Here is a 57,524-nt window from a genome sequence, read left to right as displayed (position 1 = left end):
ACCCCTGCGACGAGTTCGGCTTGCAATTGCCGAGCAACCGCAGGCTGCACGTCACGACGAACACCCTCACCCCGCTGGACGAAGACCCGCAACGAACCGCCATGGGTCGACAGCTGACTGACGTCAAAGACTTCCAGACCGTTGCGTTCGCACAATGTCTGCACAGCGGTCAGGGACAGGTAGGAATAGTGCTCGTGATACAGCGTGTCGAACTGCTTCCCGGCCATCAGCGTCAGCAGTTGCGGAAACTCGAACGTCGCCACGCCGGTCGGCTTGAGCAAGGTTGCGAAACCACCGAGGAAATCATTGATGTCCGGCACGTGGGCCAATACGTTGTTGGCCGCCATCAGGTCCGCGGACCAGCCTTCGCCGACCAATTGTGCAGCGGTGTTTCGTCCGAAGAACAACTCGCGGATTTCCAGGCCTTTTTCGCGCGCCGCTTGCGCCGTGCTGCGGGTCGGCTCAACGCCCAGGCAAGGGATGCCGCGACCGGCGACGTACTGCAACAGATAACCGTCATTGGCTGCGACTTCCACCACACGGCTGTCGGCGGTCAGGCCGAAGCGCTCGACCATCTCGACGACGTAGCGATCGGCATGCGCCAGCCAGGTGCTGGAGAAGGAACTGAAATAGGCATACTCGGCGTCGAACAGGCTGTCGGCGCTGGTGTAATCCTCGGTTTGCACCAACCAGCACTGCTGACACACCGCGACCTTCAGAGGCACCCATTGTTCGGCCTGTTCCAACTGATCGGCACGGACGTAGGCGTTCGACGGCGGCGAGGTGCCGAGATCGATCAGCGGCAAGGCCAAAGGAGTTCCGCAACCACGGCAGTTCATAGACGCACTCCAGCGAAACGTTCATCGAGCAAGGGATGGCTGCCGTCCCTGGCTGACAGATTATTGACAGGCAATGGCCAGGTAATCGCCAGCCGTGGATCGTTCACCGACAAACCACCTTCGTGCTCCGGCGCGTAGTCGGCGCTGTGCAGGTAAAGCAACTCGGCGTCATCGGTCAGGGTCTGGAAGCCGTGGGCGAACCCGGCCGGAATCAGCAGACTACGACCGTCGCCAGCCCGAAGGTGTTCGGCGTGCCAGTGCAGGAACGTCTCGGAGTCGGGGCGCAAGTCCACCGCCACATCCCAGACTTCCCCGCGCAGGCAGGTGATCAGCTTGGCTTCCGGTGCGTTGGCGTTTTGGTAATGCAGGCCACGCACACTACCCCGCTCACGGGTGCAGGAATGGTTGATCTGACGAATATGAAACGGCTGGCCAAAGGCACTCAGGCTGCCTTCGCAGAACAGTCGGGCGAAGTGCCCGCGATCATCTTCGAAGCGCTTGTGCTGCACGCTGAACAAGCCGTTCAGCGGCAACGCTTTCAACAGGAATTCGCTCACAGCGCGCCTCGGTACAGGTTCAACTGACCCAACGTGATGGCACGCATGTCGTCGCCGTTTTGCCAGGCCAAGTGCCAATCGAGGGTCTGGGTCAGGCACTCCTGTAACGACCAGCGCGGTTGCCAGCTCAACAGTTGACGGGCGCGGCTGCTGTCCAGGCGCAACAGGCCTGCCTCATGCAAATCACTGGGTTCGATGCGCAATCCGCGCGCTTGAGGCCAGCGGTTGGCGAGCAGTTCAACCACTTCGCCAACGCTGCACATGTCCGCTTCGCTCGGGCCGAAGTTCCACGCACCGGCGAACTCGGGGCCCTGTTCATAGAGACCGGCGGCGAGCTGCAGATAACCCGCCAAAGGTTCAAGCGCGTGCTGCCACGGGCGTACGGCCTGCGGGTAGCGCAAGGTCACCGGCTCGTCCGCCGACCAGGCCTTGAGCACGTCGGGGATCAGGCGTTCAGGCGCGAAGTCACCACCGCCCAGCACGTTGCCCGCGCGCGCCGTGGCCAGGGCCAGGCCGTGCTCGGCATAACGCTCGGACGGGAAGAACGACGCGGCGTAGGACTGCGCCAACAGTTCGCAGCAAGCCTTGCTGCTGCTGTAAGGATCGTGGCCACCGAGGGCTTCGTTTTCGCGGTACGGCCATAACCATTCCTGGTTGGCGTAAACCTTATCGGTGGTAACCAGCACGCAGGCGCGCACGCCACCGACCTGACGGATGGCTTCAAGCAGATTGAGGGTGCCCATGACGTTGCTGGAATATGTCCCCAGCGGATCGCGATAGCCTTCGCGCACCAACGGTTGAGCCGCCAGGTGCAGGACGATTTCCGGTTGGGTTTCAGCAATCAATTCCAGCAACGCGCCCAGGTCACGCAGGTCGCCGCGCTGATCATTGATGCCCTCGTGAACACGCGCCAGCTCGAACAGGCTCGGCTCGGTCGACGGGTCCAGGGAAAATCCGCTGACCTCAGCACCCAGGCTTTGCAGCCACAGGGTCAACCAACTGCCTTTGAAACCGGTGTGGCCCGTCAGCAGAACCCGCTTGCCGCGCCAGAATTCCGGACTCAATCCCATTGCTTCCATGGGGCCTCCCCGCTCAGCCACAACTGCTCAAGGTGGTTTTTATCGCGCAGGGTGTCCATCGGATGCCAGAAACCGTCGTGCTGAAACGCTTGCAGCTGTTGTTCGTCGGCCAGCGCGGCCAGCGGCTCGGCCTCCCAGGAGGTCTGGTCGTCGGCAATGTACGGCAACACTTTTGGCGACAGTACAAAAAACCCGCCATTGATCCAGCCGCCGTCACCGCGCGGTTTTTCAATGAAACCTTTGACGCTGTCGCCATCGCGCTCCAGGGCGCCGTAACGACCCGGTGGCTGCACAGCGGTGACGGTCGCGAGTTTGCCGTGAGTCAGGTGAAAGTCCACCAGGGCGCCGATATTAAGGTCGGAAACGCCATCGCCGTAGGTAAAGCAGAACGCCTGTTCGCCTTCCAGATAACGTGCGGCACGACGCAGGCGGCCACCGGTCATGGTGTCTTCGCCCGTGTCGATCAGCGTCACGCGCCATGGCTCGCTGTAATTCTGGTGAACGTCCATGCGGTTATTGCACATGTCGAACGTGACGTCGGAGGTATGCAGGAAGTAGTTGGCGAAGAAGTCCTTGATCGCGTAGCCCTTATAGCCCAGGCAAATCACGAAATCATGGATCCCGTGAGCGGAGTACTGCTTCATGATGTGCCAGAGAATTGGCTTGCCGCCGATTTCAATCATCGGCTTGGGTTTGAGGTGCGATTCCTCACTGATGCGCGTGCCCAGGCCGCCCGCCAAAATAACTGCCTTCATCGTCTCCCCTCTTGTTCGTCACAGGGCTCAGCCAAGCTGTATCAAGCTTTTGCGGGCCTTCTGGATAAAACCTTCAATGCCGGTCAGGGCGCTTCTGGATTGACCGGAAGTGCTCGTTTTATGGCGATATCGAGGGGGCTTGCAGGAAACGCGCCAGCTCTTTCTCTTCGGTCGGTGGGGGACTGGAACGTAATGGCTGGGTTGGGGAGAGGCTGGCTTTGGGTGTATATCCGTTGCTGCAAAACCGGATATACCCCCGATCAAAAAAGTCAGTTCGGCAACCAACCCTCAGCCCAATAATTCAGGTTGTTGCCCCGCAACATATAGTCGCGCAACACTTCCTCGCGTAACGCATCACCCATGCGGTAACTCGCATCAGGGTCAGCCAGGTGCATACGAATAGCCTCAAGCCATTCCTCGGTACTGTTGCTCACCACCTTGGTACACGGCAGATAACCCCGATAAGCCTCGGTGTCGGTACAGATCACCGGGTACCCGCACGCGCCATATTCCAGAAGGCGCAAGTTGCTCTTGCAGTCGTTGAAGATGTGAAACTCCAACGGCGCCAAAGCGAGATCAAGGTTCAGGCTGGCCAGTTTGGCGGGGTAAGCCAGCAGGCCGACAGCCGGATGAAATTCATGCACGTAAGGCTTGAGTGTCGGAGGACACATGCCAAAAAACACCCATTCGACTTCATCCGCCAGCTGGCGAACGACATCGGCAATAATGGCCAGGTCCCCATCATGACTGGTCCCACCGCCCCAGCCGACCCTCGGTTTACGCGACGTACGTCGCTGACTGCTCAGGCCGGTCCACAGATGCGGAGCGAGCATGTTCGGCACCACGCGAATATCGTCATGCATGCCTTTGAGAGCATCGGCCAGCGGCTGGGTCGACACCACCACCCGGTCACACAACCCGATCCCACGCCGCACAATCTGTTCAACGCCCACGATGGACTTGCGCACGTGAGCATTTTTCTTCGGCACGTCGATGACATAGTCATCAAGCTCGAAGATCCGGAATGCCCGTGAGCTGTTCCTGACCCGCTCCACTTCATTCACCGCACTTTCACTGTAGCGCCCTTGCAGAATGATGACGTCGGGCGACTGACGCTCCAGCTCGATGTCCGAAGGCGTATGGAACGAAAGATTACCGAGTACTTGACCCGCAGCCTCCAGCTCGAGAAATGGCTGGGTGACGCGGTAATGCCCTACAGCGGTCTCGTTGATCGGGATTGCCAGAACCCGTGGCAGCATGTGACGGACGAACGGATTCCAATCGTTCTTGAAACCCGGTTCAAGACTGAAATTATTGGTATTTAGGCTGAGGTTGACGTTGTACGCCGGATCTCTGGCGATGATCGGCAGCCAGCGCTGATAAAACAGCTTGTGCTCAGCCACCAGCGTTGACACTACCGGCCCGCTCTCCGCCTCGGCAGCCACGTGGACCGACTCGGCATACGGCGTCCAGACCACCAGATACCCCTTCTGCCTGACACGCAGACAGAAGTCAGGGCCGCCGAGCCTTTGGGAAAAGGCTTGCTCGTCCAACCCCTGAAGCTCATCGAACACCTGCTTGCGGACCAGCAGGCACTCGGCGCTCACAGCGCTCAAATTCTGCACCGCCTGCTGGCGCTGCATATAGCCCGGGGTGGTCATCACCTCCCCGCGCCAAGGCACGCCGACAGGGCCGCGCATACCCAGCACCAGGGCCGAACCTTCAATACGTCCCTGAGGGCTGACCATCCGGCCACCAACAACCCCCACCTCCGGACGCAATCCGTGGTTCAACAGTTCGCCAAGCCAGTCGCGGTTGACGATCAGGCTGTCCGGGCTGAGCAACAGCACGTACTCGCCGCGAACCTGAGCAACCGCGAAGTTCTGCGCCGCAGCCGGGTTATCGGCGTAATCACAGTGCAGCACGCGCAATTTTTCGCCGCCCATTTGCGACATGGCGGCAAGCCAGTCCTGCGCTTCGATCGAGGTGCTTGCGTTGTCCACGATCAACAATTCGTAGTGAGCATACGCCGTATGCTCAAGCACGCTTTCGATACAGCGCTGAAGCGGGCCGAGCCGGTCCCGCATCACTACAACAATGGACACCAGCGGCTGAACGCCATGCCGGTAGTCAATTCGATTGATCAGCGGCACGCTGCCTTCGCGGACCTCGTGTGCAGCGCCGATGCGATCAAGGTGAGCCGTCAGTACGCGAGCGTTTTGTTCGACCACCTGCGGCATAGCGAGCCATTGCGACAGGCCGAACGAGGACTCGACCAGCACTTGGGCGACATGCTCCACGACATGCGCGCCGTGGTTTTCGACCAGACGCCAGACCAGGTCATGAGGACCGAGCTCGGTGAAATCCGGGTTGAATCCACCGGCATCCACAAAGCGCTGGCGCTGAATGGCCAGCGTCCGCCCGATATAGGGATAACTGCGCAACAGGTCCAGATTGAAGTCGGACTTGAAGATCGGCTCGACCGACAGGTCATTGCGCAAGCCACCTTCATCGCTGTAGATGCACAGAGCGTCGGCACTCTCGACCATCCGCTCGGCCAAAAGCAGCAAGGCCAGTTCATTCAGGCGATCACCGGCCCGCAGAAGATAGAACCAGTCCGCATTGTCCGCCTGCATCAACAGGCCATTGAGCTGCTCGAGTCCATCGCCTTGCAAGGTCAAACGAGTCACGTTACCAGCAAGAGCGCCGGCACGATTTTCACCGGAGAGCACCCATACCGTTTCGGCGGCATAGACCTGCCGTTCGATACTCTCCAGTGTGACGCCAAGTGCCGCCTCATCGGCCTCGGCATCAATCACCACTGGCACAATCCGCGGCTGCCATGCCCACGAGGCAAGGCGCGCGGGCAACAGGCGTTGCTGGGCCGGGTTGAGGGTGCGACAGGCCAGCCATTGCTGATACACATCAGCGAAGCTGTCACAGTTTTCACCCACCCGCGAACGGATCAAGGTCGCGGAAAAGCCCAGAGAACGACTCAGGGGCATTTCCTCCCAGGCATACGGCTCACCGAGGGCGGCGCTGGCCAGATCGATATAACGAACATGCCCTGGCGCAGGTGCCGGCTCGCCGCTGCGCACCGCCAGCATCTGGGTCAGCCAGCCGAGCTCGACCGCCACGGCCTGCTGGACCTCCAATTGATTGCTCATACGCGCCGGGTGCAAGCGTTCGAAACTGAGCACCTGCCCCATTACCGCCAGATTGCCACGACGCAACAGGCAGACGAACAAGGCGAAATCGAGACGGGCGACAAACCCTTCGCCGATCTGGGTCAATGCGGGCAGATACTCCAGCACCTGATGAGTACGCATCAGGGCGCCACTCAGATTGCTGAGGAAGTTGATGGCCGTGCTTTCCAGCACATCCAGCAAGTCTTCACCCTTGAACAGCGTATCCCCCGAGGCAAAGCTGGAGTTCTCAAGACGCTCGGGAAGCAGCAAGTAATCGCCGTCGCAATACTGACGCTGAGCGATCACCAGATTCACGTCGTCATGGCCAATGAAGCCTTGCACCTGACGAGCAATACTCTCAGGCAGCAGTTGATCGTCATCACAGAGAAGCTTGAGATACTCCCCGGTTGCCTGCTCGGCGCAGGCCATCAGATTCCCCTTGAACCCCAGGTGTTGCTCATTGCGCACATAACGCAATGTCACGGTTTGCGGCACCGTGCAGGCCTGGACCAGCTCATGGATTTCGTCGCTGTCGCTGTCGTCACACACGATCACTTCAAGCGACGCATAGGTCTGATTCAGAGCACTTTGCAGCGCGGCCTGAAAGTACAGCGGGTTGTAGGCGGGAATGGCGATGCTGACAAGGGGCGTTGGTTTCACGGCGGGGGAACTCGCGAGCGGCGGGCGCTCACTCTGGAACGAGTGGAGCAACCCTGAACCGCTGAAAAAAGACGGTTTGCACTCGGTGCCTCAACCCCCGCGCCAATAGCGCGAAGGTCTCGACTCAGACTTTGTTGAACAGCCCCAACTGAGCGATTTTGCTGAACGCCAATTGCGAGGCTTGCAGCATGGTTTGCTGCAAGGTCAGGCGGGTCATCACCGTGGCCGGGTCCGAATCACGGATCGACCCCTGGGTCTGCGTGTTGGCCAACACCAGGCTCTGGTTGATTTCGGTCTGGGTCGTCAACGACGCACCGCGACCACCCACGGAACTGATGCTGGAGGTCAACTGGTCCATGCCACTGGCAAGGTTGCCGACGCCCGAACCGATGGCTGCGTTGAGTTTTTGAATGGCCAGCGGATCGTTGTTGGTTGGCGTCGACAGCGCGGTTTTCAGCTGGCTGACGGTGTCCAGAATGTTCTGCGTCTGGTGAGTGTTGACCGTGACGGAGAACTGGTCACCGGCAAGCATCGTCGGCGCCGGCGCGCCACTCAGCGTAAAGGCGACACCCGATGCGGTGGCGACGTTACCCGCCAGAACGCCATTGGAAACCGGCTTGCTGTTCGCGGTCAGAGGCGCAGCATACAACTCGAAAGCCGTGGGACTGGTGAACTTGAGGATCGCCTCGCCTTCCGGAAAGCTAGCGTGGTAGGCCGCACTGTTGGTAATGCTCGTGTTGGTGACGACTTCGGTAGACACGTTGCCCGGAGCACGGGACGCATTGAAGCTGTCCGGTTTGGCCGCCAGGGTGAAACTGTAGGCATTGGGGGACGGAGGCGCCGGAAACACGGTCGCCGGAACGTCACCCGCCTTCATGTTGATGTTCAACTTCAGGTCAACGCCACGGAAATTGATCGTCTGTGTGGCGGCACCTCCGGTGGAGCTGAACACTCCATTGCCGGTAGCCTCGGACGTGACGTCGTTACCCAGCGAATCGCGGATTTCCAGTTGCGTAGGGCTGAGGATATTCACGGTGTAGGGCTCGCCACCACGGAATTTGGCGTTATAGGTCACGTCCGAATTCACCTGACCATTGGAAAGCACCACACGACCACCATCAACGGCTGGCGTAGGCGAACTCATGGTGGTCTGCGTGCGACTGGTGTTAATCGCCTGCTGGAACACAGCCCAACCGGTGCTGTTGGTGGCCATCGATTGGGTATCGCCAATCGGCAGATCCAGCGTGACCTGATCACCGTTATAGCTGTAGGTACCGTCGGTGTTGCGCGTGAACGGAACGGTGTCGCCCTTGGAGCCGGCGAAAATGTATTTGCCGTTTTCATCCTTGGTGTTCATCAGGCTCAACAGCTGCTCTTCGATCTGGCTGAGCTCCGAAGCGTTTGCCTGGCGGTCGGCATCGGTATAGCCGGCGTTGCCGGCACCCAGGGCCAGTTCCTTGGCGCGTTGCAGCACGTTGCCGATGCTGGTCATGACTGCTTCAGTCTGGCCAAGCGTGGCCTTGATCGTCGTCATGTTGTTCGAGAACTGATCAAGCATCGAAGCCTGCTGACCCAATTGCAGCAGACGCGACGCGCCGACCGGATCATCGGCGGCCGTGTTGACGCGAACCAGGCTGCTCGCCTCTTCGCTGCTCTTGACCACGTTGGCGAAGTTCTTCTGATAGTTCGCAGCAGAGGACTCGTAAAACTGGGCGGTAGAAATGCGCATGGGCTACGACTCCTTAAAGACTGTTGATCAGTGTGCTGAAGATTTCCTGCGCAGCCTTGATGATCTGCGAGGACGCGGTGTAGTACTGCTGATACTTGACCAGGTTGCCGGTCTCCTCATCGAGGTCGACACCCGAGAGCGAGTCGCGCGCGCCCTTGGCATTGGCCAGGATGGCGCCGGTCGCCGCGCTGTCGAGCTTGCCCTGTGCTGCCTTGGAACCCACGCCCTCGACCAGTTTGCCGTAGGCATCGTTCAGGGAAATACCTTTGCTGGCCGAGCCGGTGTCCACGGTCTGCGCGGTCTGCAAGTTGGCCAGTGCAGTGCCGTTACGGTTGTCCAGACTGCCCGGCTGGCTGAGCGAAACGTTGATCGCCGCGCCGTTGCTCGGGGCACCGGCAAAGCTCATGCTGAAGGTCGCGGTGTACTGAGTGGCCGGCGCAGGCGGGATCGGCGTACCCGTGGCATCCGTGAGCGGAATGCTCAGGTTCAGGGTGTTGGTCTCACCGGGCTTGATGGTGCCGGCACTGATCACCCCACCCTTGGCATCCAGGAACTGGTAGGCCTGGCTGGTGCCATCGGCGGACACCGCACCAAACACGACCTTGGTCGGCGTGGAGTTTTTCAGGCCGTTCTGCATCGCGGTTGTGGTCGCCGCGTCGTAGATGTCGAACTTGGTGGTCAGGGTCGGTTGACCGCTGGCCGGAATCGACAGGGTGCCGCTACCACTGCCGCTCGCTGCAATAGCCGCGCCCAGGGGTGCCGCGATGGCCAGACGCTTGGAGTCGGTCATCTCGGTCTTGATGTTCGCCGCCGCATCGCGGGTCGGAGTGATCTTGAAGGTGTCGCCTGCCGTGGCAGACGCCGCGTTGAACTTCAACTCAAACCCGTCGATGACCGGTGCCGTTGCCGGCGGTGCCGTGCTGAAGGTGCCCATGGGCGTGTTGTCCGGCAGGCGTTGAACGGTGTAGTCGGTCGCGGTGGTGAACGTGACCTTGTAATCGTTAATGGTCAGCTTGCCAGTGTCCTTGATGCTCACATCGAAGTTGCCGGCGCCCACGTTGCTGGTGGCGGCGATGCTGCGTTCAGAGACCAGCTTGGCCGAATTGATGTTGGTAAACAGGTTCGAACCGAAGGCACCGTTCTTGTCGATGCCCTGAGCCTGAAGGCTGTTCATCTGATCGGCGACGACCAGCGCTACACGCCCCAGTTCGTTCATGGCCGGGTCCAGCACCGTGCTGCGATAACGCAGCAGACCGCCGATTTCACCGCCGGTCATGATCGACGTGATGTCGATGGTGCTCGAGCCGCGATTGAGCTGCAGCGCCAGACGGCCCGGGTCTTCCTTGCTTGGCACCGTCTCGAGTTTGCTGGACGTGTTGCCTATGACCAGCGGCTGACCGCTGCCCAGGTAAATGTCGAGGCTGCCTTCACGCTCCACCACTTGCGCACCGGTGAAGGTCGACAGTTGGCGCACGGTTTCGTTACGCGCATCCAGCAGGTCGTTCGGCATGCCGCCGGAGCTGGAAATCTCGGAGATCTTCTGGTTCAACTGGGCCACGGTGGCGGCCAGCTTGTTGACCTGATCCGCCATGTTCGTCAGGTTGCCGTTGATGTTGGCATTCTGTTCGTTGAGCTGTGTGGAGACCGAGTTGAAACGGTTGCTCAAGGCCTGGGCATCGCTGAGCAGCAACTGGCGGGACGCATCGTCACCCGGCTTGGCGTTGACGTTCTGCACCGAGGCGAAAAACTTGGTCAGTGCGCCGTTCAGGCCGGTGCTGGTGTCGGAGAGCAACTTGTCCAGCGGCGTGACCTGATTCAGGTAGGCGGCCGAATCGCTGTTGAGCGAAGTGGTGGTCTGCAACTGCGCATCGAGGTAGCTGTTGTATACGCGGCGCACATCGGCCAGCGTCGTGCCGGTGCCGATGTAGACGTTACCGAAATGCTGAGAGGCTTTGGTGCCCTGCACTGTTTGCTGGCGCGAGTACCCGGCGGTGTCGACGTTGGCAATGTTGTTGCCGGTGGTCATCAACGAGGATTGGCCAGCGGCCAGACCCGACATCCCGATATTGAGCAAACTCATGGTTCGACCTTAATCCTTGTGCCTATAAAGGCGTGGTGGAAACGCCCGCCGCAGCGTAGTTCTGGTAACTCGTCATCTGCTTGGCTATCTGCGAAATCTTGCTCGCGTAGTCCGGGTCGGTTGCATAACCGGCCTTTTGCAACTCGCGTACAAACTGTTCTGGGTTATCGGCCGACTTCACGACATCTTGATAGCGATTGTTGGTCTGCAGCAAAGTCACAAGGTCATGGAAGCTGTCCTTGTAAGAGTCGTAGGAACGGAACTCGGCCGTCTCCTTGACCATCGCGCCATTTCTGAATTCGCTGGTGATCGCGCGCGCCGAATTGCCCTGCCAGTTGCTGCTGGCCTTGATGCCGAACAGGTTGTGGCTGCTGCTGCCATCCTGTGCGCGCATGACCGACTTGCCCCAACCGGTTTCCAGCGCTGCCTGGGCCACGAGGTAACGCGGATCGACCCCGATGCGCTCGGCGGCTTCCTTGGCCATCGGCAGCATGGTGTTGACGAATTCGTCGGCGGAGCTGAAGGCTTTCTTCGCTGGCGCCAGGGGGATTTGCGCCATGGCACGACCATGAATCTGCAGCCCGCCGTTCGATGCGGCCTGGGCATTCGCCAGCCAATCACCGTTGTACAACGGCCCTGAACCGGTAAGCGTGGTGCGCTCCGGCAATGGCGTCTTGTTGACAGTCGTGGCCGTAGTCGTGGCCGAAGGCACCAGGCCTGCCAGCAGACGGTCGGCCAGTTTCGGTGGCAATGCCAGACGTCGCTGATTGATCAGCGCCATGTCATTGCGGTGCGTGCCGTCGCCTGCTGCCTGCGGTGCATGGACCGAGCGCGACGCCCACAACGGACGCTCGCCATTGAGGCGCGACAACGGTCCGTTGGTGGCAACCGTGCCGGCGGCAATCGGCGTTTCTGCGGCGGCTTTCGCGGCCGCCTGCTTGGCCGCCGATGCGGCAGCTGCTTCGCCCGGCGCCATCGGTTTGTTCTTCGACATCTGGCGCATCAGCACGTCCGCCAGGCCGATACCACCACCCTCGCGAGACATGGAAACGGCCAACTGCTGGTCATACATTTCCTGGTATTGCTTGGCGGCCGGGGTGTTGAGCGGATTGTCCTCACCCAGGCTGTCGGTAGCCTTGCGCATGGACTTGAGCATTTCACCGAGGAACAGCGACTCGAATTCCTGCGCCACCTTGCGCATGTTCCCGTCACTGTTCTTGTCACCGACCTTGAGCTGGTTCAGCCGGTTCAGGTCCGAATAGGAACCCGAATCGTTGCTGCTGACACCCAGACCGCCCTTGCGCATATCCATGGTCGCCGTCCTCAGATCACGATCAGGTCGGCTTGCAATGCGCCGGCCTGTTTCAGAGCTTCGAGGATGGCCATCAAGTCACCCGGTGCCGCGCCGACCTGGTTCACCGCACGTACGATCTCGTCGAGGGTGGTGCCCGGGCCGAACTTGAACATTGGCTTGGCTTCCTGTTGTGCATTGACCCGCGAGCGCGGCACGACCGCCGTTTGCCCATTGGACAAAGGACCGGGCTGGCTGACGATCGGGTCTTCGGTAATGGTCACGGTGAGGCTGCCGTGGGTGACGGCGGCCGGGGACACCTTGACGTTCTGACCGATCACGATGGTGCCAGTACGCGAGTTGATGATGACTTTCGCCACCGCCTGGCCTGGATCGACTTCGAGGTTTTCGAGGATCGACAGGTAGTCGACCCGCTGACTCGGATCCAGTGGCGCCGTGACGCGAATCGAACCGCCATCGATGGCCTGTGCGACGCCAGGGCCGAGCATGTCGTTGATCTTGTCGACGATGCGCTTGGCGGTGGTGAAGTCGGAACGGTTGAGGTTCAGGGTCAGGCTGTTGCCCTGGTTGAAACCGCTCGGCACTGAACGCTCCACCGATGCACCACCGGGGATGCGACCGGCCGACGGAACGTTGACGGTGATCTTCGACCCGTCGCGACCTTCAGCATCAAAACCGCCGACCACCAGGTTGCCCTGGGCGATCGCGTACACGTTGCCATCGATACCCTTGAGCGGCGTCAACAGCAAGGTGCCGCCCCGCAGGCTCTTGGAGTTACCAATGGAAGCAACAGTGATGTCTACCTGCTGACCGGGTTTGGCGAAGGCCGGCAAGTCGGCACTGATCGATACCGCCGCGACGTTTTTCAGCTGCACGTTGCCCGAACCCGGCGGCACCTTGATGCCGAACTGCGAGAGCATGTTGTTGAAGGTCTGCAGGGTGAACGGGGTTTGCGTCGTCTGGTCACCGGTGCCGTTAAGCCCGACCACCAGGCCGTAGCCGATCAATTGGTTGGAACGTACGCCGGAAATACTGGCGATGTCCTTCAGCCGCTCGGCTTGAGCGCTGAAGGCTGCCGACAACATCAGGGCCGCAACGATGAGACTTCTGAAATTCAACGTAGCCACCTAGAAAGGGAACAGCGGGCTGAGGAAGAAACGGTCGAACCAGCCTGGCTGACTCGCATCGGCAAACGAACCGGTGCCCGAGTAGGTGATGCGTGCATCGGCAATGCGGGTCGACGAAACCGTGTTGTCGGTGGCAATGTCGTCGGCCCGGACCAGGCCGGCAATCCGTACCAGCTCATCACCCGTATTGAGGGTCATCCACTTCTCGCCGCGCACGGCAATGATGCCGTTGGGCAAGACGTCGGCGACGGTCACGGTGATCGAACCGGTCAGGCTGTTGCCCTGCCCGGCCTTGCTGTCGCCCTTGGTCGCGCGGTCGCCGCTGTAGCCGGCGTCCAGCGTCAGATCACCGTCGCTGAGCGGGTTATTCGTGTTCGGTATCGCGCCGAACAGCGAGGACAGACCGATGCTGGCCTTGCTGTTCTTGCCGATTTGCGAGTTGGCGTTCTTACTGGCCTGGGTCTTCTCGTTCAGGGTGATGGTGATGATGTCACCGACCCGGAACGCCTTGCGGTCGCTGTACAGGTTCTGTTCAAAACCGGCCTGGTAGATCGAGCCGTTATTCGCGGCAGCCGGCAACGGCGTACGCGGCAACACCGGGGCGTAGTAAGGGTCATTGGGCTTGGGCGTCGGACCGACGCAACCCGCCAGCGCGGCGACTCCACTCAGTGCCAGAACAGATACAAAGCGATTCATGACCCTACCTCACGGTGTTGCAGGCGACCTCAGGGTCGCCTCATAGACTTGATTACAGATTCTGCGTTACGAACGAGAGCATCTGGTCGGCGGTGGAGATCACCTTGGAGTTCATCTCGTAGGCGCGCTGAGTGGTGATCATGTTGACCATCTCTTCAACCGTGCTGACGTTGGACGTTTCCAGGGTGTTCTGCAGCGTGGTGCCGAAACCTGCCAGGCCTGGCGTGCCGACTTGCGGCGCTCCACTGGCGGCGGTTTCCAGGAACAGGTTGTTACCCACCGCTTGCAGGCCGGCCGGGTTGATGAAATCGGCGGTCTGCAGGTTGCCGATCACCTGGGACGCCGGGTTACCGGCAATGGTGATGGACACGGTGCCGTCGCGACCGACCGTGAAGGTCTGTGCGTCGTTCGGAATGACAATGGCCGGCTCCAGGGCGAAACCGCTGGCATTGACGATCTGGCCGTTGGAATCGAGGTGGAAGGTGCCGTCACGGGTGTAGGAAGTGGTGCCGTCCGGCTGCAGGATCTGGAAGAAACCGCGACCGTCGATGGCCATGTCCAACGGCTGCTCGGTGGTTTGCAGGCTACCGGCGTTGAAGTTTTTCTGGGTGCCGACGATGCGCACACCGGTACCCAGTTGCAGGCCCGACGGCAGTTCGCTGTCCTGGGTCGACTGGGCGCCTGGCTGGCGTTTGATCTGGTACAGCAAGTCCTGGAACTCGGCACGGTCACGTTTGAAGCCCGTGGTCGACACGTTGGCCAGGTTGTTGGAAATGGTGGTCAGGTTGGTGTCCTGGGCGGACAGACCTGTTTTGGCAACCCATAGAGCCGGAAGCATTCGATTCTCCTCGTGCGCCTGTTTTACGGCGCGACGTTCTGATAATTAGCTGATCTGCAAGACCCGAGCCATGGCCTGGTCGTCGTCTTTGGCGGTGTTCATCATCTTGATGTGCAATTCGAATTGCTTGGCCAGGGCCAGAACAGACGTCATCTCTTCCACGGCATTGACGTTGCTCGACTCCAGGAACCCGGACACCAGTTTGACGTTGGCATCGGCTTGCGCCGGCTGGCCGTCCTTGGTGTGGATCGAACCGTCCAGGCCCTTGGTCATGTTCTTGAAATCCGGATTGACCAGCTTGATGCGGTCGACTTCGGCCATCACGCGAGGGCCTTCACCCATCGCGCGAATGCTGACGGTGCCGTCCTCGCCGACTTCGATCTGCTGCTCGGGCGGCACGGAAATCGGTCCGCCGTTGCCCAACACCGGCATGCCGTTGCCGGCGCGCAATACGCCGAGGGCGTCAACGTTCAGGCTGCCGGTGCGCACGTAGCTTTCGCCGCCGTCCGGGTTCTGCACGGCGATCCAGCCATTGCCCTGCACCGCGACGTCGAGGTCGCGACCGGTTTCCACCAGGGCGCCCGCAGAGAAGTCGGTGGCCGGACGTTCGGACATGGCAAATGCTCGCGCCGGAAAGCTGTCACCGAACACCGGCATCGAACGCGCCTGCTCCAGGTCTTTCTGGAAACCGTTGGTGGAGATGTTCGCCAGGTTGTTCGCATGAGCCTTCTGCGCCAGTGCATTCTGGCTGGCGCCGGTCATTGCCACATAAAGGTACTTGTCCACACTCTTTCCTCTGCATGCCGGACGTTTGCCGCCCACCGCTGTACTTCTGAGCCATAAGCAATTTGCAGACCAACTTTTTTCTGGCGGCGCGGGGCCCGGCAAACAAAGGACTTGAGGGGTTCAGAGGGGAATGGGGGATTGTGTCGAAGACGAAAAACCGGCGGTGTTATGCCGGTAAGTGGCAAGGGTCGGCCTTTCTGATGCACTCACCCCTGTGGCGAGGGAGCTTGCTCCGGCTCGGGCGCGCGGCGGCCGCAAAACCCTCGGCACTATCTGCCTGTCAGACCTCGGCCGTTCTTTTGGGGCTGCTGCGCAGCCCGGCGGGAGCAAGCTCCCTCGCCACAAAGAGCTGACGGTCTCTGCTCAGGCGCCAGGCTCTTTACCCACCTCATACTCACGCAACTTGTTGGCAATGGTGGTATGCGAAACCCCCAACCGCTTGCCCAGCTGCCGACTGCTCGGATGCTCGGAATACAAACGCTCCAGCACCGCTTTTTCAAAGCGCCCGACAATTGCATCCAGTCCGCCTTCGAGTGAAAAATCGCCAAGCGGCTGACGCACGCCATAGTCTGGCAGTCGAATATGTTCAGCCTTGACCGTCCCGCCTTCGCACAACGAAACCGCCTGGAACAACACGTTTTCCAACTGCCGGACATTGCCCGGCCAATGATAATGACTGAGCCGGTCCATGGCCGCCGGCGCCAGTTTCGGCAGCGGGCAACCGATTTGCCGACTGGCTTGATCAAGGAAATGCTCCACCAGCGGCGTCAAACCATCCAGGCATTCGCGCAGCGGCGGGATGTGCAGCGACAGTACGTTCAAGCGGTGATACAAATCCTGGCGAAACTCGCCTCGCGCGCACAACTCCGACAGATCGACCTGAGTCGCGCAGATCACTCGCACATCCAGATAAACCTCTTCATCACTGCCTACGCGGCGGAAGCAACCGTCCTGCAGGAAGCGCAGCAATTTCACCTGCAAGCGCGGGCTCATTTCCCCCACGCCATCGAGAAACAGCGTTCCCCCCGCCGTCAGCTCCAGCAACCCCAGCTTGCCTTCGGCCCGCGCCCCTTCGAATGCACCGGGACCGTAGCCGAACAACTCGGTCTCGGCCATCGACTCCGGCAGACCGGCGCAGTTGAGCGCCATCAACGGCGACTGCCCCCGTGGACTGGCCAGGTGACAGGCCCGCGCCAGCAATTCTTTACCGGTGCCGGTTTCGCCTTCTATCAATAGCGGCGCGTCCAGTGGCGCCATGCGTCGTGCTTCGCGAACCACGGCGGCCATCACTTTTGAACTCTGGAAAATACTGTCGAACCCGCGCAGTTCCTGTTTGCGCACGTTGTAGATGCGCTCCCCTACCCGGTCGGCACGATGCAGCGTCAACACCGCGCCGGCCATGGCTTCGCTGTCGTCATGTTCCGATTGCAGCGGCGCGATGTCGGCCAGAAATACATCGCCCTTGACCTTGACCCGCAGCCCATTGATCCGCGATTTGTTGGCGCGCACCAGCTCCGGCAAATCGAAATCCTCGGCGTACCGCGATAACGGAATCCCCGGCACCTCATCCACCCTCACCCCGAGCAACTGCGCCGCTGCACGGTTGGCTGCGACGATCGAACCGCCCATGTCGATCGATAGCACCGGAAACTCCAGGGCGCCGAGCAACGCATTGAGTTCCATATGCCGACGCTCGCTGGGCATCAGTCCTACGCGCTTGACGCCAAAGACACCGGCAATCGACTCGAATTTCGGACGAAGCGCCTGGAACTGAATGTTGATCAGGTTCGGGCAATGCAAGTAGATCGCGTTGCCATGTTCGCCACCGACCTCGCCGCGAGCGACGTTGATCCCGTACTCGACCAGCAGGTTGAGAATGTCGCGCAGGATGCCGATGCGGTTCTGGCAGTGGACTTTGATACGCATATAAAGGCCCGAAACGTGAGTGATCGAGGCCCATTGCGGGAATTTTTCTGCGCAGGGGCCAACTTAGTCGTCAAGATTATGTGACACCTGTGAGCCTTTTCAAACCCGAAAATCTCAAGCGCTGCGCCATACCGGCCTTTCCGTAACGAAAACTTTACGAAATTCGACGAATTTTCCTACGCGCTATGGCGTTCATGGGCTGCCACATCGAAATTCCTGGGGTATTTCTAGGTCCATGGCAGGACATAACAAGAACGAAATCCCCTAGCAGGAGAGCAGCATGAAGCAGACGCAATACGTGGCTCGCGAGCCCGATGCGCAAGGTTTTATCGACTACCCCGCCGAAGAACACGCGGTGTGGAACACGCTGATCACTCGCCAACTGAAAGTGATCGAAGGGCGTGCGTGCCAGGAATACCTGGACGGTATCGAAAAACTCGGTCTGCCCCACGACCGCATTCCGCAACTCGGTGAGATCAACAAGGTCCTTGGCGAAACCACCGGCTGGCAAGTTGCCCGGGTTCCCGCACTGATTCCGTTCCAGACCTTTTTCGAATTGCTGGCGAACAAGCAGTTCCCGGTGGCGACGTTTATTCGTACCCGTGAGGAGCTGGATTACCTGCAAGAGCCGGACATTTTCCACGAGATTTTTGGTCATTGTCCGCTGCTGACCAACCCCTGGTTCGCCGAATTCACCCACACCTACGGCAAACTCGGCCTGCAGGCGTCCAAGGAAGAACGCGTTTACCTGGCGCGTCTGTACTGGATGACCATCGAGTTCGGCCTGGTCGATACCCCGCAAGGCCAACGCATCTATGGCGGCGGCATTCTCTCCTCGCCGAAAGAAACCGTTTACTGCCTGTCGGACGAACCTGAGCATCAGCCGTTCGATCCACTGGAATGCATGCGTACGCCGTATCGCATCGACATCCTGCAACCGCTGTACTTTGTCCTGCCGAACCTCAAGCGCCTGTTCGATCTTGCCCACGAAGACATCATGGGCATGGTCAAGCAAGGCATGCAGCTGGGCTTGCACGCCCCGAAATTTCCGCCCAAACCAAAAGCCGCGTGATCCGTAGCTTTTAGAATCAAGTGAGCCTGTCAGGAACCCACGCTTTGGTTTAGCGTGGTGACACTGACGGCCGATTTCCAATCATTCGATTTCAGGAACACACCATGTCCACATTGAACCAAGCCCATTGCGAAGCCTGCCGCGCCGACGCCCCCCAGGTCAGCGACGAAGAACTGCCGGTATTGATCAAGCAGATCCCTGACTGGAACATCGAAGTTCGCGACAGCATCATGCAGCTGGAAAAGGTTTTCCTGTTCAAGAACTTCAAGCACGCCCTGGCGTTCACCAACGCGGTCGGGGAAATCTCCGAGGCCGAAGGTCACCACCCGGGCCTGCTGACCGAGTGGGGCAAAGTCACCGTGACCTGGTGGAGCCACTCCATCAAGGGCCTGCACCGCAACGATTTCATCATGGCCGCGCGCACTGACGAAGTGGCCAAGGACGCCGAGGGCCGCAAATAATGCATTTCGACGCCATAGGTCGAGTACCCGGCGACCCGATTCTCGGCCTGATGGAGGCCTATGCGCAGGACCCGAACCCGCGCAAATTCGACCTTGGCGTGGGCGTCTACAAGGACGCCTTCGGCCTGACGCCGATTCCCCAGGCCGTGAAGCTCGCCGAGCAGCGCCTGGTGGATCGCCAGACCACCAAGACTTACATCGGCGGTCACGGCGAACCGGCATTCGGCAAGGTCATCAATGAGTTGGTGCTCGGCGCTGACTCTGCACTGATCGCCGAACAACGGGCCGGCGTTACCCAGACGCCGGGGGGCACCGGCGCCTTGCGCTTGAGCGCGGATTTCATCGCCCAGTGCCTGCCGGGGCGCGGCGTGTGGCTGAGCAACCCAACCTGGCCGATTCACGAAACCATTTTCGCCACGGCCGGGGTCAAGGTTAATCATTACCCTTATGTCGGCAGCGATAACCGCCTCGATGTTGAAGCGATGCTGGCGGTGCTCAATGACGCGCCGAAAGGCGATGTGGTTTTGTTGCACGCCTGCTGCCACAACCCGACCGGGTTCGATCTGTCCCATGACGACTGGCGCCGGGTGCTGGACGTGGTGCGCGATCGTGATCTGGTGCCGCTGATCGACTTCGCCTACCAGGGCTTCGGCGATGGATTGGAACAGGATGCGTGGTCGACCCGTTTGTTTTCTGCCGAGTTGCCGGAAGTACTGATCACCAGTTCCTGCTCGAAGAACTTCGGGCTGTACCGGGATCGCACGGGGGCGCTGATAGTTTGCGCGAAAACCGCTGAAAAACTGGTGGATATTCGCAGCCAACTGGCCAACATCGCCCGCAACCTGTGGTCGACGCCGCCGGATCATGGCGCTGCCGTAGTGGCGACGATTCTTGGCGATCCGGAGCTGAAAAGCCTGTGGGCCGATGAAGTGGAAGCCATGCGCTTGCGTATCGCGCAACTGCGCAGCGGTCTGGTTGAAGCGCTGGAGCCGCATGGTTTGCGTGAGCGTTTTGCGCATATTGGTGTGCAACGCGGGATGTTTTCCTACACCGGCCTGTCGCCGGATCAGGTTAAACAGCTGCGCGATCATCACAGCGTTTACATGGTCGGTACCGGCCGGGCGAACGTGGCGGGGATTGATGCGACGCGTCTGGATCTGCTGGCTGAGGCTATCGCCGACGTCTGCAAGTAATGTGAAACAATGGCCGGCTCCCCTGTGGCGAGGGAGCTTGCTCCCGCTGGGCTGCGAAGCGGCCCCATGCAGGCAATGAGTTTTTACCGATGAACCGCGTTTGCATTCCTTGCGACCGCTGCGCGTTCGAGCGGGGGCAAGCTCCCTCGCCACATTGGTTTCGCGAATCTGGTCCACACCTGTCTAGACAATCCCACCCGTCGCAACAAATGGATATAAAAGTCTGTTTGTCATTTCTGCTGCTGTATCCTGCCCAGGCTTTTTAAAAGCGCGGATCTACCAGATCTATCAACAGACTTTGCGAGGAGCGCGAAACATGCACGAGATCCCTAATCTCCCCTTCCCAAGCCTGCACGAAACTGAGCAGACAACCCCGCAGCAAGCCGGTGCCCAACAGCCCGAGCCGAAAGAAGCCACTGAACGCCGCCAGGCCGACAGCGAAGACTGAAACACTCGCAATGCCAGACCGTGTGGAAAGCGCTAACATGCGCTTTCCACACCGCCTGAACCCTTGAGTTGCACAACCATGACCGATGACTTCAGTGAGACCCAGGCCAGCGTCCTGATCGGCACCGCCGAGAAGATGATCGAGATCTGGAATCGCCTTTCCCCCGAGAAACAAGCGGCGTTGCTCGCCCGATTCGGCAGCGAAGAAAATGCCCTGGCCGCCTTGGTCACCACGCAACTGGTCGCTCCCGCCAAGCCCTGAAACACCCCATCCGGCAAATAGTTTTACTTTTCCACGCCTCGCGGCCGCTCGCGCCGCTATCATAAGCAGCCTATCTATCCTGCTTTCCCCGTGGACCTTTACCCATGTCTGAAAAACAGCGCCCCCTGGCGGTCACGCTGCAAGTTGTTTCCATCGTCCTCTTTACCTTTATCGGCTACCTCAATATCGGCATTCCCCTGGCTGTGTTGCCGGGCTACGTCCACAGCGAACTCGGCTTCGGCGCGGTGGTCGCGGGGCTGGTGATCAGCGTGCAATACCTGGCCACTCTGCTCAGCCGTCCTTACGCCGGGAAAATCATCGATAACAAGGGCAGCAAACTGGCGGTGATGTATGGCCTGGCCGGTTGCGGTTTGAGTGGTGTGTTCATGCTGGTTTCAGCCTGGACCCAAAGCCTGCCGGTGTTGAGTCTGATCAGCCTGCTGATCGGTCGTCTGGTGCTTGGCAGCGCGGAAAGCCTGGTGGGTTCCGGTTCGATTGGCTGGGGCATCGGCCGGGTCGGTGCAGCGAACACGGCTAAAGTCATCTCCTGGAACGGCATCGCCAGTTATGGCGCATTGGCCGTCGGCGCACCGCTGGGGGTGTTGTTGGTGAGCCAGTTGGGTTTGTGGGGCATGGGCGTCAGCATCATGTTGCTGGCCGTCCTGGGCCTGGCGCTGGCCTGGCCGAAGACCGCAGCCCCCATTGTGGTTGGTGAGCGCCTGCCGTTCATGCATGTGCTGGGGCGCGTGCTGCCGCATGGTTGCGGTCTGGCGCTGGGTTCCATCGGTTTCGGCACCATCGCAACGTTCATCACCCTGTATTACGCCACGCAACACTGGGACAACGCGGTGCTGTGCCTGAGCCTGTTCGGCGCCAGTTTCATCGGCGCGCGACTGCTGTTCGGCAACCTGATCAACCGTCTCGGCGGGTTTCGCGTGGCGATTGCCTGCCTGTCGGTGGAAACCCTGGGGCTGTTGCTCCTGTGGCTGGCGCCGGATGCGCATTGGGCACTGGCGGGTGCGGCGCTGAGTGGCTTTGGTTTTTCGCTGGTGTTCCCCGCACTCGGGGTGGAAGCGGTCAATCTGGTGCCAGCGTCGAGCCGTGGTGCGGCGGTCGGGGCGTATTCGCTGTTCATCGATTTGTCACTGGGGATTACCGGGCCGTTGGCGGGTGCGATTGCGGCAGGTTTCGGCTTTGCCTCGATCTTCCTTTTCGCCGCACTCGCCGCCCTGAGCGGTTTGGCCCTGAGTGTTTACTTGTACCGGCAAGCCCCCAAGCACCTTAATGAAAAGCACCGCGAAGAAAGAGCAGCGCGCTAGAAATCGACCTTGCCGCGCCCGGCCTTGATACTGCCGCGCTTGGTCTTGGATTCGAGCCGACGCTTTTTCGAGCCCAGGGTCGGTTTGGTCGGACGACGTTTCTTTTCGACCTTGGTGGCGCTGAGGATCAACTCGATCAGCCGCTCCAGCGCATCGGCGCGATTGGCTTCCTGCGTCCGGTATTGCTGAGCCTTGATGATCAACACCCCTTCGCTGGTGATGCGACTGTCCCGCAGCGCCAGCAGCCGCTCCTTGTAGAACTCGGGCAAGGACGAGGCCGGGATGTCGAAGCGCAAGTGCACAGCGCTGGAGACCTTGTTGACGTTCTGCCCGCCGGCGCCCTGGGCGCGAATGGCTGTCAATTCGATCTCGGCATCCGGCAGATGCACGTTGTTGGAAATCACCAGCATGGAAAAGCGTCCGGGTTGAGGTCTTTCAGGATACCGCGAATGAATGGCAAGAACGCGCTCCCACAGGGCTTTGTGTAGGCCGAAAAAGACAAACCCGGCACATGGCCGGGTTTGTCGTTTCTGCGCGCTGCGCTATTTCACTGCAGCCTGCAACGCATGCTGGGCACTTCGCTTGTTCTTGATGCCGTAGCAAACCCACATGAACGCAACCCACACCGGAATCGCATACACCGAGATCTGAATGCCCGGGATCAACAGCATCACGCCGAGGATGAACACCACGAACGCCAGGCAGATGTAGTTCCCGTACGGGTACCACAGGGCCTTGAACAGCGGCGTTTGCCTGGTCTTGTTCATGTGCTGGCGGAACTTGAAGTGCGAATAGCTGATCATCGCCCAGTTGATGACCAACGTGGCCACCACCAGCGACATCAACAGCTCCAGCGCATTTTGCGGGATCAGGTAGTTCAGCAGCACTGCAATCAGCGTCACGGCAGCCGAGGCAAGGATCGAACGCACCGGCACGCCGCGCTTGTCGATTTTCGCCAGGGCTTTCGGCGCATCGCCTTGCTCGGCCATGCCCAGCAACATGCGGCTGTTGCAATAGGTGCCGCTGTTGTACACCGACAGCGCCGCAGTCAGGACCACAAAGTTGAGGATGTGCGCCGCGGTGTTGCTGCCGAGCATCGAGAACACTTGCACGAACGGGCTGCCGCTATAGGAATCACCGGACGCGTTCAGGGTCGCCAGCAGACTGTCCCAAGGCGTCAGCGACAGCAGAATGACCAGCGCACCGATGTAGAAAATCAGGATCCGGTAGATCACCTGGTTAATCGCTTTCGGAATCACGGTTTTCGGCTTGTCGGCTTCCGCTGCGGTGAAACCGAGCATTTCCAGGCCGCCGAAGCTGAACATGATGATCGTCATGGCCATCACCAGACCGCTGACGCCGTTCGGGAAGAAACCGCCGTGGGACCACAGGTTGGTCACCGAGGCTTCCGGACCGCCGTGACCGCTGACCAGCAAGTAGCTGCCCAGGGCAATCATGCCGACGATCGCCACCACCTTGATGATCGCGAACCAGAACTCCGCCTCACCAAAGACTTTGACGTTGGCCAGGTTGATCAGGTTGATCAGGACGAAGAATCCGGCAGCCGAAACCCAGGTCGGGATCTCCGGTGCCCAGTAGTGAATGTACTTGCCGACCGCAGTCAGCTCTGACATGCCCACCAGAATGTACAGAATCCAGCAGTTCCAGCCCGACAGGAAACCGGCGAAACCACCCCAGTATTTGTGCGCAAAATGGCTGAAGGAACCGGCCACCGGCTCTTCGACGATCATTTCGCCGAGCTGGCGCATGATCATGAAGGCAATGAAGCCGCAGATGGCGTAGCCGAGGATCATCGACGGGCCAGCGGATTTGAGTACACCGGCCGAGCCGAGGAACAGGCCGGTACCAATCGCGCCACCGAGGGCGATCAGTTGAATATGACGATTCTTCAGGCCGCGTTTCAGCTCGCCTGAATGCGAGTTTTGTCCACTCATGAAAAGGGTCTCACGCAAGGTTTGATGATGTTCAGTAGACGTTGCTGCTCGGTTGCAACTTTAAGCAGCGCCGATCAAACCCCAGCGCAGGCACCAGGAGTTCAGCGTATTTACAACGGTCATGCGTCACCTGTTTGTTTTTATCTGTGACGAAATCGAACCCGACACGCTCGTGACGTGGCGGAGTGAACAAGGCGGATAGCCTTGAGGTTTGCGCAGCTGCGCAGGAGGTCACAGGTAAAACGCGGCGCATTGTACACCGCCAACCCCCTGCTGCCAGACCCGCTGGATCAGCGTGTCGGTTGCCGGGATTGCCTGTGTCCGCCTCGAGGGTCTCGGGCGGCTGCAAAAAATGAGTCAGACCTTTGCGGGTCATGGGCGTGAACGATGGAAAAACCGTCCCACGGGAAGAGATGGAGATCAGTCACGGCGTACATTGCGCCTCCTTCTTGTTATGCACCTGCACGACAGGCATGGCGCGCATCTCACCCTTCCAGCGCCGCTGAAACAAGCGCGCCAGAGCCTTTTGCGGGGATCAATCGGCGTGCTGGCGGCAGGTTTTCCTTACACCTATCCCGAAGACGCGAATCCATGGGATTCAGCGCGCAATTTCGTCAGCATTCCTTTACATGCCGTAACGAAACTTTGCCAAATCAGACATAACTGTAGGACGACTGCAAATTGACGATAGGAAGCTTCCTAAGGAAAAAGCCTGCTTAGTTTTTTGTTTTCTATTAATAAATTTCTATTTAAAAAACAGAACAAAAAGTTCAATTAAATCTTATTTAATTATTTTTTTGCGTTTCAAAAACCAGTGAACTAGGTTTTCAGCGACTTGCCGAGCCGCCTCGACTGGCAAGTTGTTCTTACTCAAAAGTCATCTAGGAGATTCACCATGCAAGCAATGGAAAAAGACCTGGAAACTGAACTGCAACTGGACGATTGGTTTGAAGCACCGACCCATGAAGCCGCCGTTGAAATGATGCAAGCCGACGCGGTAGTTCCGTTCGGCACGGCGATGTGGCCTCTGTAAGTCATCCCGGCAGGCACGGTCCGGCCGGTTGTGCCTGCCACTTTCGCTCGGTTTGTCAGGGAGGACTACATGGATAAGCCACGCGCCATTTCGCATTTCCTTTACTACCTCGAACATCACCCGGCCCTTGCCGGCCTCAATCCGGCGAAGGTCTTGCTGGGCCACACCGCTGATTACGCAGCACTGACCGGCGCCATTGCCGAACAGGCATCCGACAGCCAGCCATTTCGCTTGAGCTCGCTGCGACTGGACCTCGAACCCGCGGATTTTCTGGCTCAGGCCATTATCGACAGCGATCTGTACATTTTTTTCTACGACTCCTCCACCCTGCCGAATCCACGCCCCGACGGCCCGGATTTTGTCCGCGCCCTGCAAGGCGTGATGGCCGAGAACTGGAGGAAGTCGCTGCTGTTCAAGGATTACGGTGATTACTTCTACGACACGTTCAGTGTCACCCCGCAGCGCATTGCCGGACTGAACAGCCATTTGATCCAGCGCATGTCCCACGCAACAACGTTAAGTTTCAAGGATGACCACGGCTCCTGGTTTGAAACACCATTGAGCAGTATCAAGAAGTGGACTGACATCAATGGTGTCGGCAACTTTGATCTGGCACCCGGTGAAATTGCCACCCACAGCGAAGCCATTAATGGCCGGGTTAAGTTCATGGGGACATTTCTCAGTACTATTCCGTTTGCGCGCAAATATGGAGTATTGGCGTCACCGCTGGAGTTATGGATCGAGAACTCGACCATCGGCAGAATTGCGACTGAAGTGCCGGGACTGGAACACGATTTCAACAAGTACCTGGACGCCAATCCGTCGAATCGGCGGATCGAGGAGCTGGGGATCGGCACCAATGAAGGGATCAAGGCGTTGTATGCGCGCAATGCCGGATTTGAGGAACGCCATTGCGGGCTGCATCTGGGGTTGGGGGGGGAGCGAAGGGTAGCCATCATCTGGATCTAATCTTCTCCAATGGCGTGTTGGCGCTGGATGATGAGCCGCTGTTTGATGGACGGTTTGTGTTCTAACCCCCCCCTGTGGCGAGGGAGCCTGGAGCCGCTGCGCGACTCAGCGGGAGCAAGCTCCCTCGCCACAGGTTACCTGCACTCTGAAGACCGGTTATTGCCAGACCAAAAAAAACGCCAACCCTGAGGTTGGCGTTTTTTCATGTATCGCTTACCGCTTACTCAGGCTTGCGACGACCAAAGCCTGGACGCTGGCCGGAACCGGCTGGCGCACCGCGGCGTTTGCCCGATGGTGCATCCTTGTCGACCAGGACGATGCCCGGGCGTTTCTTCGGCGCCGGTTTGGCCGGGCGCTTGGTGTCGGACGGACGATCGGCCACTGGCGTACCGCGACCGGCTGGAGCACCGCGATCACTGCGACCACCGCTTGGCGCACCGCGGCCTTCGCCACGCTCGGTGCGACCGTTGGCCGGACGTGGCGTGCGTGGACCGCGCTCGCCATCGGCACGCGGAGCAACCGGCTTGCGCGACGGACGCTCGCCTTCGATCTGCGGCTCACGTGCAGGACGCGGACCCGCTGCCGGAGCGCCGGTCGCTGGACGCAGTGTACGCACGCGCTCGGTCTTGCCGACCGGACGGGACGATTTACGCTGCATACGTTCGAGCTTGTCTTTGCTCTTGGCGTTCATCTGCGGCATGGCCACTGGGGTCAGGCCCACTTCAGCACTCAGAATGTCGACTTCGTACTGGCTCATTTCGCGCCAGCGGCCCATCGGCAGGTCCGAGTTGAGGAACACCGGACCGAAACGCACGCGTTTCAGGCGGCTGACCACCAGGCCCTGGGATTCCCACAGGCGACGAACCTCACGGTTACGCCCTTCCATTACCACGCAGTGATACCAATGGTTGAAACCTTCGCCACCGGGCGCCTGCTTGATGTCGGTGAACTTGGCCGGGCCGTCTTCGAGGACCACGCCTGCCTTCAGGCGCTCGATCATCTCGTCATCGACTTCGCCACGTACACGTACCGCATATTCACGGTCCATTTCGTAGGACGGGTGCATCAGGCGGTTAGCCAGCTCACCGTCGGTGGTGAACATCAGCAGACCGGTAGTGTTGATGTCCAGGCGACCGATGTTGATCCAGCGGCCTTCTTTCGGACGCGGCATCTTGTCGAACACGGTCGGACGGCCTTCAGGGTCGTCACGGGTGCAGATTTCACCGTCGGGTTTGTTGTACATGATCACGCGGCGTACCGACTCGGCGGCTTCTTCGCGCTTGATCACCTTGCCATCGATGGTGATGGCGTCATGCAGGTCGACGCGCAGGCCAAGGGTGGCGTCTTTGCCGTTGACCTTGATGCGGCCGTGGCTGATCCAGGCTTCTACGTCACGGCGCGAGCCGACGCCGATACGGGCGAGGACTTTTTGCAGTTTTTCGCCTGCTGGGCCGATTTCCTGGTCGTCTTTCTGGTCGTTGATACTCATCTGGGCACCTCCCGGTGTGGTCTGTTCAGGCGGCTCTGAAGTGAGGGTCCTGAAGAGTTGAAAGCTTGTACTCGGGCGAAGGGATCGCCGAAGGGTCGCGAATCATACGCTCATGGGAGCGTTTGCGCATCAGAGACTAGCTGATGAATGGCCAGTTACCTGGATTTCCGCCGACCGGTGGCGCCGAGTTTGATCAAGCGCAACGAAGCTTCAGCGAGGACTGTGCGCTTGTCGGTCTTGTCGAGCTTCTTCCAGGCCTTGATCTCGCGCTTGCTGCGGCCACAGCCGAGGCAGATATCGTCGGTGAATTTGCAGACGCTGATGCAGGGGTCTTTGGTTGAGCTCATCAATCACTCCATTCGACACCAATCCCTGTGGGATTTGGATCAGTCTTCGAACTCGCGGCGTTCGGCTTCGATGGCTTCGGCGAGAGCCTTGGCTTCGGCTTCTTCGTCGCTCAACTCGGGCTCGGGTTTCGCCTGTTCAAGGGCAGCGACAGCCGCCAGGAGTTTCTCGCGCGCCTCGGCGACGCCAAGCACATCATCCTCAAGCTCTTCTTCAACTGTGGCTTCTGGCTCAACCGGAAGTTCAGCTTCAATCTCCGGTGCCGGCAACTCCAGAACCTCTTCGGTCCCGGTCACCGCGCTATCACGCAGAATGTCATCGAAGTCGGTCTTCAACCCCTCCTCCATGGTGTCCAGTTCCAGCAACAGCGTATGGAAACTGGTTTCTTCCTTGGGCTCCTCCGGCTCAGCGCTGGCATCCGCCAGTTCCTGCAACCCGGCCGGCACCGGCGCGTCGTCGAAATCGAGCACCGGGTCTGGCTCCAGCTCGCGCAGTTCGGCGAGTGGCGGCAAATCGTCAAGATTCTTCAGGTTGAAGTGATCGAGAAAAGCCTTGGTGGTGGCGAACATCGCAGGTTTTCCCGGCACATCCCGGTAACCGACGATGCGAATCCACTCCCGCTCCAGCAACGTCTTGACGATGTGACTGTTGACCGCCACACCGCGCACGTCTTCGATCTCGCCCCGGGTGATCGGCTGGCGATAGGCGATCAGTGCCATGGTTTCGAGCATGGCACGGGAATAACGTTGCGGGCGCTCTTCCCACAAACGTCCTACCCACGGCGAGAACTTTTCGCGGATCTGCAGGCGATAACCGGAGGCGACTTCCTTCAGCTCGAAGGCACGACCGTCGCAGGACTTGGCGAGAATCGTCAGGGCTTTCTTGAAGACTGGCGGCTCGGGGCGCTCGCCCTCTTCGAAGAGTTCGAACAGGCGTTCAAGCGATTGCGGTTTTCCCGAGGCCAACAGAAAGGCTTCAAGCAGTGGCGCCAGCTCGCGGGGTTCAGTCAGGTTCATGATTCAACTCGTTATTCGGCTCGGGCTCGCACGTGGATCGCCGCGAACGGCTCATTCTGCACCAGCTCGACCAAAGATTCCTTGACCAGTTCGAGGATCGCCATAAAGGTCACCACGACACCCAGGCGCCCTTCTTCGGCCGTGAACAGCTCGACAAACGGCACGAAACCGCCGCCCTTGAGCCGTTCCAGCACGTCGCTCATGCGCTCGCGAGTGGACAGCGCCTCGCGGCTGACCTGGTGACTTTCAAACATGTCGCCACGGCGCAGGACCTCGGCCATGGACATCAGCAATTCTTCCAGGCTCACGTCCGGCAACAGCTTGCGCGCCCGGGCTTCCGGGGCATCCAGCTTGGGCACCACCACGTCACGACCAACGCGGCTCAAGCCATCGATACCTTCGGCGGCGGCCTTGAAACGTTCGTACTCCTGCAAACGACGGATCAATTCGGCGCGCGGGTCGTCTTCTTCGTCTTCGATGGTTTCGGCTCGCGGCAACAGCATCCGCGACTTGATCTCGGCCAGCATCGCGGCCATGACCAGGTACTCGGCGGCCAGTTCCAGGCGCACCGACTGCATCAACTCCACATAACCCATGTACTGGCGGGTGATTTCCGCCACCGGAATGTCGAGGATGTTGATGTTCTGTTTGCGGATCAGGTACAGCAGCAGGTCGAGGGGGCCTTCGAAGGCTTCGAGAAAGACCTCGAGTGCATCCGGTGGAATGTACAGGTCCAGCGGCATTTCCATGACCGCCTGGCCATAGACCATGGCGAAGGGCAGCTCTTGCTGGGCACCGGCCTGACTGTCGACAACGGGTTCTACTGCAGACATCTACGCCTCGGCCATGAACGGCGTCGGATCGCCGCAACCCACGCGGATCACTTCCGGCTCGCCGTCGGCGAGGTTGATCACGGTGGACGCCTTGATGCCGCCGAAACCGCCGTCGATGATCAGGTCGACCTGATGCTCGAGCAACTGGCGCATTTCATACGGATCGGTCAGCGGGTCGGTGTCGCCGGGCATGATCAGCGTCACGCTCATCAGCGGCTCGCCGAGTTCTTCCAGCAGCGCCAGGGCAATCGGGTGGCTGGGCACGCGCAGGCCGATGGTGCGTTTTTTCGGGTGCAACAACAGCCGCGGGACTTCGCGGGTGGCATTGAGAATGAAGGTATAGGGCCCTGGCAAATGTGCCTTGAGCAGGCGGAAGGTGCCGGTGTCGATCTTGGCAAACAGCCCCAGTTGCGACAGGTCGCTGCAAATCAGTGCGAAGTTGTGCTTCTCATCCAGTTGACGCAACCGGCGAACGCGCTCCACGGCATTCTTGTCGCCGATCTGGCAACCAATGGCGTAGGACGAGTCAGTGGGATAAATCACCACCCCGCCGTTGCGGATGATCTCGACAGCCTGTTTGATCAGGCGCGCTTGCGGGTTTTCCGGATGAATCTGGAAAAATTGACTCACATTCTCTACCTGTTCAGACGGCGGCAATAATTGGGTCATGTTTGAATCGACACCACAGTGGTGGCAGATCCTCCGGGAGCGGGCGGTATTCACCGATCTCGGACCAGCCTCCAGGGCCATGAAAATCACTGCCGGCGCTGACCAGCAGACCGAACTCACGAGCAAGAATCGCCAGACTGCCCACCTGCTCCGCGGGCTGATGGCCATTGACCACTTCGATCGCATGGCCGCCTGCTTGAATATAGTCGGCAATCAGGCGGCGGCGCTTGCTGCGAGTGAAATCGTAGTGCCACGGGTGCGCCAGGCTCACCCAGGCTTTGGCCGCACGCAGGGTTTCGACCGTCTCTTCCAGGGTCGGCCAGTGTTGCTTGACGTCCCCCAGCTTGCCGGCGCCCAGCCATTTGCGGAACGCTTCGGCGCGATCCTTGACGAAACCTTCGCGCACCATCCAGTCGGCGAAGTGCGGACGGGCCGGCGCGTTACCGCTGTCGCCCAGTTCCTGCTGGATCGCCCGGGCGCCTTCCAGCGCACCCGGCATACCCTTCAATGCCAGCTTGCGGCTTATTTCTTCGGACCGTAGCCAACGGCCATCGTGCAATTTGGCGATGGCTTCGACCAACGGCGGTGCATTCACATCAAATCCGTAACCCAACACATGAATGGTCGCGCCACCCCAGGTGCAGGATAATTCGACGCCGTTGACCAATTGCATCCCCAGCGCCGTTGCCGCGTTGCGGGCCTCGTCGAGGCCTTCGAGGGTGTCGTGATCGGTCAAGGCCAGGACTCGCACGCCTTTTTCGTACGCACGCGCCACCAGGACAGCAGGCGCGAGAGCGCCATCGGAGGCGGTGCTATGGCAGTGCAAATCGACATTCACGGGGATGTGTTACCTCAAATCAGCTGACGCTATCGCGCGCCCATATGTTTGTTATTATGCCGCCACATCCTGCTTCTGGCTGCCACTGTGAAACAATTCATCGATTTCATCCCGCTCCTGCTGTTTTTCATTGTTTTCAAGATCGACCCACGGGTCGTTGACATTGGCGGTCATCAACTGACTGTCGGAGGCATCTACAGCGCCACCGCGATGCTGATCATCAGCTCCCTGGTCGTCTACGGCACACTCTTCATCAAGCAGCGCAAGCTGGAAAAGAGCCAGTGGCTGACCCTCATCGCCTGCCTGGTCTTCGGCAGCCTGACCCTGGCGTTCCACAGCGAAACCTTCCTGAAATGGAAGGCCCCGGTGGTCAACTGGCTGTTTGCGCTGGCGTTCATCGGCAGCCACTTCATCGGTGACCAGTTGCTGATCAAACGCATCATGGGCCACGCGCTGACCCTGCCGGACCTGGTCTGGACGCGCCTGAACATCGCCTGGATCGCGTTCTTCCTGTTTTGCGGTGCCGCCAACCTGTTCGTCGCGTTCACGTTCCAGGACTACTGGGTCGACTTCAAGGTCTTCGGCAGCCTGGGCATGACGTTGCTGTTCCTGGTCGCCCAGGGTATTTACCTGTCCCGCCACCTGCACGACGCCGATACCACCACGCCAAAAACCGAGGACTGACATGCTTTACGCAATCATTGCCACAGACGTCGCCAACTCCCTGGAAGCCCGCCTGGCCGCACGGCCTGCACACCTTGAGCGCCTGCAAGTGCTCAAGGGCGAAGGTCGTATCGTATTGGCCGGCCCGCATCCGGCGGTCGACAGCAATGATCCGGGCGCTGCGGGTTTCACCGGCAGCCTGATTGTCGCCGAATTCGATTCCCTGAGCGCCGCCCAGGCCTGGGCCGACGCCGATCCGTACATCGCCGCAGGCGTCTACGCCAACGTTTCGGTCAAGCCGTTCAAGCAAGTCCTGCCGTAAATTCCTCCCGCGCGATGAACCTTGTCGGTTCATCGCGCTCTCAATCGCTCATTATTCTCGTTTGCCTGCCGACAACCTGCCCAATAATCGATTGGAATCAGGAGCTCCGATGCGCAAAGGTCCGTTGTGTCTGATGTTGGTCACGTTGTCGATCGTGGCACCTGCCCACGGTGAAGAAAGCGCAACGCCGCTGTCCTTGAGCGCCGGCAGCCAGATCACCGAGTTGCAGCAGCGCTTGAAGGTGAGCGAACAGCAACGAGAAGAACTGAGCAAACAACTGCAAAATGCCGATGCCGAACGCGAAAGCGCTCAACTGAGCCGGTTGCGCCAGGAGAACCAGCGTCTGAAGCTGCAACTCAAGGAGGCCCAGGCCAGCAGTCCGCTGCCGCGTTTTCTCACAGACCAGCAGCAATGGTTCGTGATCGGCGCGGGAGTAGCGCTATTGGCCCTGCTCTGCGGTATCTTCGCCAGTGGTGCAAGTCGAAAACGTCGACAATGGCTAAATTGAGTGAGTCATGAGCGAGCTGTTATTAATTGATGATGATCAGGAGCTGTGCGAGCTGCTGGTCAGTTGGCTGAGCCAGGAAGGCTTCCAGGTCCGTGCGTGCCACGACGGCCAGAGCGCCCGTCGCGCGCTGGCCGAAACCTCCCCGGCCGCCGTGGTGCTGGACGTCATGCTGCCGGACGGCAGCGGTCTGGAATTGCTCAAGCAATTGCGCAGCGATCACCCGGATTTGCCGGTGCTGATGCTATCGGCCCGCGGCGAGCCGCTGGATCGCATCCTCGGCCTGGAACTGGGCGCCGACGATTACCTGGCCAAGCCGTGCGACCCGCGAGAGCTGACCGCCCGCCTGCGCGCAGTATTGCGCCGCAGTCATCCGACGGCGGTGTCCAGCCAGCTCGAACTGGGCGATCTGTGTTTCAGCCCGGTGCGCGGCGTGGTCAGCATCGATGAACAGGAATTCACCCTCACGGTGTCCGAAAGCCGTCTGCTCGAAGCCTTGCTCAAGCAACCCGGCGAGCCGCTGGACAAACAGGAACTGGCGCAAATCGCCCTCGGCCGCAAACTGACCCTGTACGACCGCAGCCTGGACATGCACGTCAGCAACCTGCGCAAAAAGATCGGCCCCCACCCCGACGGCCGCCCGCGTATCGTCGCCCTGCGCAGCCGTGGTTATTACTACAGTCTGTAAACCGGACAACAGCAACCTGTGGCGAGGGAGCTTGCTCCCGCTGGGCTGCGAAGCGGCCTCAAAAGAAGGCCTGCTGCGCAGTCCAGCGGGAGCAAGCTCCCTCGCCACAGGCCACTGCCAGCTAAATTTGTCAGGTCGGCGAGAAATCGTCTTTACCCAAGCTTTACGCTCCGCTGACCGCCGCTGACCTTGATCTCCGTAATCTGAACTCATCCGGAACGTACCGGGAACGAGACAAGGAGATTCACCATGCGCAAGACTCTTATCGCTCTGATGTTCGCCGCCGCCCTGCCGACCGTTGCCATGGCCATGCCTGAAGGTGCCGGCCCGATGGGTGGTCCGATGGACGGCTCGCGCCACGGCGGCCAGATGCACGGCATGCACGGCAAAGGCCCGTACAGCCAACTGGACCTGAGCCGCGAACAGCGCGAGCAGATCCGCAAGATCATGGGCGAGCAGATGCACGAGCGTAAGCAAGTGGTCGACAAGTACCTGGAAAAACTCTCGCCAGCCGACCAGAAAGCCATGAAGGACGAGATGGCCGCCAACCACAAGAAAGCCGAGGCCGATGTGCGCGCCCTGCTGAAACCGGATCAACAGAAGCAATTCGACGAGATCCAGAAAAAACAGGCCGAGCGCCGCGCCGAATGGGCCGAATTCAAGGCGTGGAAAGCGCAACAACCGCAAAAAGCGCAATAATGCGCTAACCCTGGACCCAACGGCTGAACCCCGTTGGGTCTGCCCCCTCAATTCAATGTAGAAGCGAGCCTCTGTGGCTCTCTCCCACATGGGATTGTGTTTGTTCGAGGACTTTCTGTGCGTTCATTGTTCTGGCGTATCCTGGCCAGCTTCTGGCTGGCTATCGCTCTGGTGGCAGGGCTTTCCATTCTGCTCGGGCACATGCTCAACCAGGATGCGTGGATTCTCAGCCGCCACCCGGGCCTGAACACTCTGGCCGAGCAGTGGACGCAAACCTACGAAGCACAAGGCGAAGAAGCCGCCCAAGACATTCTGGAACAGCGCAAACGCCAGTATCACATCGACGTTCAGGTGCTTAACGAGAGCGGTGATCCAGTCGTTCGCGGCACCTTCCCTCGTCGCGCGGCGGCCTTCGAAGCGCGACAGAACAACGATGACCGGCGCCTGCCGTGGCGCCGTCTGACCGATGAATACACCAGCGCCAAAACCGGCGATACCTACCTGCTGATCTACCGCATTCCGCACCCCGAGCTGGACGCATGGCACCGCGAAAGCCTGCTCTGGCCACTGAGTGCGCTGGGTATCGCGCTGGTGGTGCTGACCCTGTTCAGCCTGTTCGTGACCCTGTCCATCACCCGCCCGCTTAGCCGCCTGCGGGGCGCGGTGCATGATCTGGGGCAAACCACGTACCAGCAAAACAGCCTGGTGAAACTGGCCAACCGTCGCGACGAGTTCGGCGTGCTGGCCAACGACTTCAACCGCATGGGCGCACGCCTGCAAAGCCTGATCAGCAGTCAGCGGCAACTGCTGCGTGATGTGTCCCACGAATTGCGTTCGCCCCTCGCCCGGCTGCGCATTGCACTGGCACTGGCGGAACGGGCCAGCCCCGAGGAGCGCGAAAAACTCTCGCCGCGCCTGACCCGCGAGTGCGACCGGCTCGAAGCGCTGATCAGTGAGATTCTGGTGCTGGCGCGGGTCGATGCCGATAACGCCAGTGCTGAAGATGTCGATCTGAATGCGCTGCTCAATACGCTGCAAAAGGATGCGCAATTGGGTTCGCCGGAACAGACCGTTCGCCTCGCCGCCGAACCGCAATTGAACCTCAAAGGCTGGCCGACGATGATCGAGCGCGCCGTGGACAACCTGCTACGCAACGCTCAGCGCTTCAACCCGGTGGGGCGACCGATCGAGATGCAGGCGGTGCGGCAAGGTGAGCGGATTGTAGTGAGTGTGCGCGACCACGGGCCCGGCGTGGATGCCGAGCATTTGAGCCAGTTGGGTGAGCCGTTTTATCGAGCTCCGGGGCAGACGGCGGCAGGGCACGGTCTGGGGTTGGCCATTGCGCGCCGAGCGGCGGAGCGGCATGGCGGAAGTCTGGTGCTGGCCAATCATCCGGATGGCGGATTCATCGCCAGCCTGGAATTGCCGTTGGTGCCGGGAATCATCGTCCAACCCTGATCCCCTGTGGGAGTAAGCCCACTCCCACATTTGATCGGTGGTGTCAGGCCTTGCCGGGCCAGGCGCTGACGAACTCGGTGAGGTCTGCTTTTTCCGCAACGCGCGGTTCTTTCTGCGGCGTGCCCAGGTAAAGAAACGCAATCACCTCTTCCCCTTCCGCCAATCCCAACCCTTGGGCCACATGCGCCGAATACGCCAGATCACCGGTGCGCCACACCGCGCCAATCCCTTGCGCATACGCCGCCAGCAAAATCCCGTGCGCTGCGCAGCCAGCCGCCAGCAGTTGCTCGGACTTCGGGTATTTGACGTGATCCTGCACCCGCGCGATCACCACGACCACCAGCGGTGCGCGCAGCGGGCCGTTGCGCGCCTTGTCCAGCGCTGCTTCGGACACATCGCCGTCCTGCAGTTTCGCAGCTTCGGCCAGCAACTCGCCCATCTGCTCACGCGCTGCGCCTTCGACTGTCAGGAAGCGCCAAGGCTGCAAATGGCCGTGGTCAGGTGCACGCATCGCGGCACCAAACAGCACTTCGCGCTGCTCGGCGCTGGGGGCCGGGTCGACCAGTCGTGGAACGGAAACACGGTTGAGCAAAGCGTCGAGAGCCTGCATCGGCCACCTCCTGAAAAAAATGTCTGGCTATTCTAGCTGCAAGTGCCTCGGGGATGCCGGTTTACATGCCCTGCCCCACGGGTAGAATGGCGCCCTTCCTACTTTCAGCCCGAGCGGACTTCATGGCGTTGCCGACCTTACGTCTCATTGGTTTCATCATCGGCCTCTTCCTGATCACGCTGGCGATCGCCATGGTCGTGCCCATGGCCACCCTGGTGATTTTCGAGCGCACCGGCGACCTGCCGTCGTTCCTCTGGGCCAGCATGATCACCTTTGTCGCCGGCCTCGCGCTGGTCATTCCCGGTCGTCCCGAGCACGTGCACCTGCGTCCGCGAGACATGTACCTGCTGACCGTCAGCAGCTGGCTGGTGGTGTGCATCTTCGCCGCACTGCCGTTCCTGTTGACCCAGCACATCAGCTACACCGACTCGTTCTTTGAAAGCATGTCCGGCATTACCGCCACCGGGTCAACGGTGCTCAATCATCTGGATGACATGTCCCCCGGCATCCTGATGTGGCGCTCATTGCTGCACTGGATCGGTGGCATCGGCTTCATCGGCATGGCGGTCGCGATTCTGCCATTGCTGCGCATTGGTGGCATGCGCCTGTTTCAGACCGAGTCGTCGGACCGCTCCGAAAAAGTCATGCCCCGTTCGCACATGGTGGCGCGGTTGATCGTAGCGGCTTACGTCGGCATCACCATTTTCGGCAGCCTGGCGTTCTGGTGGGCGGGAATGAGCCCGTTCGACGCGATCAACCACGCGATGTCGGCAATTTCCACCGGCGGTTTCTCCACCTCCGACCAGTCCCTGGCCAAGTGGACGCAACCGGCGGTGCACTGGGTGGCGGTCGTCATCATGATTCTCGGCAGTCTGCCGTTCACGCTGTACGTGGCCACCTTGCGCGGTAACCGCCGGGCCCTCATCAAGGATCAGCAGGTTCAAGGCTTGCTCGGCATGTTACTGGTGACGTGGCTGGTGCTCGGCACCTGGTACTGGTGGACCACCCAGCTGCATTGGCTGGACGCGCTGCGGCATGTGGCGCTGAACGTGACATCGGTGGTGACGACGACAGGATTTGCATTAGGGGACTACAGCCTCTGGGGCAATTTCTCGCTGATGCTGTTCTTCTATCTGGGGTTTGTCGGCGGTTGCTCGGGATCGACTGCGGGCGGGATCAAGATCTTCCGCTTCCAGGTTGCCTACATTCTGCTCAAGGCCAACCTTAACCAGCTGATTCACCCCCGCGCGGTGATCAAGCAGAAGTACAACGGCCACCGGCTCGACGAAGAGATCGTGCGTTCGATCCTGACGTTCTCGTTCTTCTTCGCCATCACCATCTGCGTGATCGCCTTGCTGCTGTCGCTGCTCGGCGTCGACTGGATGACCGCCCTGACCGGCGCGGCCAGTACCGTGTCGGGCGTCGGGCCGGGTCTCGGCGAGACCATCGGCCCGGCGGGCAACTTCGCCACGCTGCCGGATGCCGCCAAATGGATTCTCTCGTTCGGCATGCTGCTCGGCCGACTCGAGATCATCACGGTGTTCGTTCTGTGTATTCCGGCGTTCTGGCGTCACTGACCCGATTCGGCGCTTCCATCAGCCGCACCCGGTACTCGCCGGGCGTGGCGTCGAACCAGCGTCGGAAAGCGCGGAAGAAGTTGCTCGGATCGGCGAACCCCAACAGGTAGGCAATTTCCAGCAGGGTCATGGTGGGCTGCGCGAGGTATTGCTCGGCCAGTTCGCGCCGGGTGTCATCGAGCAACGTCTGAAAGCTCGTGCCCTCTTCCTGCAAGCGCCGCTGTAACGTCCGTTGTGACAGGTGCAGCGTTTGCGCCACGGTATCGCGCTTGGGTTCGCCCTGGGGCAGCAAGCGGCACAACACCTGCCGCGCCTTGTGGGTCACGCGGCTTTCGGAAAACCGCGCCAGGTATTCGCCGGCAAAGCGGTCATGCAGCAGCGCCATGGCCTCGTTGGCGGTCGGCAACGGTGCTTCCATGTCGGCGCGTTCGAAGATCAGCGCGTCATAGGGCGCGTTGAACACCAACGGCGCATGGAAGGCTTGTTTATAAGGTTCAAGATCGGCGGGCTGTTCGCCCTGCACCAGCACCTTGCGCGGTTGCAGGGTGCGCCCGGTCAGCCAGCCGCACAATGCGAGCGCGCAGGCCAGCGAGGCTTCGGCACTTTGTCGGGTCGGTGGCAGGTGGTCGCCGTGGACCGTCAGAATCAGCGCATAACCCTCGTCCAGCAGACGGAAACTCAGGTCGGCACTTTCGGCGATGATCCGCTGATAACGCACCAGCCGTTGAAAGCCTTCGGCCAGGGTCTGACTGGACATCAAGGCATAACCGGCCACATGGAAGGAGGCCGGTCGTACCACCTTGCCCATGTTCAGGCCGATCGCCGGGTTGCCGGACAGCTCGACGGCGCGCTGCCACAGTCGTGTCATGGAATCTTGCGGGAAGCGTGCATCCGGATCGTCCAGTGACGCGTAGTCGAGCCCCAGCTGTTTGAACAGAACCCGGCAATCCAGGCCGTCCATTTCCAGTGCTTTGACAATCCCCATCGCCCAGCTTGCAGAAGTCGTTCTTTCGCTCATGGCGTTTACTTACATGGTGAGCCGCATGCTACGGCCAATTTCCGAAGGATACTAAAGTGGCGCCCATTGTCACTGGCTGATGCCAATGATCACTCTAGACTCAAATAAGCTACCCGCAGAACAACTTGCAATCAGAACAATAACCACAGAGATCGCAGTCGTGGAAAACTTCAAACGTTTCAATAGCTTCGCCGAGTTTTACCCGTATTACCTGAGTGAACACAGCAACAGTACCTGCCGACGATTGCACTTCATCGGCACGACACTGGTTATTTTCATTCTGGCCCTGACCATCGGCAAAGGCGCCTGGCTGTTGTTGCTGGCCGTTCCGCTGGCCGGCTACAGCTTCGCCTGGGTCGGGCATTTCTTCTTTGAAAAGAACCGTCCTGCGACTTTTCAACATCCGCTTTACAGCCTGCTTGGCGACTTCGTCATGTACCGCGACATGATTCTGGGCCGCGTGCCGTTCTAGGCCCGATTGGCCAGCAATGCGTCCTGCGCAGTCAGTGTGCTGATGGTCACAGGTCCTACACTGGAAAAATCCCTTTCGACAAGAACAAGAGGATAGCCGATGAATGCCAATGCCCGTTTCACCCACATGCAGGACGGTACGCAGGAGGACTGGGCGATCATCGCCGCCGACTTCAGTGCCTATGCGAGACAATTGCCGACACGGATTGTGGCGCACCTGAAACTGCTTGAGGGTGATTTTGGCGGCTTCCCGGTGGATCGTCTGACCCATTCGCTGCAAACCGCCAGCCGTGCCTGGCGCGATGGCCGCGACGAAGAGTACGTGGTGTGCGCCCTGCTTCACGACATCGGCGACACCTTGGGCTCCTACAACCATCCAGACATCGCAGCGGCGATCCTCAAGCCCTTCGTCAGCGCCGAGAATCTGTGGATGGTGGAGAAACACGGGATCTTCCAGGGCTACTACTTCTTCCATCACTTGGGCATGGATCGACATCTGCGCGAGCAGTTCAGCGGACATCCGCAGTATCAGGCGACCATCGAATTCTGCGCGAAGTACGATGCGGCGGCGTTTGATCCGGATTACGACACGCTGCCGCTGAGTTTCTTCGAACCGATGATGGAGCGGTTGTTTGCCCAGCCTAAACATTCAATTTACAAGGCGGCGATGGAAGAGCATATGCCGGCCTAAGATCAAAGATCGCAGCCTTCGGCAGCTCCTACAGAGGGCCACATTTCCATGTTGGAGCTGCCGAAGGCTGCGATGTTTTGATTTTTTACGCGGGCTCCGCGGCCTTGATAGTCTTCAATTCTGCCTCCCGCGCCTGGGCATCCGCCAACCGGAACAACTCGATCGAACCATCCCAATGCTCGATCAGCGCCGTGCACGATTCCACCCAGTCCCCGCAATTGAGGTAGTCCACTTCGCCGACCTTGCGGATTTCGGCATGGTGAATGTGCCCGCACACCACCCCGTGCAATTCGCGTTTGACGCATTCGTGGGCGATGGCTTCTTCGAAGTCGCTGATGAAGCTGACGGCGGTTTTCACCTTGTGCTTGAGGTACGCCGACAGCGACCAGTATCCGTAGCCATAACGCGCACGCCAGTGGTTGAGCCAACGGTTGAGGGTCAGGGTGAATTCGTAGGCCGAGTCGCCGAGAAAGGCCAGCCAGCGGTGATAACGGGTGATCACGTCAAACTGGTCACCATGGATCACCAGCAAATGACGGCCATCGGCAGTCACGTGCACCGCTTCATCCACCAATTGAATGTTGCCCAGAATCAGCTTCGAGTAACGGCGCAGGAATTCGTCGTGGTTGCCGGTGACGTAGATCACCTCGGTGCCGCGCTTGCTCATGGTCAACAGGCGACGGATCACGTTGGTGTGCGCTTGCGGCCAGTACATGCCACTGCGCAGTTTCCAGCCATCGATAATGTCGCCGACCAGGTAGATCTTGTCCGCGTGGTAGCCCTTGAGAAACTGCGACAAGTGCTCGGCCTGGCAATCCCGGGTGCCCAGGTGCACATCGGAAATCCATAAGGTCCGCACACGTTGCTTACGACTGGGTTTGGCGAGCTCGGCGCTGGTCATGGGCAACCCTCTGCGATTGTTTTTGCAAGCTTGCGCCGGCCCGGTTAATTGCCCATGACAATGACAAGTCAGTCCTGTGACAGCGCGCATGGACGGCCTCGGTGTAGACTGACGGCCTTACCCGGGAGACCTGCGATGAGACCGATCCTCACGCTGCGCCAATACACTCACGACCTGATCGTCCACAGTCACGACCACGCGCAACTGGTGTTCGGGCTCTCGGGCGCGCTGGATTTCGAGGTCGACGGGCATGGCAGCCAGGTGGTTCAGCAGAGTTTCGTGGTGGTTCCGTCCGGTTTCCATCATGCCTGTGGCAGCGCCAATGGCAGCCGCTGCCTGGTGCTGGACGTGCCCAGTGCTCAATGGGTGGCTCAGTCGCTTGGCGAGCATGCCGATGCCAGCCGCCGTTTGCTCGACAACGCCGGGCGTCTGCCCCTGGATGCCGGGCAAAATCAATTGGTGAACTGGCTGGCGGGCAGTCAGGTCAGCGACCCGCTGATCGCGCAACAAGGCGCGGTGCTGTTGCTGGCCAGCCTCAACCATGCCAGGCCACACGTGACGGGCGGGCGGCGCCTGCCCTACGCCGCGTTGAACGCGCACATCGATCAGTACGCGGCCTACCCGCTGCAAGTCGCCGATCTGGCGCGCATCGCCGGGTTGTCCAGCGCTAGGCTGCATGCGCGGTTTGTCGCTGAATGCGGGCAGACGCCGATGGACTACATTCGCAGTCGTCGTTTGCACATGGCCGTGAGTCTGTTGCGGGATTCGGCATTGCCCATCGGCGAGATTGCCAGCCGGGTTGGCTACAGCTCGCAAAGTGCGTTTTCAGCGGCAGTGTTGCGAGAGTTTGGGGCTTCCCCCGGCAAATTGCGGCGCGAGGCTGGCGACAAATGATGCGAGCCTGACGACAGACATAACTGTTCTCACGCGGTTCAATGTACTCCGTTTGGTTCACTGTCAAGGATCGCAATGACTCCTCGTACCGCCCTCGGCGCTTTGCATATCGGCGCTCTGATGTTTGGCCTGACCGGTGTGTTCGGCAAACTCGCCGCCGCCTCCCCCGCCGTCATCGTCTTCGGTCGCGCGGCCTTTGCCGTGCTCGCCCTGGCCGTTTTCGCGCGGTTCGCCAGCCAGACGCGCTGGCAGAAACTGCAAGCCGTGGACTGGCGCCGCCTGCTGCTCAGCGGTTTGCTGCTGGCCGGGCACTGGGTGAGTTTTTTTATCGCGGTGAAAGTCGCAGGTGTGGCGATCGCGACCTTGGGTTTCGCCAGTTTTCCGGCATTTACCGTGATCCTGGAAGGGCTTGTTTTCCGCGAGCGGATTCGCGCCAATGAAGTCCTGCTGGTGGTGCTGGTGAGTGTCGGGCTGGTGCTGGTCACGCCTGATTTCGATCTTGCCAGCGGCGCCACCACCGGCCTGTTGTGGGCGATGGGCTCCGGTTTACTGTTCGCGCTACTGTCCCTGACCAACCGGGCCAGCTCCGCAAGAATTCCGCCGGTACAGGCGGCGCTGTGCCAGAACGTGGTGGTCGCGTTGTGTTTGCTGCCAGTGGCGGCGCCTCAGTTGAGCGAAGTCCGTGCCATTGACTGGCTGTGGATCGGCCTGCTCGGGGTTTTCTGCACCGGCGTCGCTCACAGCCTGTTCGTCGCCAGCCTCGCGGTGATCAAGGCGCGCACCGCCGCCGTGGTGTTTGCGCTGGAGCCGGTGTACGGCATCACCATGGCGTGGCTGCTGTTCAATGAAAACCCGACGCTGCGCATGCTGATCGGCGGCGCCTTGATCATCGTTGCGATTGTGGTGACCAGCAGGCTCTCCGGCGGTTCAAGCAAGAAAACGGTCACTGCCGAAGCCGCGTCTCACTGAGTGCGGTCGTTGTGCCCGAGGTCGCGGTCCGGATCGATCTGATCGCGGACCCGTTGCTTCAGCACCTTGGCCTCCGGAAAACCGCCGTCCGCCTTGCGCTCCCAGATCTGCACGTCGTTACAGAAAACGTGAAACACACCACCGGTGCCAGGCACCAGCGACACCTTGCCCAAGTCATCGCCAAAGGTACTGAGCAGCTCTTGCGCCAGCCACGCGGCACGCAACAGCCATTGGCATTGCGTGCAGTAGGTGATGACGATTTCCGGTTTGTGCGCGGTCATGACGAGGGAACTCCTGAACCAGAGGGCGTCGCCATGATAGTGGTTCAGCGAATACCGGCCAACAATGTCCGAGCGGTTTGTTTAAGCGGCTCATCGCCGTCCTTGAGCAATTCGTTCAGCAGCTCGATGGCACTGTTCAGATCGCCGTCATCGATACAGTTCTGAGCCTGTTCCAGTTTGCCTGCGTTGTCCGGCACGGCGGGTTCCAGGCTCAGCGCTTCAAGCTCGAATGACGGGTCGGCATCCTTGAACTCGTTGAGAAAATCGTCGTCCAGAGACTGTGAGTCAGGTTCCGCGACCCACTCCAACTCAGGCTCGTCCAATGTCGGCTCTTCAGGCATCTCGAACACATCGGGCATCACGTGCAGGTTCGAGGTGAACGCAGGTTCGGCAACCTCGGGTCGTTTGTACGCGGGTTTAGTGTTTTCAAACGGACTGACCAGGTCCCAGTTGGAATCCATCGACAGGTCATCCAGATTCAGCTGGAACTCGTCGCCTGGCGATTCTTCGGATTTCACCGGTGTTGTGATGGCTGTCGCTGCAGCCACTGGCACCGCATTGGCCAGTTTCGGGTAGCGGGCACGAATGTCCTGAAGTTGCTGAGCATCGAACCCGGCCTCTCGCAGGCTGTTTTCCTGGACGTCATAGGCGGGCCCGTCACCTTGCTTGCCGAGGACTTCCAGCAACTGCACGGCCAGATCCGTGCGCTGTGGTTCCTTCGCCAAAGCATCGCGCAACAAGCCAGCCGCTTCGGAAAAACGACCATAGGCCAGGTAGATGCCGACGCCTTCCAGTACATCCCCTGACGGCGTTTCATCATGATGTTCGTGCGCAGATGTCAGTGGGGCGGGCTTCGCTGACGGCTCCACGGATTGATCGAGTACCGGCTCGTGTCGCGACGGCAAAACGGGAGGATCCTCGGCCTGGACGGGAACCTGCTGTCGTTGGCGACGAACGAACCAGCCCAGCAACAGCAATGACACCAACGCCAACAATCCGATGATCATTGGCCAGTTGGAGGTCTCGGGCGCTTGCAACGCGACCGGGGCTGGCGCGATAACCTCAGGCGTAACCGGGGGCGCCTGGGCCTCCGCCAATTGCGTTTGCAGCTCGGTTATCTGTTTTTTCTGACCGGTGATCTGTTCGTCCTGGACCTGAAGTCTTGCATTCAGTTCATCGACGTTTTTTTGCAGTTGCTGGTTTTGCAGCACGCTGGCGGCCAATTGCTCGGCGACGGGATCAATGACGGGCGCGGCGGGCTGTTCAACTTTAGGGGCCGTTTTTTTGGCCGCGGCGGGCGGTGCAACGGCCGGTTTGACGCTCGGGTATGGAGAGTTCGGGGAGTTGGCGACCGGTTCGTCAGTCACCGGCACGATCCCCGGCGTGCCCGGCGGATCGATCAGCACCGTGTACTCGCGCAGCACACGCCCATTGGGCTGATTGAGCTGCACGAGGAAATTCAGGAAAGGTTCGTTGACGACTTTATTGGAGCTCACCCGGATCAGACTGCGGTTGCCCCGCAGGATGGGCGTGAACTTGAGGTCATTGAGAAAGAACACCCGCTCGACACCGGCGCGACTGAATTCGTCCGCGGTCGCCAGACTGACGGACAGATCGCCCTCCTCCAGACCGGCAGCATCCACCAGATCGATGTCGGCACGCAGCGGTTGATTCAGCGCCGAATGCACGGTGATTTCTCCCAGGCCCAAAGCAGGGGCGAATGCAGAGTAAGTCACGGCCCCACCCGCCAGAACCAGCCTGGCGCACCAGCGCATTACAACGTGCCAACTCTCGAGCATGAGCATCCCTTAGATAACCAGAACCAACCGGTGCGTGTTCGTACATCCGGTACGAACACGATATTGCCTAGTAGTTCTTTATAGTCTGCCGAACGGGGTATCTCAAAAACCTTACACCCGGTTCTGCCTCAAGATTTTTCCAGGTTGGCCAGGATGTGCCCGTGAACGCGCATGCAGACCTTCAAATCCGCCTCGTCGACGCCTTCAAACAGCTCGTGACGCAGTTGAGTGGCAATGGTTTCAATTTGTTCGATCAGGGGACGGGCCGGGGCACAGAGGAGGATTTTTTTCGCCCGGCGGTCTTCCACCACGGCCTGACGCTGGACAAGACCCTGACTCTCCAGACTGTCGAGCAATCGCGCCAGGGTCGGCCCTTCGACGCCGACGCTTTGCGCCAGTTCGCGCTGGGTCGGTGCCTCTTCGAAACGCGCCAGATGCAGCAACACCAGCCAGCGCGCCTGGGACAAACCCAGACCGGCCAGACGGCGGTCCAGTTCGGCACGCCAGCCGCGCGACATCTGGGCCAGTTGCATGCCAAAGCGGTGTTGATCGGTTAACGGCATAAAACACTCATGGTTAGACTGAAATAAGAGAAAAACTAATTATTAGTCAGCTAAGCATGACCCTTGCCCAGAGGCAAGGCTTGCTATGTACTGAATCGTTACATCAATACAACCCTGTCCGGGATTTGAAATTCAGATCTCGAATTCCGATTGCAGCGCGGCTCGAACACAGTACAAAACACCTTCCGGCACGCGACCGGCGAACAGCGCGGCAATCTCCGCCACCGGCGGCAACTCGCCCTCGCCGTCGAGAAACGCATCCTGGACTTCGCCCATCAAGTCTTCGGGCAGGTCCAGCGCCTGTTCCAGCGACAACTGCTGCTTGCCAATGGCTTCGGCGAGCATGGTGTAGACATTCTTTTCCGAGCACTGCAATTGACCGGCAATTTGCAGCGGCGTCATGCCGGCCCGAGCGAGGGTGATCAGTTCGTGGCGCACGTCGGCCACCACTTTCGGTGCCTCGACCTGGCCACCGAGCACTTCGAGGAAGGCCTCGCCATACCGTTCGAGTTTGCGTGCACCGACGCCGCTGACCGTGGCCATTTCCGACAGCGAAGTCGGTTGGCTGCGGAGCATTTCCAGCAACGTCGAATCGGGGAAGATGACATAAGGCGGCACACCGTGCTCTTCGGCGAGCTTGCGACGCAAGGCACGCAAGGCTTCCCACTGTTCGCGCTCTTCGCCACGGACCAGTTGGCTCGCCTGGCTCTTGCTGCTTTTCGCCGTGGTTTGCGGCTTGAGGTCGCGGCGCAATTCCAGCGTCACTTCGCCTTTGAGCAGAGGCCGACAGGTGTCACTGAGGCGCAGGCCGCCGTAGCCTTCGAGATCGATATCGGCCAGACCACGGGCCACCAGCTGCCGGAACAGGGAACGCCACTCACTCTCGCCCATCGCCTTGCCGACACCGTATACCGACAGATGCTGATGGCCAAAGCTGCGGACTTTTTCGTTGTCCTTGCCCAACAACACATCCACCAGATGGCCGACGCCATAACGCTGACCGGTGCGGTAAATCGCCGAGAGCGCCTGACGGGCCGGCTCGGTGGCGTCCCAGGTCTGTACGCCGTCGACGCAGTTGTCGCAGTGGCCACACGGCTCGGGCATGTCTTCGTCGAAGTAGGCCAGCAAGGTTTGCCGACGGCAGCGGGTTTCTTCGCAGAGCGAGAGCATCGCGTCGAGCTTGTGCTGCTCCAGACGCTTGTGACGCTCGTCACCTTCGGAGTTCTGCAGCATCTGCTTGAGCATCACCACGTCTTGCAGGCCGTAGGCCATCCACGCATCCGCCGGCAGACCGTCACGGCCGCCGCGCCCGGTTTCCTGGTAGTACGCCTCAAGGGATTTCGGCAGATCGAGGTGCGCGACGAAACGCACGTTGGGCTTGTCGATGCCCATGCCGAATGCCACGGTGGCGACCATGATCAAGCCTTCCTCGTTGAGGAAGCGCTTCTGGTGGTAGGCACGGGTTTCGTTGGCCAGACCGGCGTGATACGGCAGGGCCGGGAAGCCTTGCTCGCTGAGGAACACCGCCACTTCGTCGACTTTTTTGCGCGACAGGCAATAGACGATGCCGGCATCGCTGCGTCGTTCGGCGAGGAACGCCAACAACTGCTTGCGCGGCTGTTCCTTGGGCACGATGCGATAGAAAATGTTCGGACGGTCGAAACTGGAGAGGAAGCGTTCGGCATTCTGCAGATGCAGGCGATCGACGATCTCTTCCCGGGTGCGCTTGTCGGCAGTCGCGGTGAGGGCGATGCGCGGGACGTTGGGGAACAACTCCGCCAACTGACCCAGTTGCAGGTATTCGCGGCGGAAGTCGTGACCCCATTGCGACACGCAATGCGCTTCGTCGATGGCGAACAAGGCGATTTCAAGGCTTTGCAGGAAGGCCAGCATGCGCGGCTGGACCAGACGCTCAGGCGCCAGATAAAGCATTTTCACTTCACCGCGTTTGATCCGCGCGGCGAGGTCGCGTTGTTGCTCGGCGCTCAGCGTGGAGTTCAACGCAGCGGCGGCGACGCCCAGTTCCTCGAGGGTCGCCACCTGGTCGTCCATCAGCGCGATCAGCGGCGACACCACCACCGCCAAGCCTTCGCGCAACAGCGCCGGCACCTGGAAGCACAGGGATTTGCCGCCACCGGTAGGCATCAGTACCAGGGCGTCGCCGCCACTGGCCACGCGCTCAATGATCGCACCCTGACGGCCACGGAAACTGTCGTAGCCGAAGATGTCCTTGAGGACGCGTTGAGCCTGTTCGAGCATAAAAACTCCAAAAATCACCGAAACATCCCTGCAAGGCTGGGTCAGGATCCGCAAGACTGCACTGACAAATCGTAAGTGCACATTGCATGACGCTTCACATTTCAGCCGCGACGCCAGCAGGGCATCACAAAACGCGGGAGTATACCCGAGGCCTCGCTTGCAAAGGGCGCCGCTGAGAAGACACATAAGGACAAACACCGCAATCCCTGTGGGAGCGAGCCTGCTCGCGATGGCGGCATGTCAGGCGATAAATGTATTGGATGTACCGACCTCATCGCGAGCAGGCTCGCTCCCACAGGGATTGCGGTGTTTGTGAGGTCCCAGCGTTGCAAATATCCCGCGCGGCTGGCCTGAGTGCTCAAGAAGGCCTAGAATTCCCGCATCTGTTTAATTCCCAAGGTAGCCCTTTAATGTCCTTCGCTGAGCAACTAACCCGCCTGCAAGTCTTCCTCGACGCTGATGAACTGCATGACGAGGCGCTGGACTACGTGGCCGCCCACGGCTACCTCACCGCCTTGTCGATCTGTTCCGAAAGCGTTCCCGACCGCGAATGGATCGATGCCCTCTTCGCCGAAGAGCCGCATTACGCCGACGACACCGAGCGTGAAGCGATCGAATCCACCCTGCTGGCCCTCAAGGCTCACATCGCTCGCCAGCTGGCATCCGATGAAGAGTTCGAGCTGCCATGCGACCTCGACCTTGGCGACGAGCCGGATGACTCCGACCTGCGCGGCTGGTGCATCGGCTTCATGGAAGGCGTGTTCCTGCGCGAAGCGGCCTGGTTCGAAACCGCCGAAGACGAAGTCAGCGAAATGCTGCTGCCGATCATGGTCGGTTCCGGCCTGTTCGACGAACAGCCTGAGTTCGAAGACATCGCCAAAGACGCCAACCTGATGGACGACATGATCGTGCAGATCCCGGAAGCCCTGACCGCGCTGTACCTGCTGTGCAACGCGCCAGACGAAAAACCGGCGATCCTCAAGCCACGTCACCACTAAGGTTCTGCCTATGGACAACCCCATAGGCCACCGCTCCCTGATGTTGCGTTACGGGCTGCTGGCCATCGGCTGGCTGAGCGTAGCGCTGGGGGTGATCGGGATTTTCCTGCCGGTGTTGCCCACCACGCCTTTCCTGCTACTGGCGGCCGCGTGCTTCGCTCGCAGTTCACCGCGCTTTTATAGCTGGCTGGTGGAGCATCCGCGGCTGGGCCCGTGGATTCGCGACTACCTCGACGGCAACGGCATTCCGCTCAAGGGCAAGGTCTACGCGATTGGCCTTATGTGGGTGAGCATTCTGTTGTCGTGTTACCTGGTGCCCCTGCCGTGGGCACGCGGTTTTATGCTGACCAGTGCGGTGCTGGTGACGGTTTACATTCTTCGGCAGAAAACCCTGCGTTGATCCTGAACATCTCGACGCTGTTAATAGCGGATTAGCCTGCTTTCAACTTCTGCCAGTTTCCCCTCCACTCATCGGAAATACATTCAAACCTGTTATTTCTGACAGTAGCCAACTCAACTGTTCGAGGCCTTAAATCACTCCGTCCCCTTGACCAACCGGAGTCATGATCATGGCTGTTACCCCCTCGAACAGTTCATTGCTTACGCCCCAAGATACTGATGAAAATCAGTTAACGATCAGTACAATCGTTGATCCCGGCGGCTCGAACATCATTAACCGAACTACCTACCAAACATCTTTCAAAGTTGGCGGCATCAACGCCGAACGGAACAGCTTAGTCTGGATAATGTACGGTAACGACAAGCTGGGTGAAGCAACAAGCAACAGCGCCGGTGAGTGGGTGACGCCACTGCTCGATGCGCCGAAGTTCGATTGCTACAGTGTGTTCGCTGAAGGCAAATGGGCTAACCAACCTGTATCGATTCCTAGAAAGTTTACCGTCGCTACCGACACGCCAATCATAAATTCGGTAGTTGCCGACGGAAAGCCGATTGCTGACGGTGACACCATTAGTGAGACTTCAGTCACCATTACCTGCAATGCGCCCCCGAACCAGAATGCCGAAGTGCTTGATGGCGATACTTCACTTAAAACCGAGCTAACCAATGCCTGCGGAATATGCACTTTCAAGCTGGAGGATCTGGATCCAGGCTCCTACAACATCACGGTGAAGGGTGCCAATGGCAAGGTGTCGCCCCCTTTCAAATTTACCGTGAAAGAGGACGTTATCACGCCAATCACCCTAGACAAGGTCACTACCGCTGGCGGAGTTGAAGTTCCCGACGGCACCACAACACCTGAGACTTCCCTGTTTGTGGAAGGCGAAGGCGAACCGGGCGAGAAGGTTGAAGTATTCAAAAATGGTGACACGCTGGGTGACGCGACTGTGGATCAAAACGGTCGCTACAGACATCCAACAGGCTTGTTGACCGAAGCCACCCACGCCTTCACCGTCACAGCAAAATACTCAGGTGGCGGCACGGCTGGGCCATACACGATTACAGTGGAAGCGGCTACCACCGCGCCTACAGAAACCCGTATCTACGATGATGAAGGGAACGTAATTGCTAATGGGGGAGACATAAACAAGAGCTGGCTTATTGCCAGGGGCCTCCATACGCCGAACAGTGCGGTCAAGATCAAGGTCAACGGTGCTATCCGAGCTGATTCAGAGTCCACCGACGATGAGGGCAGGTGGGTCTTTTTCCTAAGCGGTCTGTCAGTCGGGACAATCTATGAGATTAGCGCCCTGACACTAGATGAAAAGGCTGAGTCCAATAAATGGAGTGTCGTGGCCAGAGCCCCTTCCGAAGACTAGAAAAACGTGCAACAGACAGAACGAAAAAAAAACCGCTGACAGCGGTTTTTTTTCGTCTCTGACATTTAAAACTGATAGTTCAAACCAAAGGTGGCGGCCACCGGCTGTTCGATATTTTTACCCTTGGCATAATCGACACCGACATCAAAACGCAGGTTCTCGGACACCGAAACTGTCACCCCGGCACCGACTTCGAAACCAGAACCCGACAAGTTGTTGTTGATCGGGTTTCCGTTGACCCGCACGTTGTTGTCGTTCGATGCAAACTCATGGACCGCCGCCACCCGCCCGTATGGACGTACCTGAGTATTACCCAGGTCGATGCTTCGACCGGCCATGACGCCCAGCTTGGTGCGCAACGAATGCGTGCGGTCGCCTTCGGCTTCCATGTCATTGTCCAGGCGATAGTTCTTGCCTTGGATGACTGCGGCGGATACCTGGGCAGAAGGTTTGGCGAACCAGCCATCCCCAAGGTCAAAATTACGGCCGCCTTCTACGATCGCACTCACCGCCGAGTTGCTGTAATCGCCTTCGGCACGCTTGCCATCGCTCATCCTGACTTTGGACTCGTTACGGAAATGGTTGAACTTCAAGGCGCCATCAACGTAGTAGCCAGTGTCGCGATCCAGCCAGCCGAAATAGGGACCGAAGTAGTAGCTGTTGACCTCGGCCGAGGTGCCACCATTGAGGTCCACATCGGATTTGCTGTAACCCGCCAGCATACCGACCTTCCAGGGACTGTCACCCAACCGGGTGTCGGCACCCAGGGTGAAACCCTGCTGCTGTTGACGATAACCCACACCCGACGAACCATCGTCAACGTTCCATTTGTTGCCATATGACCGTACCCACAGGCCATGGCGCTTGTCGTCCGCCTGCAACTCGCTCATGCGGTATTCCAGCGACTTCAACTCGCCGTACGACACGGTAAGGGCCGTTTGAAACAGGGCCGCCACTGATTGCGCGCCGGACGTGAGACGGGTGGTCGGGTTCAGGTAATACTCTGCGTCACCGGCTGCGTTGGTTCTTTCGGCCAAATCATACTCAAATGTCCCAACATCGACCCGGCCTCCCAGCAGCGAGAAAGCTGCGTTGTTATTGGCAATTTGCACCAGCGTGAGTTGCTGAGGAGACGTCGCGTCCTTGCCCGAAGCGTTGACGGCCAACTCGTAGCTGCCATTCGCCGTATCGGCTTTCAGCAAGTCGCTTTCACCGGTCTGGAAATTGCCCTGCATGGCAATGATGCCGTTTCCGGAAAGCGTACCGACCTCAAGTTGACGATTCGCACGCTGCGCGCCAGGTGCACCGAAATTGACGATACCGTCGTTCATCGACAAGTTGTCGATGCTGTCATTGTCGACCATGGTCAGGCTCGACTGGTTGAGCGTCAGGTTGCTGTTGTTCAAGCGCCCGGTGAACGATGAGCCATTGTTCAGGGTGACATTGGCGGTGGAGCCGTTTTCACGCAGGATGTCCCCCACCATCGAGGCGCCGTTGAACGAGAGGTCCACTGTGCTGTTCTGCAACACTTGCACGTTGCCTTCCAACGCACTGCCGACGACATTCATTGCCGCAGTGGAAGCGCCTTGTACTTTCAACAGAGTGCCATCAGCCGCCCGCAGAACACTGTTGTTCTGCACTTGAATCGTCGCGCCTTGAACGCCGCCTTCCACCAGGATCGCCGGCCCGCTACGGCCTTCTACAGTGGAGTTGTCCAGCAACAATGTATTTGTGCCCTGGCCGCCAGCGTCATTGGTCATCCGTACGCCTGCGCTGTCGCCGCTGATCAGTGTGCCTGCCAATGCGCGAACATCACCGCCACGACTGTCCAGGCCAAAGCTGCCGGCATTCGTCCCTCTGAGTTCGCTGTTTACCAGCGTCAATGTACTCAGACCGGTGACCAGTGCTCCCGTCTCCCCCCCCAGGAATCTGCTGTCGGTTGCGGTGACAGTCGAGCCTTGTGTGGATGAATTGGGTCGACTGACCCATAGCGCCCGGGTGTCAGCAGTGACGGTGGCCGATCGGATGGTGGCCTGGCTTTCACTCACCAAAATGCCGTGGGAGCCACTGTTGCCGTTGACGATGGCGCCGTCGATGTTCAAGGTCGACCCGGTCTGGATGGTCAAGCTTTGGGTCGTGGCGCCCACGGCATTGAGTACACCGCCATTTTCCACTATGTAGTCGTTAAGCGGATCTGCCGGACCTATCGTCTCGTTTTGGCCAGCGCCGATAGTGATCGCTGCCAGTGCCGAAGGGCTGACCAAAAAAAAAGCCGGTAAAAAGGCCAGCACTTTGAATTTCATAACGGCGGGCTTATGTGTAATTGGACTGTCAAAGTTCATAGGTCTGTCCTTTCGTCTTCTTGTCTCCTGCAAAGAAGCGGAGAACGTTGAGGGCTGCGGACGATACAGAGACTTCCTACAAAAAAATGTAGGATTTATCTCTGAAAGAGTAAGAAGAAACCACTACAGGCCTAACAACAAAACGTGTATCCGGCGCTTGGACACCGGATACACAGTTGGACTCAGCACACAGGCTTTCGCCTGTTGACTCTCAACCTATGCAGGATCAGTCACAGCAGGCAGATCGCAAGTATCCGATCCTCGACTCATGTTGACCCGGACAACAACACCTTTGGTAGAAACGAATTCGCCTTCTATATCGACGGTGTAGTCCACTCGGCCATAAGCATTACGTGTCGCCAGCAAAGGGGCATACTGAACGTACATATCAAAGCCGTCAGTGGCCTGCGCTAAAGTGGGAGTAAATTTCACGTCGAATTCAGACCCAGCAATAAGGTCCGACGGAACAGCATTAGCGTTTGGATAACCGCCATAGATCAGTGTAATTTCCCTATCTGCCAGTCGCGTATCTCCCGGAATACGGACGACCCCCACTACTTCGTTATTAGGCAACACCAATCTTCTCAACGAACTGCATATGAATCCGACTCTGTCATCTGCATTCATATGCCTGAATCCAGCCGCTATCAAAATGGTCGGAGTCGTCCGAACATACGCAGTTTGCTGAGGTGAAACCGCTTCATTAAAGTTCAGACCATGTGTCACTAGGACCTGAAGCTGCGCAGTATCGTCGTCTCCAACATTGTCAAGAAATGCCCATGTAAGATTGAAAGGTATAGGTTGTAACGGGTCTTCGCTGCCATCATCGGGATGTTTCCAGATCCCGCCCGGAGGGGGTACTTCACGACCATTAAAAAGAAACTGTGCCGTATCGCCAACTTTGAAAAGAGGATGAAACGGCAAAAATCCTTTTACAGGACCACCGTCTTGTTTATCGGCGGCCGTCAGCCTATTTTTCACACTGCTTTTTGGGCCCTGAATCCATGGCTGTAACAAAGTTTCATCCGGTGGATTGGGTTTAAGAGGATCAAACGGTGCAGCCGGCTTCCTGACGTCGAGCCAGACTCTCCTGGTAATCCAGTCCTTGGGAAAGAATACGTTTCCGCGTTTGATCTTGTACCCCAACTCTACTTGTCTTCGTCCATGACCTTGCGCAAGAAGAGCCTGGCTATTGAGGTCATGCACAGAAGGGAACCCAATCATAGATTGTTCTGGCTGCTCTACCCCATCGATGGATACAACCAGTTTATCCAACGAAGTGTTTATGTTAGGATACGATTTTTCAAGGCCCGCACCAACGCCGTCAATAAATTGTTGTACCTCAAGAGCATCGCTATCGGCATCTACTATTTGAGGGACGTATAGCGAGTCCGCAACAACTGGTCGAGCATCTTTGAACACCCATACGTTCGTCAGTTCCGACGGTACAGCCGGTACCCCCGGATAACTTTCCCCTTCGACCCAAACAATGTACGCCCCGTCATAACTGTCGACGTGCGCAGCAGTCAAATTGAACACTATTGGAGTATCTTTATTACTTGCATCAACCCTGACAGACCCGACTTCTCGCCTGACTTGCCTACTGGGCCCAATAAAGCATTTAAGCAAATCACCCAGCCTTTTTCCTGTGTAATTCTGGTACGTCAACGGGACAGTCGCGCCCCCTGTAAAATTTTCCGGGCCTATACCATAATCTTGCACGGACTGCGACAACTCTACCGTTTTATCAAGCGTTGGCGGAGCTTTATCGACCATATAGTCCAATGAGTTCACAGTCGCAGGGTTGCCGCCAAAATCCAGGGTATAGCTGATTTTGCGTAGTCCGTCTTTATCTTTATCTATCAGATGAAGCGTCATTGGAATAGGAGGCGGTGGATCGAGAGGCGTTACCTCTTCGTATTTGTACGTAAGAGCATCCTCGGTTCCATCTACTGACATTCGAATAGTGACGAGGGTCGGCACTGGATCAGCGTGATCTGCGAATTCCGGAACAAGAAAATCGAGCGACTTATTGAAATAAGCATAAGGAAGATACCGTGGGCCATCGACTATCAAGGGCGGTAATAACGGATTAGCGGCGCCTGGCACAGGGGCATTCAAATCAACAAGTTTCAGACTGGATCGAAACGCCCGATATTGCGCCCTGTCCCTGCCATTAAAAGGAAAACTTTCTTTTTTGGACATTTTAATACTCCTGTGATGTTGAGCTTTATTGCCCTGACGTTCAGTTATCGCAATGCCAGGCAAAGAGCACCGACACTGATCACTCGCCTTACACTGATGAGTGCTTCACTCATCTCGATGTCTTGATTTAAAGGCAGCCACGCAGGACTGACTACTGTCAGAAATCACAGGTTTTGCTACCACTGGTCGGACACTTTCATAAACTGCGCCCAACAAAAAACCCGCCATCCCTTACGCAGGGATGGCGGGTTTTGTTGTTTAAGGTTTCAGGTCACACGGTATCCACCTTCAACGAGTGGTCATTCAACATGCCGTTGATGATGGTCGCCGTATCTGCCCCGCCGGCAATCACCCCGCCCGCCCCCGGCGACACGCCGTAATGGCTGGCCAGGTCCACACCAGCCAGGTCGATGGTCTGGTTCGGCGCGGCGCCGGCCATGCCGCTGACGTCGATGCTGGTGACCAGTGAATCGCCGCTGCCGGTGACTTTGAAATGCAGGTAGTCATCCAGTGACGCTGCGGTGCCGTTCTCGCCTTGCAGCAGTTGCGACAGGTCGAGTTTGTCGGTGCCCGGGGTGAAGTCGGTGACCACGTCGTGACCGCTGTTATCTTTGAGCCACTGGAAGGTGTCCGCGCCGGCACCACCGGTGAGGGTGTTGTTGCCGAGCCCGCCGATGAGCAAGTCGTCGCCGCCGCCCCCGTTGAGCACATCGTTGCCGAGGCCGCCGGTGATGATGTTGTTGTGGTTGTCGCCGGTGAGTGTGTCGTCGAAGTTGGAACCGGTGAGGTTTTCAATCGCGGTCAGGGTGTCGGTGCCCGCGCCCAGTGTGTTTTGCGCGCCGAGAAGGCTCAGGTCGACCTTGACCCCGGCAGTGGCGTGGAGGTAGCTCGCGGTGTCGAGGCCGGTGCCGCCGTCGAGCAGGTCGTTGCCCGCGCCGCTGTAGAGCAAGTCATTGCCGGCGTCGCCGTGCAGTTCGTTGTTGCCAGCACCGGCGGTGAGCACATCATTGCCGTCGCCGGCGTTGATCACGTTGTCGCCGGTGCCCGCCACCAGCACGTCATCGCCCGCCGTACCGGCGAGCGTGTGACCGTCCTGGTAGGTGATGGTCACGCCGGCGCTGTCGCTGCCGCCGTGGTGGTCGTTGACGGTGTAGGTGCCGTGGTAGTCCGGGGTGGTGTTGTGGGCGCCGGAGTAGTCGACAGTCAGAGTCAGCTGGTAGTTTTCCGCGCCCTTGCCGCTGTGGCCCGGCCCGTCGTTGTCGATGTTGGTGATGTGGATCTGGTAGGTGCCGTCCGTTGCGGCGGTGATGGTCTGGCCATCGCCGATGGCAATGAACGCACCACCGTTGACCGAGTACTCCATGGCGACGTGACCGGCCGCCAGATTGTGGTCGAGGTTAAGGGTTTCACCCTGTTTGAGGGTGACGGTGATGCGGTCCTCGTCGTTGAGGGTGTTGTGTTTGACTTCGCCCAACGCGCCGCTGACCACCAGCACCGCGGTCATGGCGGCGGTGTTGGCGACGAAGGCACTGCGGGCGATGCTGACGGACTGCGCATTGCCGCCGGTGAAGCTGTAGTTCTGGTGGCTGCCGGTGAAGTCCGCACCTTTGGCGATCCAGCCGGTGTTGAACGTCGTCGGTGATGCGGTGAGTGAATCGCCCTTCGAATCGGTCTCGTTGGCCAGCAACGCTTCGCCCGGCACCGCGACGCTGCCCGACAGCACGTTGGTGATGACGGTTACGTCATTATCGCTGGACGCTTTGATGCAACTGTTGTTGACGTCGATGGTGAGGGTCGTGGTGCTTTCGTCGCCGTCGTTATCACGCAGGGTGTAAGTGAACACGTCGGTCGCGCCCGGGCCGTTCACGGAGTTCGGGTAGCTGTGGTACTCGGCGTTGCCCTGGGCGTCCAGGGTCAGGTAGCCGTAAGTGCCGTTGATCTGGGTGTTGAGCCCGCCGTTCACCGGCGTCGAAGTGTCCGAGCCGGCGCGCACGCCGACCACGCCACCGCCGAGCAAGGGGCCATCGGCGCCGGCGACATCGTTCCACAGCACGTTGCCGCTGACGACGCCGCCTTCGGTCACTGAAGTGGCGTCAGGGTTGGCGTTCGGCGTGTCATCGACGATGTTGACGTCGAGTTGCCCGGTCGCGGTGCTGCCGTTGACATCCTTGGCCACCACGTCGAAATGCTCGGAAATGCTGTTGGCACCGCCAGCGTTCGGGTGATCGCTGTCGTAATTCAGGGTGTAGCTGTAGCTCACCACGCCAGTGGCCGGGTTGTAACCGGTGACGGTGAACAGCGCACCGGTGTTGGTCTCGGCCGATTGCGGGAAGCCCGCGGCGACGCCAGCGGTGACGATG

The 57,524-nt window shown here is 59.4% G+C and carries 52 protein-coding genes and 1 pseudogene (1 of these 53 running past the window's edge); 22 read left to right on the top strand and 31 right to left on the bottom strand.

Going from position 1 to position 57,524, the window contains the following annotated elements:
- From ACM6IQ_RS08385 to ACM6IQ_RS08325, 13 genes are all read right to left on the bottom strand, one after another.
- A protein-coding gene (locus tag ACM6IQ_RS08385) for a methyltransferase domain-containing protein (protein WP_414878501.1) crosses the window boundary here: on the bottom strand, nt 1-839 show its 5' portion. The gene continues 388 nt to the left of window position 1, outside the view; only the first 839 of its 1,227 coding nucleotides appear in the window; it begins with the start codon at nt 837-839; the stop codon falls past the left edge of the window.
- Nucleotides 836-1,396: a dTDP-4-dehydrorhamnose 3,5-epimerase family protein gene (locus ACM6IQ_RS08380; protein WP_414878500.1), complete on the bottom strand. Its 561-nt coding sequence runs from the start codon at nt 1,394-1,396 to the stop codon at nt 836-838. The genes ACM6IQ_RS08385 and ACM6IQ_RS08380 overlap by 4 nt, the downstream gene beginning before the upstream one ends.
- Nucleotides 1,393-2,475 (bottom strand): CDP-glucose 4,6-dehydratase, encoded by a 1,083-nt coding sequence (rfbG, locus tag ACM6IQ_RS08375; RefSeq protein ID WP_414878499.1) that lies wholly within the window; start codon nt 2,473-2,475, stop codon nt 1,393-1,395. The genes ACM6IQ_RS08380 and rfbG overlap by 4 nt, the downstream gene beginning before the upstream one ends.
- On the bottom strand, nt 2,457-3,230 hold the full coding sequence (gene rfbF, locus ACM6IQ_RS08370) for a glucose-1-phosphate cytidylyltransferase (protein ID WP_008035281.1): 774 nt from the start codon (nt 3,228-3,230) through the stop codon (nt 2,457-2,459). Before rfbF ends, rfbG begins: the two co-directional genes overlap by 19 nt.
- A gap of 269 nt (nt 3,231-3,499) precedes the next feature.
- Nucleotides 3,500-7,078: a glycosyltransferase gene (locus ACM6IQ_RS08365; RefSeq protein WP_414878498.1), complete on the bottom strand. Its 3,579-nt coding sequence runs from the start codon at nt 7,076-7,078 to the stop codon at nt 3,500-3,502.
- 124 nt (nt 7,079-7,202) lie between these two features.
- Nucleotides 7,203-8,807 (bottom strand): flagellar hook-associated protein 3, encoded by a 1,605-nt coding sequence (locus ACM6IQ_RS08360; protein ID WP_414878497.1) that lies wholly within the window; start codon nt 8,805-8,807, stop codon nt 7,203-7,205.
- Nucleotides 8,808-8,820: 13 nt separating this feature from the next.
- Nucleotides 8,821-10,887 carry a flagellar hook-associated protein FlgK gene (flgK, locus tag ACM6IQ_RS08355; protein WP_414878496.1) on the bottom strand — a complete coding sequence of 689 codons (2,067 nt, stop codon included), beginning with the start codon at nt 10,885-10,887 and terminating at the stop codon, nt 8,821-8,823.
- A gap of 22 nt (nt 10,888-10,909) precedes the next feature.
- Nucleotides 10,910-12,199, bottom strand: a complete 1,290-nt coding sequence (flgJ, locus tag ACM6IQ_RS08350) for a flagellar assembly peptidoglycan hydrolase FlgJ (RefSeq protein ID WP_414878495.1) — start codon at nt 12,197-12,199, stop codon at nt 10,910-10,912.
- Nucleotides 12,200-12,210: 11 nt separating this feature from the next.
- Nucleotides 12,211-13,284 (bottom strand): flagellar basal body P-ring protein FlgI, encoded by a 1,074-nt coding sequence (locus tag ACM6IQ_RS08345; protein WP_414878976.1) that lies wholly within the window; start codon nt 13,282-13,284, stop codon nt 12,211-12,213.
- A gap of 42 nt (nt 13,285-13,326) precedes the next feature.
- Nucleotides 13,327-14,022 carry a flagellar basal body L-ring protein FlgH gene (gene flgH, locus ACM6IQ_RS08340; RefSeq protein ID WP_017337156.1) on the bottom strand — a complete coding sequence of 232 codons (696 nt, stop codon included), beginning with the start codon at nt 14,020-14,022 and terminating at the stop codon, nt 13,327-13,329.
- A 52-nt stretch (nt 14,023-14,074) separates the two neighbouring features.
- Nucleotides 14,075-14,860, bottom strand: coding sequence for a flagellar basal-body rod protein FlgG (gene flgG, locus ACM6IQ_RS08335; protein WP_017337155.1), 786 nt, complete (start codon nt 14,858-14,860; stop codon nt 14,075-14,077).
- Between the two features lie 45 nt (nt 14,861-14,905).
- A complete protein-coding gene (locus tag ACM6IQ_RS08330; protein WP_017337154.1) occupies nt 14,906-15,646 on the bottom strand; it encodes a flagellar basal body rod protein FlgF in 741 nt (246 codons plus the stop codon).
- Nucleotides 15,647-16,009: 363 nt separating this feature from the next.
- Nucleotides 16,010-17,572: a sigma-54-dependent phenylalanine hydroxylase transcriptional regulator PhhR gene (locus tag ACM6IQ_RS08325; RefSeq protein ID WP_017337153.1), complete on the bottom strand. Its 1,563-nt coding sequence runs from the start codon at nt 17,570-17,572 to the stop codon at nt 16,010-16,012.
- A 280-nt stretch (nt 17,573-17,852) separates the two neighbouring features.
- Here ACM6IQ_RS08325 and phhA point away from each other — a divergent pair, with 280 nt between their 5' ends.
- The 6 genes from phhA to ACM6IQ_RS08295 all read left to right on the top strand — a co-directional run bounded on the left by phhA (nt 17,853) and on the right by ACM6IQ_RS08295 (nt 22,326).
- Nucleotides 17,853-18,644, top strand: coding sequence for a phenylalanine 4-monooxygenase (phhA, locus tag ACM6IQ_RS08320; protein WP_017337152.1), 792 nt, complete (start codon nt 17,853-17,855; stop codon nt 18,642-18,644).
- 104 nt (nt 18,645-18,748) lie between these two features.
- Entirely contained in the window at nt 18,749-19,105 is a 357-nt protein-coding gene (locus ACM6IQ_RS08315) for a 4a-hydroxytetrahydrobiopterin dehydratase (protein WP_017337151.1), read from the top strand.
- Nucleotides 19,105-20,298 carry an amino acid aminotransferase gene (locus tag ACM6IQ_RS08310; protein ID WP_414878494.1) on the top strand — a complete coding sequence of 398 codons (1,194 nt, stop codon included), beginning with the start codon at nt 19,105-19,107 and terminating at the stop codon, nt 20,296-20,298. The genes ACM6IQ_RS08315 and ACM6IQ_RS08310 overlap by 1 nt, the downstream gene beginning before the upstream one ends.
- A gap of 316 nt (nt 20,299-20,614) precedes the next feature.
- Complete coding sequence (locus ACM6IQ_RS08305; protein ID WP_017337149.1) at nt 20,615-20,746, top strand: hypothetical protein; 132 nt, start codon at nt 20,615-20,617, stop codon at nt 20,744-20,746.
- Between the two features lie 78 nt (nt 20,747-20,824).
- Nucleotides 20,825-21,007, top strand: a complete 183-nt coding sequence (locus ACM6IQ_RS08300) for a hypothetical protein (protein WP_008030471.1) — start codon at nt 20,825-20,827, stop codon at nt 21,005-21,007.
- Between the two features lie 104 nt (nt 21,008-21,111).
- Nucleotides 21,112-22,326, top strand: a complete 1,215-nt coding sequence (locus tag ACM6IQ_RS08295; RefSeq protein ID WP_414878493.1) for an MFS transporter — start codon at nt 21,112-21,114, stop codon at nt 22,324-22,326.
- On the opposite strand, the gene arfB is transcribed toward ACM6IQ_RS08295, so the two are convergent.
- Nucleotides 22,323-22,736 carry an alternative ribosome rescue aminoacyl-tRNA hydrolase ArfB gene (gene arfB / locus ACM6IQ_RS08290; RefSeq protein ID WP_017337147.1) on the bottom strand — a complete coding sequence of 138 codons (414 nt, stop codon included), beginning with the start codon at nt 22,734-22,736 and terminating at the stop codon, nt 22,323-22,325. The two genes, ACM6IQ_RS08295 and arfB, sit on opposite strands and share 4 nt — an antisense overlap.
- Nucleotides 22,737-22,868: 132 nt before the next feature.
- Entirely contained in the window at nt 22,869-24,281 is a 1,413-nt protein-coding gene (locus ACM6IQ_RS08285; protein ID WP_414878492.1) for an amino acid permease, read from the bottom strand.
- A gap of 895 nt (nt 24,282-25,176) precedes the next feature.
- Here ACM6IQ_RS08285 and ACM6IQ_RS08280 point away from each other — a divergent pair.
- Nucleotides 25,177-25,314 (top strand): hypothetical protein, encoded by a 138-nt coding sequence (locus tag ACM6IQ_RS08280; protein ID WP_017337145.1) that lies wholly within the window; start codon nt 25,177-25,179, stop codon nt 25,312-25,314.
- Between the two features lie 69 nt (nt 25,315-25,383).
- Nucleotides 25,384-26,348: pseudogene (locus ACM6IQ_RS08275) on the top strand (leucyl aminopeptidase).
- A 155-nt stretch (nt 26,349-26,503) separates the two neighbouring features.
- Here ACM6IQ_RS08275 and rluB read toward each other — a convergent pair.
- From rluB to ACM6IQ_RS08245, 6 genes are all read right to left on the bottom strand, one after another.
- Entirely contained in the window at nt 26,504-27,772 is a 1,269-nt protein-coding gene (gene rluB, locus ACM6IQ_RS08270; RefSeq protein WP_017337143.1) for a 23S rRNA pseudouridine(2605) synthase RluB, read from the bottom strand.
- Nucleotides 27,773-27,927: 155 nt separating this feature from the next.
- On the bottom strand, nt 27,928-28,119 hold the full coding sequence (locus ACM6IQ_RS08265; protein WP_017337142.1) for a DUF1289 domain-containing protein: 192 nt from the start codon (nt 28,117-28,119) through the stop codon (nt 27,928-27,930).
- 39 nt (nt 28,120-28,158) lie between these two features.
- Nucleotides 28,159-29,133 (bottom strand): SMC-Scp complex subunit ScpB, encoded by a 975-nt coding sequence (gene scpB / locus ACM6IQ_RS08260; RefSeq protein ID WP_017337141.1) that lies wholly within the window; start codon nt 29,131-29,133, stop codon nt 28,159-28,161.
- Between the two features lie 11 nt (nt 29,134-29,144).
- On the bottom strand, nt 29,145-29,966 hold the full coding sequence (locus tag ACM6IQ_RS08255; protein ID WP_017337140.1) for a segregation and condensation protein A: 822 nt from the start codon (nt 29,964-29,966) through the stop codon (nt 29,145-29,147).
- Nucleotides 29,967-30,596, bottom strand: coding sequence for an L-threonylcarbamoyladenylate synthase (locus ACM6IQ_RS08250; protein ID WP_031318536.1), 630 nt, complete (start codon nt 30,594-30,596; stop codon nt 29,967-29,969).
- Between the two features lie 13 nt (nt 30,597-30,609).
- Entirely contained in the window at nt 30,610-31,473 is an 864-nt protein-coding gene (locus ACM6IQ_RS08245) for a PHP domain-containing protein (RefSeq protein WP_017337138.1), read from the bottom strand.
- A gap of 87 nt (nt 31,474-31,560) precedes the next feature.
- Between ACM6IQ_RS08245 and ACM6IQ_RS08240 the strand changes: the two genes are divergently transcribed.
- The 6 genes from ACM6IQ_RS08240 (at nt 31,561) to ACM6IQ_RS08215 (ending at nt 35,808) form a co-directional block, all read left to right on the top strand.
- A complete protein-coding gene (locus ACM6IQ_RS08240; protein ID WP_017337137.1) occupies nt 31,561-32,157 on the top strand; it encodes a septation protein A in 597 nt (198 codons plus the stop codon).
- Nucleotide 32,158: 1 nt separating this feature from the next.
- A complete protein-coding gene (locus ACM6IQ_RS08235) occupies nt 32,159-32,458 on the top strand; it encodes a YciI family protein (RefSeq protein WP_008156126.1) in 300 nt (99 codons plus the stop codon).
- Between the two features lie 109 nt (nt 32,459-32,567).
- Nucleotides 32,568-32,966, top strand: coding sequence for a translation initiation factor 2 (locus tag ACM6IQ_RS08230; protein WP_017337136.1), 399 nt, complete (start codon nt 32,568-32,570; stop codon nt 32,964-32,966).
- Nucleotides 32,967-32,973: 7 nt separating this feature from the next.
- Nucleotides 32,974-33,651: a response regulator transcription factor gene (locus ACM6IQ_RS08225; RefSeq protein WP_017337135.1), complete on the top strand. Its 678-nt coding sequence runs from the start codon at nt 32,974-32,976 to the stop codon at nt 33,649-33,651.
- A gap of 249 nt (nt 33,652-33,900) precedes the next feature.
- Nucleotides 33,901-34,350 carry an LTXXQ domain-containing protein gene (locus ACM6IQ_RS08220; RefSeq protein ID WP_017337134.1) on the top strand — a complete coding sequence of 150 codons (450 nt, stop codon included), beginning with the start codon at nt 33,901-33,903 and terminating at the stop codon, nt 34,348-34,350.
- A gap of 117 nt (nt 34,351-34,467) precedes the next feature.
- On the top strand, nt 34,468-35,808 hold the full coding sequence (locus ACM6IQ_RS08215; RefSeq protein ID WP_414878491.1) for an ATP-binding protein: 1,341 nt from the start codon (nt 34,468-34,470) through the stop codon (nt 35,806-35,808).
- Between the two features lie 43 nt (nt 35,809-35,851).
- Here the strand turns inward: ACM6IQ_RS08215 and ACM6IQ_RS08210 are convergent, their stop codons facing one another.
- A complete protein-coding gene (locus ACM6IQ_RS08210) occupies nt 35,852-36,418 on the bottom strand; it encodes an NAD(P)H nitroreductase (RefSeq protein ID WP_414878490.1) in 567 nt (188 codons plus the stop codon).
- Nucleotides 36,419-36,540: 122 nt separating this feature from the next.
- Between ACM6IQ_RS08210 and ACM6IQ_RS08205 the strand changes: the two genes are divergently transcribed.
- Entirely contained in the window at nt 36,541-37,995 is a 1,455-nt protein-coding gene (locus tag ACM6IQ_RS08205) for a TrkH family potassium uptake protein (RefSeq protein WP_017337131.1), read from the top strand.
- Here ACM6IQ_RS08205 and ACM6IQ_RS08200 read toward each other — a convergent pair.
- Nucleotides 37,952-39,013, bottom strand: coding sequence for an AraC family transcriptional regulator (locus ACM6IQ_RS08200; RefSeq protein WP_017337130.1), 1,062 nt, complete (start codon nt 39,011-39,013; stop codon nt 37,952-37,954). The two genes, ACM6IQ_RS08205 and ACM6IQ_RS08200, sit on opposite strands and share 44 nt — an antisense overlap.
- 160 nt (nt 39,014-39,173) lie before the next feature.
- Between ACM6IQ_RS08200 and ACM6IQ_RS08195 the strand changes: the two genes are divergently transcribed.
- Together ACM6IQ_RS08195 and ACM6IQ_RS08190 are read left to right on the top strand one after the other, a co-directional pair.
- Nucleotides 39,174-39,485: a DUF962 domain-containing protein gene (locus tag ACM6IQ_RS08195; RefSeq protein ID WP_017337129.1), complete on the top strand. Its 312-nt coding sequence runs from the start codon at nt 39,174-39,176 to the stop codon at nt 39,483-39,485.
- Nucleotides 39,486-39,584: 99 nt separating this feature from the next.
- Nucleotides 39,585-40,175, top strand: a complete 591-nt coding sequence (locus ACM6IQ_RS08190; protein ID WP_017337128.1) for an HD domain-containing protein — start codon at nt 39,585-39,587, stop codon at nt 40,173-40,175.
- An 85-nt stretch (nt 40,176-40,260) separates the two neighbouring features.
- Here the strand turns inward: ACM6IQ_RS08190 and ACM6IQ_RS08185 are convergent, their stop codons facing one another.
- Entirely contained in the window at nt 40,261-41,076 is an 816-nt protein-coding gene (locus tag ACM6IQ_RS08185) for a UDP-2,3-diacylglucosamine diphosphatase (RefSeq protein WP_414878489.1), read from the bottom strand.
- A gap of 135 nt (nt 41,077-41,211) precedes the next feature.
- On the opposite strand from ACM6IQ_RS08185, the gene ACM6IQ_RS08180 reads away from it, so the two are divergent.
- Complete coding sequence (locus tag ACM6IQ_RS08180) at nt 41,212-41,970, top strand: AraC family transcriptional regulator (protein WP_414878488.1); 759 nt, start codon at nt 41,212-41,214, stop codon at nt 41,968-41,970.
- 75 nt (nt 41,971-42,045) lie between these two features.
- Nucleotides 42,046-42,939 carry a DMT family transporter gene (locus tag ACM6IQ_RS08175; protein ID WP_414878487.1) on the top strand — a complete coding sequence of 298 codons (894 nt, stop codon included), beginning with the start codon at nt 42,046-42,048 and terminating at the stop codon, nt 42,937-42,939.
- On the opposite strand, the gene ACM6IQ_RS08170 is transcribed toward ACM6IQ_RS08175, so the two are convergent.
- From ACM6IQ_RS08170 to recQ, 4 genes are all read right to left on the bottom strand, one after another.
- Nucleotides 42,933-43,220 carry a SelT/SelW/SelH family protein gene (locus ACM6IQ_RS08170; RefSeq protein WP_017337124.1) on the bottom strand — a complete coding sequence of 96 codons (288 nt, stop codon included), beginning with the start codon at nt 43,218-43,220 and terminating at the stop codon, nt 42,933-42,935. The two genes, ACM6IQ_RS08175 and ACM6IQ_RS08170, sit on opposite strands and share 7 nt — an antisense overlap.
- Before the next feature lie 44 nt (nt 43,221-43,264).
- Nucleotides 43,265-45,019 (bottom strand): FimV/HubP family polar landmark protein, encoded by a 1,755-nt coding sequence (locus ACM6IQ_RS08165; RefSeq protein WP_017337123.1) that lies wholly within the window; start codon nt 45,017-45,019, stop codon nt 43,265-43,267.
- Between the two features lie 128 nt (nt 45,020-45,147).
- Entirely contained in the window at nt 45,148-45,582 is a 435-nt protein-coding gene (locus ACM6IQ_RS08160; protein WP_017337122.1) for a MarR family transcriptional regulator, read from the bottom strand.
- A 132-nt stretch (nt 45,583-45,714) separates the two neighbouring features.
- A complete protein-coding gene (gene recQ / locus ACM6IQ_RS08155; protein ID WP_414878486.1) occupies nt 45,715-47,841 on the bottom strand; it encodes a DNA helicase RecQ in 2,127 nt (708 codons plus the stop codon).
- Between the two features lie 410 nt (nt 47,842-48,251).
- Here recQ and ACM6IQ_RS08150 point away from each other — a divergent pair, with 410 nt between their 5' ends.
- The 3 genes from ACM6IQ_RS08150 (at nt 48,252) to ACM6IQ_RS08140 (ending at nt 50,617) form a co-directional block, all read left to right on the top strand.
- The gene (locus ACM6IQ_RS08150) at nt 48,252-48,839 is read left to right on the top strand and encodes a YecA family protein (RefSeq protein WP_017337120.1); all 588 of its coding nucleotides are present in this window, start codon (nt 48,252-48,254) and stop codon (nt 48,837-48,839) included.
- A gap of 10 nt (nt 48,840-48,849) precedes the next feature.
- A complete protein-coding gene (locus ACM6IQ_RS08145; RefSeq protein WP_414878485.1) occupies nt 48,850-49,239 on the top strand; it encodes a YbaN family protein in 390 nt (129 codons plus the stop codon).
- Nucleotides 49,240-49,408: 169 nt separating this feature from the next.
- On the top strand, nt 49,409-50,617 hold the full coding sequence (locus ACM6IQ_RS08140; RefSeq protein WP_414878484.1) for an Ig-like domain-containing protein: 1,209 nt from the start codon (nt 49,409-49,411) through the stop codon (nt 50,615-50,617).
- 65 nt (nt 50,618-50,682) lie between these two features.
- On the opposite strand, the gene ACM6IQ_RS08135 is transcribed toward ACM6IQ_RS08140, so the two are convergent.
- The 3 genes from ACM6IQ_RS08135 to ACM6IQ_RS08125 all read right to left on the bottom strand — a co-directional run.
- On the bottom strand, nt 50,683-52,959 hold the full coding sequence (locus tag ACM6IQ_RS08135) for an autotransporter outer membrane beta-barrel domain-containing protein (RefSeq protein ID WP_414878483.1): 2,277 nt from the start codon (nt 52,957-52,959) through the stop codon (nt 50,683-50,685).
- Nucleotides 52,960-53,175: 216 nt separating this feature from the next.
- A complete protein-coding gene (locus ACM6IQ_RS08130) occupies nt 53,176-55,164 on the bottom strand; it encodes a hypothetical protein (RefSeq protein ID WP_414878482.1) in 1,989 nt (662 codons plus the stop codon).
- A 271-nt stretch (nt 55,165-55,435) separates the two neighbouring features.
- Nucleotides 55,436-57,524: type I secretion C-terminal target domain-containing protein (locus ACM6IQ_RS08125; protein ID WP_414878481.1), on the bottom strand; the 2,089-nt coding region annotated here is incomplete at its 5' end.

The organism is Pseudomonas sp. IT-P100 (assembly GCF_949767185.1).
Lineage (GTDB): Bacteria > Pseudomonadota > Gammaproteobacteria > Pseudomonadales > Pseudomonadaceae > Aquipseudomonas > Aquipseudomonas fluorescens_B.
Note: the sequence above shows the minus strand (reverse complement) of the source record. Positions and strands in the feature narration are given on the sequence as shown.

Bases quoted from the DNA above. Each gene is read 5' to 3' on its own strand.
- rfbG (WP_414878499.1), bottom strand. From the start codon at position 2,475: ATGGAAGCAATGGGATTGAGTCCGGAATTCTGGCGCGGCAAGCGGGTT.
- rfbF (WP_008035281.1), bottom strand. From the start codon at position 3,230: ATGAAGGCAGTTATTTTGGCGGGCGGCCTGGGCACGCGCATCAGTGAG.
- ACM6IQ_RS08360 (WP_414878497.1), bottom strand. From the start codon at position 8,807: ATGCGCATTTCTACCGCCCAGTTTTACGAGTCCTCTGCTGCGAACTAT.
- flgK (WP_414878496.1), bottom strand. From the start codon at position 10,887: ATGAGTTTGCTCAATATCGGGATGTCGGGTCTGGCCGCTGGCCAATCC.
- flgJ (WP_414878495.1), bottom strand. From the start codon at position 12,199: ATGGATATGCGCAAGGGCGGTCTGGGTGTCAGCAGCAACGATTCGGGT.
- ACM6IQ_RS08345 (WP_414878976.1), bottom strand. From the start codon at position 13,284: ATGTTGTCGGCAGCCTTCAGCGCTCAAGCCGAGCGGCTGAAGGACATC.
- flgH (WP_017337156.1), bottom strand. From the start codon at position 14,022: ATGAATCGCTTTGTATCTGTTCTGGCACTGAGTGGAGTCGCCGCGCTG.
- flgG (WP_017337155.1), bottom strand. From the start codon at position 14,860: ATGCTTCCGGCTCTATGGGTTGCCAAAACAGGTCTGTCCGCCCAGGAC.
- ACM6IQ_RS08325 (WP_017337153.1), bottom strand. From the start codon at position 17,572: ATGCGTATCAAAGTCCACTGCCAGAACCGCATCGGCATCCTGCGCGAC.
- phhA (WP_017337152.1), top strand. From the start codon at position 17,853: ATGAAGCAGACGCAATACGTGGCTCGCGAGCCCGATGCGCAAGGTTTT.
- ACM6IQ_RS08315 (WP_017337151.1), top strand. From the start codon at position 18,749: ATGTCCACATTGAACCAAGCCCATTGCGAAGCCTGCCGCGCCGACGCC.
- ACM6IQ_RS08310 (WP_414878494.1), top strand. From the start codon at position 19,105: ATGCATTTCGACGCCATAGGTCGAGTACCCGGCGACCCGATTCTCGGC.
- ACM6IQ_RS08305 (WP_017337149.1), top strand. From the start codon at position 20,615: ATGCACGAGATCCCTAATCTCCCCTTCCCAAGCCTGCACGAAACTGAG.
- ACM6IQ_RS08300 (WP_008030471.1), top strand. From the start codon at position 20,825: ATGACCGATGACTTCAGTGAGACCCAGGCCAGCGTCCTGATCGGCACC.
- ACM6IQ_RS08295 (WP_414878493.1), top strand. From the start codon at position 21,112: ATGTCTGAAAAACAGCGCCCCCTGGCGGTCACGCTGCAAGTTGTTTCC.
- arfB (WP_017337147.1), bottom strand. From the start codon at position 22,736: ATGCTGGTGATTTCCAACAACGTGCATCTGCCGGATGCCGAGATCGAA.
- ACM6IQ_RS08285 (WP_414878492.1), bottom strand. From the start codon at position 24,281: ATGAGTGGACAAAACTCGCATTCAGGCGAGCTGAAACGCGGCCTGAAG.
- ACM6IQ_RS08280 (WP_017337145.1), top strand. From the start codon at position 25,177: ATGCAAGCAATGGAAAAAGACCTGGAAACTGAACTGCAACTGGACGAT.
- rluB (WP_017337143.1), bottom strand. From the start codon at position 27,772: ATGAGTATCAACGACCAGAAAGACGACCAGGAAATCGGCCCAGCAGGC.
- ACM6IQ_RS08265 (WP_017337142.1), bottom strand. From the start codon at position 28,119: ATGAGCTCAACCAAAGACCCCTGCATCAGCGTCTGCAAATTCACCGAC.
- scpB (WP_017337141.1), bottom strand. From the start codon at position 29,133: ATGAACCTGACTGAACCCCGCGAGCTGGCGCCACTGCTTGAAGCCTTT.
- ACM6IQ_RS08255 (WP_017337140.1), bottom strand. From the start codon at position 29,966: ATGTCTGCAGTAGAACCCGTTGTCGACAGTCAGGCCGGTGCCCAGCAA.
- ACM6IQ_RS08235 (WP_008156126.1), top strand. From the start codon at position 32,159: ATGCTTTACGCAATCATTGCCACAGACGTCGCCAACTCCCTGGAAGCC.
- ACM6IQ_RS08230 (WP_017337136.1), top strand. From the start codon at position 32,568: ATGCGCAAAGGTCCGTTGTGTCTGATGTTGGTCACGTTGTCGATCGTG.
- ACM6IQ_RS08225 (WP_017337135.1), top strand. From the start codon at position 32,974: ATGAGCGAGCTGTTATTAATTGATGATGATCAGGAGCTGTGCGAGCTG.
- ACM6IQ_RS08220 (WP_017337134.1), top strand. From the start codon at position 33,901: ATGCGCAAGACTCTTATCGCTCTGATGTTCGCCGCCGCCCTGCCGACC.
- ACM6IQ_RS08210 (WP_414878490.1), bottom strand. From the start codon at position 36,418: ATGCAGGCTCTCGACGCTTTGCTCAACCGTGTTTCCGTTCCACGACTG.
- ACM6IQ_RS08205 (WP_017337131.1), top strand. From the start codon at position 36,541: ATGGCGTTGCCGACCTTACGTCTCATTGGTTTCATCATCGGCCTCTTC.
- ACM6IQ_RS08200 (WP_017337130.1), bottom strand. From the start codon at position 39,013: ATGAGCGAAAGAACGACTTCTGCAAGCTGGGCGATGGGGATTGTCAAA.
- ACM6IQ_RS08190 (WP_017337128.1), top strand. From the start codon at position 39,585: ATGAATGCCAATGCCCGTTTCACCCACATGCAGGACGGTACGCAGGAG.
- ACM6IQ_RS08185 (WP_414878489.1), bottom strand. From the start codon at position 41,076: ATGACCAGCGCCGAGCTCGCCAAACCCAGTCGTAAGCAACGTGTGCGG.
- ACM6IQ_RS08180 (WP_414878488.1), top strand. From the start codon at position 41,212: ATGAGACCGATCCTCACGCTGCGCCAATACACTCACGACCTGATCGTC.
- ACM6IQ_RS08175 (WP_414878487.1), top strand. From the start codon at position 42,046: ATGACTCCTCGTACCGCCCTCGGCGCTTTGCATATCGGCGCTCTGATG.
- ACM6IQ_RS08170 (WP_017337124.1), bottom strand. From the start codon at position 43,220: ATGACCGCGCACAAACCGGAAATCGTCATCACCTACTGCACGCAATGC.
- ACM6IQ_RS08165 (WP_017337123.1), bottom strand. From the start codon at position 45,019: ATGCTCGAGAGTTGGCACGTTGTAATGCGCTGGTGCGCCAGGCTGGTT.
- ACM6IQ_RS08160 (WP_017337122.1), bottom strand. From the start codon at position 45,582: ATGCCGTTAACCGATCAACACCGCTTTGGCATGCAACTGGCCCAGATG.
- recQ (WP_414878486.1), bottom strand. From the start codon at position 47,841: ATGCTCGAACAGGCTCAACGCGTCCTCAAGGACATCTTCGGCTACGAC.
- ACM6IQ_RS08150 (WP_017337120.1), top strand. From the start codon at position 48,252: ATGTCCTTCGCTGAGCAACTAACCCGCCTGCAAGTCTTCCTCGACGCT.
- ACM6IQ_RS08145 (WP_414878485.1), top strand. From the start codon at position 48,850: ATGGACAACCCCATAGGCCACCGCTCCCTGATGTTGCGTTACGGGCTG.
- ACM6IQ_RS08140 (WP_414878484.1), top strand. From the start codon at position 49,409: ATGGCTGTTACCCCCTCGAACAGTTCATTGCTTACGCCCCAAGATACT.
- ACM6IQ_RS08135 (WP_414878483.1), bottom strand. From the start codon at position 52,959: ATGAACTTTGACAGTCCAATTACACATAAGCCCGCCGTTATGAAATTC.
- ACM6IQ_RS08130 (WP_414878482.1), bottom strand. From the start codon at position 55,164: ATGTCCAAAAAAGAAAGTTTTCCTTTTAATGGCAGGGACAGGGCGCAA.